The 57,671-nt window shown below is 70.1% G+C and carries 39 protein-coding genes and 1 pseudogene (2 of these 40 only partly in view); 32 read left to right on the top strand and 8 right to left on the bottom strand.

What is annotated here, in order from left to right; translation table 11 throughout:
• The 5 genes in view from FFI97_RS00940 to FFI97_RS00920 are tightly spaced (at most 59 nt apart) and all read left to right on the top strand, a layout consistent with a single transcriptional unit that may run on beyond the window.
• Positions 1 to 5,180: the 3' portion of a VCBS domain-containing protein gene (locus FFI97_RS00940; protein WP_144004331.1), read on the top strand. 7,072 nt of this gene lie to the left of the window's left edge; 5,180 of the gene's 12,252 nt are visible here — the last part of the coding sequence; its start codon lies off the left edge, out of view; it ends in the stop codon at positions 5,178 to 5,180.
• Between the two features lie 59 nt (positions 5,181 to 5,239).
• Positions 5,240 to 7,144 carry a TolC family protein gene (locus tag FFI97_RS00935; RefSeq protein ID WP_185993530.1) on the top strand — a complete coding sequence of 635 codons (1,905 nt, stop codon included), beginning with the start codon at positions 5,240 to 5,242 and terminating at the stop codon, positions 7,142 to 7,144.
• 14 nt (positions 7,145 to 7,158) lie between these two features.
• Positions 7,159 to 7,956 (top strand): efflux RND transporter periplasmic adaptor subunit, encoded by a 798-nt coding sequence (locus FFI97_RS00930; RefSeq protein WP_159276240.1) that lies wholly within the window; start codon positions 7,159 to 7,161, stop codon positions 7,954 to 7,956.
• Positions 7,957 to 7,984: 28 nt separating this feature from the next.
• Complete coding sequence (locus FFI97_RS00925) at positions 7,985 to 9,337, top strand: efflux RND transporter periplasmic adaptor subunit (protein WP_139702521.1); 1,353 nt, start codon at positions 7,985 to 7,987, stop codon at positions 9,335 to 9,337.
• On the top strand, positions 9,331 to 11,454 hold the full coding sequence (locus FFI97_RS00920) for an HlyD family efflux transporter periplasmic adaptor subunit (RefSeq protein WP_144004330.1): 2,124 nt from the start codon (positions 9,331 to 9,333) through the stop codon (positions 11,452 to 11,454). Before FFI97_RS00925 ends, FFI97_RS00920 begins: the two co-directional genes overlap by 7 nt.
• Positions 11,455 to 11,514: 60 nt before the next feature.
• Here the strand turns inward: FFI97_RS00920 and FFI97_RS33830 are convergent, their stop codons facing one another.
• Complete coding sequence (locus FFI97_RS33830) at positions 11,515 to 11,649, bottom strand: hypothetical protein (protein WP_260684871.1); 135 nt, start codon at positions 11,647 to 11,649, stop codon at positions 11,515 to 11,517.
• Positions 11,650 to 11,798: 149 nt separating this feature from the next.
• Between FFI97_RS33830 and FFI97_RS00915 the strand changes: the two genes are divergently transcribed.
• Positions 11,799 to 12,296 carry a low molecular weight phosphatase family protein gene (locus FFI97_RS00915; RefSeq protein ID WP_139702520.1) on the top strand — a complete coding sequence of 166 codons (498 nt, stop codon included), beginning with the start codon at positions 11,799 to 11,801 and terminating at the stop codon, positions 12,294 to 12,296.
• 6 nt (positions 12,297 to 12,302) lie between these two features.
• Here the strand turns inward: FFI97_RS00915 and FFI97_RS00910 are convergent, their stop codons facing one another.
• Positions 12,303 to 12,623, bottom strand: coding sequence for a hypothetical protein (locus FFI97_RS00910; protein ID WP_070061202.1), 321 nt, complete (start codon positions 12,621 to 12,623; stop codon positions 12,303 to 12,305).
• Positions 12,624 to 12,889: 266 nt separating this feature from the next.
• Here FFI97_RS00910 and FFI97_RS00905 point away from each other — a divergent pair, with 266 nt between their 5' ends.
• Complete coding sequence (locus FFI97_RS00905) at positions 12,890 to 13,147, top strand: hypothetical protein (RefSeq protein ID WP_062482654.1); 258 nt, start codon at positions 12,890 to 12,892, stop codon at positions 13,145 to 13,147.
• 244 nt (positions 13,148 to 13,391) lie between these two features.
• Here the strand turns inward: FFI97_RS00905 and FFI97_RS00900 are convergent, their stop codons facing one another.
• Positions 13,392 to 13,763 carry a hypothetical protein gene (locus tag FFI97_RS00900; protein WP_139702519.1) on the bottom strand — a complete coding sequence of 124 codons (372 nt, stop codon included), beginning with the start codon at positions 13,761 to 13,763 and terminating at the stop codon, positions 13,392 to 13,394.
• A 234-nt stretch (positions 13,764 to 13,997) separates the two neighbouring features.
• On the opposite strand from FFI97_RS00900, the gene FFI97_RS00895 reads away from it, so the two are divergent.
• The 14 genes from FFI97_RS00895 to FFI97_RS00830 all read left to right on the top strand — a co-directional run bounded on the left by FFI97_RS00895 (position 13,998) and on the right by FFI97_RS00830 (position 40,529).
• Entirely contained in the window at positions 13,998 to 14,720 is a 723-nt protein-coding gene (locus FFI97_RS00895; RefSeq protein ID WP_260684870.1) for a secretin and TonB N-terminal domain-containing protein, read from the top strand.
• A 5-nt stretch (positions 14,721 to 14,725) separates the two neighbouring features.
• Complete coding sequence (locus tag FFI97_RS00890) at positions 14,726 to 15,286, top strand: RNA polymerase sigma factor (RefSeq protein ID WP_095745876.1); 561 nt, start codon at positions 14,726 to 14,728, stop codon at positions 15,284 to 15,286.
• Positions 15,276 to 16,274 carry a FecR family protein gene (locus FFI97_RS00885; protein WP_260684869.1) on the top strand — a complete coding sequence of 333 codons (999 nt, stop codon included), beginning with the start codon at positions 15,276 to 15,278 and terminating at the stop codon, positions 16,272 to 16,274. Before FFI97_RS00890 ends, FFI97_RS00885 begins: the two co-directional genes overlap by 11 nt.
• A gap of 131 nt (positions 16,275 to 16,405) precedes the next feature.
• The gene (locus tag FFI97_RS00880; protein WP_185993529.1) at positions 16,406 to 30,061 is read left to right on the top strand and encodes a filamentous haemagglutinin family protein; all 13,656 of its coding nucleotides are present in this window, start codon (positions 16,406 to 16,408) and stop codon (positions 30,059 to 30,061) included.
• 258 nt (positions 30,062 to 30,319) lie between these two features.
• Positions 30,320 to 31,948, top strand: coding sequence for a ShlB/FhaC/HecB family hemolysin secretion/activation protein (locus FFI97_RS00875; RefSeq protein ID WP_260684868.1), 1,629 nt, complete (start codon positions 30,320 to 30,322; stop codon positions 31,946 to 31,948).
• An 80-nt stretch (positions 31,949 to 32,028) separates the two neighbouring features.
• A complete protein-coding gene (locus tag FFI97_RS00870) occupies positions 32,029 to 33,837 on the top strand; it encodes a DUF2341 domain-containing protein (RefSeq protein ID WP_095947038.1) in 1,809 nt (602 codons plus the stop codon).
• Between the two features lie 12 nt (positions 33,838 to 33,849).
• A complete protein-coding gene (locus FFI97_RS00865; protein ID WP_062474100.1) occupies positions 33,850 to 34,263 on the top strand; it encodes an ExbD/TolR family protein in 414 nt (137 codons plus the stop codon).
• A 10-nt stretch (positions 34,264 to 34,273) separates the two neighbouring features.
• A complete protein-coding gene (locus FFI97_RS00860) occupies positions 34,274 to 35,017 on the top strand; it encodes a hypothetical protein (RefSeq protein ID WP_260684867.1) in 744 nt (247 codons plus the stop codon).
• Positions 35,014 to 36,873, top strand: a complete 1,860-nt coding sequence (locus tag FFI97_RS00855; RefSeq protein WP_260684866.1) for a putative porin — start codon at positions 35,014 to 35,016, stop codon at positions 36,871 to 36,873. The genes FFI97_RS00860 and FFI97_RS00855 overlap by 4 nt, the downstream gene beginning before the upstream one ends.
• A 13-nt stretch (positions 36,874 to 36,886) precedes the next feature.
• Positions 36,887 to 37,612: a hypothetical protein gene (locus FFI97_RS00850; RefSeq protein ID WP_260684865.1), complete on the top strand. Its 726-nt coding sequence runs from the start codon at positions 36,887 to 36,889 to the stop codon at positions 37,610 to 37,612.
• A complete protein-coding gene (locus FFI97_RS00845; RefSeq protein WP_139702516.1) occupies positions 37,609 to 38,556 on the top strand; it encodes a peptidylprolyl isomerase in 948 nt (315 codons plus the stop codon). Before FFI97_RS00850 ends, FFI97_RS00845 begins: the two co-directional genes overlap by 4 nt.
• 37 nt (positions 38,557 to 38,593) lie before the next feature.
• Positions 38,594 to 39,148 (top strand): YbjN domain-containing protein, encoded by a 555-nt coding sequence (locus tag FFI97_RS00840; RefSeq protein WP_139702515.1) that lies wholly within the window; start codon positions 38,594 to 38,596, stop codon positions 39,146 to 39,148.
• Positions 39,149 to 39,159: 11 nt separating this feature from the next.
• Positions 39,160 to 39,444 carry a hypothetical protein gene (locus tag FFI97_RS00835; RefSeq protein ID WP_070061194.1) on the top strand — a complete coding sequence of 95 codons (285 nt, stop codon included), beginning with the start codon at positions 39,160 to 39,162 and terminating at the stop codon, positions 39,442 to 39,444.
• A gap of 68 nt (positions 39,445 to 39,512) precedes the next feature.
• Entirely contained in the window at positions 39,513 to 40,529 is a 1,017-nt protein-coding gene (locus tag FFI97_RS00830) for a phosphotransferase enzyme family protein (RefSeq protein ID WP_139702514.1), read from the top strand.
• Positions 40,530 to 40,538: 9 nt separating this feature from the next.
• Here FFI97_RS00830 and FFI97_RS00825 read toward each other — a convergent pair whose 3' ends face one another.
• On the bottom strand, positions 40,539 to 41,222 hold the full coding sequence (locus FFI97_RS00825) for a class I SAM-dependent methyltransferase (protein ID WP_139702513.1): 684 nt from the start codon (positions 41,220 to 41,222) through the stop codon (positions 40,539 to 40,541).
• Positions 41,223 to 41,330: 108 nt separating this feature from the next.
• Between FFI97_RS00825 and FFI97_RS00820 the strand changes: the two genes are divergently transcribed.
• The 3 genes from FFI97_RS00820 to FFI97_RS00805 all read left to right on the top strand — a co-directional run bounded on the left by FFI97_RS00820 (position 41,331) and on the right by FFI97_RS00805 (position 42,796).
• Positions 41,331 to 41,633: a DUF3658 domain-containing protein gene (locus FFI97_RS00820; protein ID WP_185993528.1), complete on the top strand. Its 303-nt coding sequence runs from the start codon at positions 41,331 to 41,333 to the stop codon at positions 41,631 to 41,633.
• Between the two features lie 401 nt (positions 41,634 to 42,034).
• The gene (locus tag FFI97_RS00810) at positions 42,035 to 42,280 is read left to right on the top strand and encodes a cytoplasmic protein (RefSeq protein WP_070061189.1); all 246 of its coding nucleotides are present in this window, start codon (positions 42,035 to 42,037) and stop codon (positions 42,278 to 42,280) included.
• 45 nt (positions 42,281 to 42,325) lie between these two features.
• Complete coding sequence (locus FFI97_RS00805) at positions 42,326 to 42,796, top strand: GNAT family N-acetyltransferase (RefSeq protein ID WP_221937654.1); 471 nt, start codon at positions 42,326 to 42,328, stop codon at positions 42,794 to 42,796.
• Positions 42,797 to 42,838: 42 nt separating this feature from the next.
• Here the strand turns inward: FFI97_RS00805 and FFI97_RS00800 are convergent, their stop codons facing one another.
• Entirely contained in the window at positions 42,839 to 44,038 is a 1,200-nt protein-coding gene (locus FFI97_RS00800) for an MFS transporter (protein ID WP_139702511.1), read from the bottom strand.
• A gap of 410 nt (positions 44,039 to 44,448) precedes the next feature.
• Between FFI97_RS00800 and FFI97_RS00795 the strand changes: the two genes are divergently transcribed.
• Positions 44,449 to 45,858 carry a DUF2130 domain-containing protein gene (locus tag FFI97_RS00795; RefSeq protein WP_095745864.1) on the top strand — a complete coding sequence of 470 codons (1,410 nt, stop codon included), beginning with the start codon at positions 44,449 to 44,451 and terminating at the stop codon, positions 45,856 to 45,858.
• A gap of 25 nt (positions 45,859 to 45,883) precedes the next feature.
• A complete protein-coding gene (locus tag FFI97_RS00790; RefSeq protein ID WP_139702510.1) occupies positions 45,884 to 46,291 on the top strand; it encodes a GNAT family N-acetyltransferase in 408 nt (135 codons plus the stop codon).
• 19 nt (positions 46,292 to 46,310) lie between these two features.
• Here FFI97_RS00790 and FFI97_RS00785 read toward each other — a convergent pair whose 3' ends face one another.
• Entirely contained in the window at positions 46,311 to 46,835 is a 525-nt protein-coding gene (locus tag FFI97_RS00785; protein WP_062474115.1) for an Lrp/AsnC family transcriptional regulator, read from the bottom strand.
• Positions 46,836 to 46,927: 92 nt separating this feature from the next.
• On the opposite strand from FFI97_RS00785, the gene FFI97_RS00780 reads away from it, so the two are divergent.
• Positions 46,928 to 50,536 (top strand): indolepyruvate ferredoxin oxidoreductase family protein, encoded by a 3,609-nt coding sequence (locus tag FFI97_RS00780; protein ID WP_139702509.1) that lies wholly within the window; start codon positions 46,928 to 46,930, stop codon positions 50,534 to 50,536.
• Between the two features lie 86 nt (positions 50,537 to 50,622).
• Positions 50,623 to 50,979 carry a hypothetical protein gene (locus FFI97_RS00775; RefSeq protein ID WP_139702508.1) on the top strand — a complete coding sequence of 119 codons (357 nt, stop codon included), beginning with the start codon at positions 50,623 to 50,625 and terminating at the stop codon, positions 50,977 to 50,979.
• Here FFI97_RS00775 and FFI97_RS00770 read toward each other — a convergent pair.
• The gene (locus FFI97_RS00770; protein WP_139702507.1) at positions 50,957 to 51,493 is read right to left on the bottom strand and encodes a LysR substrate-binding domain-containing protein; all 537 of its coding nucleotides are present in this window, start codon (positions 51,491 to 51,493) and stop codon (positions 50,957 to 50,959) included. The two genes, FFI97_RS00775 and FFI97_RS00770, sit on opposite strands and share 23 nt — an antisense overlap.
• A gap of 14 nt (positions 51,494 to 51,507) precedes the next feature.
• Here FFI97_RS00770 and FFI97_RS00765 point away from each other — a divergent pair.
• The 4 genes and pseudogenes from FFI97_RS00765 to FFI97_RS00745 all read left to right on the top strand — a co-directional run.
• Positions 51,508 to 51,771, top strand: a pseudogene (locus tag FFI97_RS00765) (tripartite tricarboxylate transporter substrate-binding protein); the annotation flags it as partial.
• A 65-nt stretch (positions 51,772 to 51,836) separates the two neighbouring features.
• Positions 51,837 to 52,514: a response regulator transcription factor gene (locus FFI97_RS00760; protein WP_260684864.1), complete on the top strand. Its 678-nt coding sequence runs from the start codon at positions 51,837 to 51,839 to the stop codon at positions 52,512 to 52,514.
• 57 nt (positions 52,515 to 52,571) lie between these two features.
• A complete protein-coding gene (locus FFI97_RS00755; RefSeq protein WP_139702504.1) occupies positions 52,572 to 54,443 on the top strand; it encodes a hybrid sensor histidine kinase/response regulator in 1,872 nt (623 codons plus the stop codon).
• A 733-nt stretch (positions 54,444 to 55,176) separates the two neighbouring features.
• Positions 55,177 to 56,064 carry a hypothetical protein gene (locus FFI97_RS00745; protein WP_185993527.1) on the top strand — a complete coding sequence of 296 codons (888 nt, stop codon included), beginning with the start codon at positions 55,177 to 55,179 and terminating at the stop codon, positions 56,062 to 56,064.
• Positions 56,065 to 56,109: 45 nt separating this feature from the next.
• Here the strand turns inward: FFI97_RS00745 and FFI97_RS00740 are convergent, their stop codons facing one another.
• On the bottom strand, positions 56,110 to 57,671 hold the 3' portion of the coding sequence (locus tag FFI97_RS00740) for a TonB-dependent siderophore receptor (RefSeq protein ID WP_260684863.1). Its footprint extends 958 nt past the window's final position; only the last 1,562 of its 2,520 coding nucleotides appear in the window; the start codon falls outside the window, past its right edge — the gene reads right to left on this strand; the stop codon is at positions 56,110 to 56,112.

The following is a 57,671-nucleotide window of genomic DNA, read 5'->3' as shown; positions in this document are numbered from 1 at the left end:
ACCGCAGCAGCAGCGACAACCCGACGGCGTTCGGCACCGACAACGAGCGCGTCTACTCCATCGTGCTCAACGACGGCAACAACGTGCAGCCCGGCGGCAACGCGGGCGGCCCGCAGCCGCTGAACAGCAACGTGCTCACCGGCACGCTCACGATCACCGCCGTGAACGACCCGCCGACCGCGGTCGACGACACGCACAGCATCGACGAAGACACGCCCTCGGTGGGCAGTAACGTCATCAGCGGGCGCATTCCAGGCGAGGCCGACCACGACCCAGACAGCACCACGCTCACGGTCACCAGCATCCGCACCGGCCCCGAGGCCGGCGCCGGCACGGCCGGCACGCTGGGTAGCGCGCTCACCGGCACCCACGGCCAGATCGTGCTGAACGCCGACGGCAGCTACACCTACACGCTGGACAACACCGACCCGCGCGTGCAGGCGCTGATCGCCGGCGAGACGCTCACCGACCTGTTCACCTACGTCATCTCCGACGGCGCGGGCGGCACCGACATCGCGCAGATCACCATCACGATCCGCGGCGCCAGCAACGACGTGCCGGGCGTCACGGTGACCGACGCCAACGGCAACGCGACCGGCCAGGTGACGGTGCACGAGTCGGGCCTGACGAGCGTGGGCGACACGAGCGAAACGGCGGGCGCTGGCTTCAATATCGCGGCGGCCGACGGCGTGGCGAGCATCAACGTGGGCGGCACGATGGTGACGCTGGCGCAGCTGCAGGCACTCACGCCGGGCGCACCGATCACGATCAACACGCCCGACGGCCAGATCCGCCTCACGGGCTTCAGCGGCACCACGCTGCCCAACGGCGTCGTGACCGGCGGCACGGTCAGCTACACCTACACGCTGACCTCGGCGCAGAACCACAGCGCGGGCGAAGTGACCGAGGCGGTGGCGCTGAGCGTGACCGACCGCGACGGCGACGTGGCCAGCGGCACGCTCACGGTGCTGATCGTGAACGACGTGCCCACCGCGAACCCCGACACGAACAGCGTCACCGAAGACACCGCGCCGAACCCCGTGAGCGGCAACGTGAAGACCAACGACCGCGAGGGCGCGGACACGGCCGCGCCGGTGACGGGCGTGAGCTTCGGCGGCACGGCCGGCACCGTGGGCAGCGCGCTGGACACGGAATACGGTTCCATCGTGCTGAACGCCGACGGCAGCTACAGCTACACGCTGGACAACAGCGACCCGCGCGTCAACGCGCTGAAGGACGGCGAGACGCTCACGGACACGGTGAGCTACACCCTCACCGACGCCGACGGCGACACCTCGACCACCACGCTGACGATCACCATCCACGGCCGCACCGACGCCAGCCCCGAGATCGTGCCGGTGGACGGCAACGGCGCGGCCACGGGCCAGACCGAGGTTTACGAGCGCGGGCTGGTCGACGGTCCGGGCGGCCCCGATGCGCGCGAGAACGGCAGCGGCGTCGTCACGGTGTCGGCGGCCGACGGCCTGCAGAACGTCACCGTGGGCGGTCGCACGCTGACGCTGGCCGAGCTGGCCAACCTGGGCACCACGCCGGTCGTCATCACGACGCCGCTGGGCACGCTCACGCTGACGGGCTTCACGGCCACCGCCTCGGTGGGCGGCGTGCCCACGGCGGGCAACCTGGCCTACACCTACACGCTGCGCGCGCAGGTGCCGCAGCCGGGCGCGACCGAGAGCACCGAAGCCATCGCCCTGCAGGTGACCGACGCCGGCGGCGCCACGGCCACGGGCACGCTCACCGTGCGCATCGTGGACGACGTGCCGCAGGCCACCGACGACACGGCCGCCATCACCGAGGACGCCGCGCCGAACACGGTGTCGGGCAACGTGGCGAGCAACGACACCATCGGCGCGGACGATTTCAACGTGGAGCCGGTCACGGGCGTCAGCTTCGGCGGCGCGGCCGGCACCGTGGGCGCGTCGATCACCACGACCTACGGCGCCATCGTGCTGAACGCCGATGGCAGCTACACCTACACGCTGAACAACGCCGACGCGCGCGTGCAGGCGCTGTCGGTCGGCGAGACGCTGACCGAGCAGGTGCGCTACACGATCACCGATGCCGACGGCGACACCAGCACCGCCACGCTCACGATCACCATCCGCGGCGCCAACGACCTGCCGGGCATCGCCGTCACCGACGCCAACGGCGCGGCGACCGGGCAGGTCACGGTGTTCGAGTCGGGCCTGGTGAGCATCACCGACACGGGCGAGCGCGCCGCCAGCAGCTTCAACATCACTGCGGCGGATGGCGTGGCCAGCATCAATGTCGGCGGCACGGTGGTGACGCTGGCGCAGCTGCAGGCGCTCACGCCGGGCGCGCCGATCACGATCAACACGCCCGACGGCCAGATCCAGCTGACGGGCTTCAGCGGCACCACGCTGTCCAACGGCATCGTGACCGGCGGCGCGGTCAGCTACACCTACACGCTGGGCGCTGCGCAGAGCCATCGCTCCGGCGGCGTGCTGACCGAAGTGACCGAGCAGATCGCGCTGTCGGTGACCGACCGCGACGGCGACGTGGCCAACGGCACGCTCACCGTGCTCATCGTGAACGACACGCCGCAGGCCACCGACGACACGGCCGCCATCACCGAGGACGCGGTGCCCGACACGGTGAGCGGCAACGTGAAGGCCAACGACCGCGACGGCGCGGACAACGGCAACGGCGTGCCGGTGACGGGCGTGAGCTTCGGCGGCGCGGCCGGCACGGTGGGCGTGTCGCTCACGACCACGTATGGGGCCATCGTGCTGAACGCCGACGGCAGCTACACCTACACGCTGGACAACGACAACGCCGCCGTCAACGCGCTCAAGACCAACGAGCAGCTGACCGAGACGGTGCGCTACACGATCACCGATGCCGACGGCGACACCAGCACCGCCACGCTCACGATCACCATCCACGGCCGCCTGGACGGCGACCCGGCCATCGGCGCCGTGGACGGCAACGGCGCGGCCACGGGGCAGGCCGAGGTGCACGAGCGCGGGCTGGTCGACGGCATCGGCGGCCCCGACACCCGCGAGCGCACCACCGGCACCATCGTGGTCTCGGCGAGCGACGGCATGCGCAGCGTCACCGTGGGCAATCGCACGCTGACGCTGGCCGAGTTGGCGAACCTGGGCACGACGCCGGTCACCATCGACACGCCGCGCGGCACGCTGGTGCTCACCGGCTTCACGCCCACCAGTTCGGTAGGCGGCGTGCCGACGACGGGCGAGCTGGCCTACACCTACACGCTGGACGGGCAGGTGGCGCAGCCGAACGCCACCGAGAGCACGGAAGACATTGCGCTGCTCGTGACCGACGCCGGCGGCGACACGGCCACGGGCACGCTCACCGTGCGCATCGTGGACGACGTGCCCGAGGCCGTGAACGACACCAACGCCATCACCGAGGACGGCGTGCCGAACACGGTGGGCGGCGACGTGAAGGCCAACGACACCATCGGCGCGGACGACGCCAACGGCGTGCCGGTGACGGGCGTGAGCTTCGGCGGCGTGGCCGGCGCGGTGGGCGTGCCGATCACCACCACCTACGGGCGCATCGTGCTGAACGCCGACGGCAGCTACACCTACACGCTAAACAACGCCGACCCGCGCGTGCAGGCGCTGGTCGTGGGCGACACGCTGACCGAGGTGGTGAGCTACACGATCATCGACAACGACGGCGACACCAGCACCGCCACGCTGACCCTCACCATCCACGGCGCCAACGACGGCGTGACGCTGGTGATCGGCGACAACAACGGCCCCGACACGGCCGGGCAGGCCACCGTGTACGAGCGCGGCCTGGTCGAGCCGGGCGACGCGAGCGAGACGGTCTCGGGCAGCTTCTTCGTCACCGCGTCCGACGGCCTGGGCAGCATCGCGGTGCACGGCACCACGCTCACGCCGGCGCAGCTGGCCGCGCTCGGCACCAGCCCGGTCACCATCGCCACCGACCGCGGGCGCATCACGCTCACCGGCTTCGATGCGGCCACGGGCACCGTGCGCTACACCTACGTGCTGGGCGCCGCGCAGAGCCACGCGGGCGGGCAGGTCACCGACGACATCGCGCTGCAGGTGACCGACCGCGACGGCGACACCACGCAGGGCACGTTGCGCGTGCTGGTGATCGACGACGTGCCCACGGCACGCAACGACGCCACCGCCATCGGCACCGCGCGCCCCGGCGCCACGGCCACCGGCAACGTGTTCGGCGGCAGCGGCATGGGCGCGAACGACGTGGCCGACCGCCTCGGCGCCGACAGCACGTCGACGCCGGTCACGGGTGTTTCTTTCGAGGGCGTGGCCGGCACCATCGGCGGATCGACGGCGGGCCGCTACGGCAACCTGCGCCTGAACGCCGACGGCAGCTACAGCTATTCGGTGAACGCCAGCAACGTGCGCGTGGCCTCGCTGGGCGACGGCCAGACGCTGACCGAGGTGTTCGACTACGTCATCACCGACGCCGACGGCAGCACCAGCACGGCGAAGCTGGTCGTCACGATCAACGGCACGTCGCAGCACCGGCCGCTCACGGGCGACCAGGTGTTCCCGGCGGACTTCGGCGACCCCAGCCGCCGCATCGACCAGTCGATGACGCCGGCGCTGTTCGTGCAGATCGCGGTGCAGGAATCGCAGCGCCTGAGCCAGATGCTGTCGGGCGCCATCGCCGCGCGCGCGCTGGGCGGCGACCGCCTCTTCGGCGAAGACCGTCCCACCGACCTGTGGGGCGAGCCGCAGGGCGTGGACTACGCCGAGCACGTGAGCCGCGACGGCGTGGCCTTCTCGCTGCGCATGGTGCGCGACGTGGAGCAGACGCTCGCGCTGCGCGGCGTCACGGCCGGCAAGCTGGTCGACGGCGCGAGCCCGCTGTTCGGCGACTTCGACAGCTTCTCGGCGCCGCAACAGCCGCCGCCCCCCGAAGTGCCCGAAGCACCCGCGCGCGAGGGCGGGCGCATCGTGGTGCCGCGCGCCGATGCGGCGCATCCGTCAGCCGAGGCGGCGCAGGCCGATGCGGCGCCGCCAGCCGGTGCCGCCGCGCCGGTGGCCACCGACACGGCGCGCTCGTTCTCCAGCCGCTTGGCCGTCGCCGCCGCGGAGCGCGACGCGGTGCGCGAGCTGCTGCGGCATCCGCAGCGCGCCACGCCCACCGTGCGCGTGCCCACGAGCTGATCGACGCAAAAAGAAACGCCTGCCGGAGCCATCGAACCATGTCCTACCCATCGAGCACCATGACCGACATTCACAAGCAACCCGCGTCGACCCTTCGTTTCCCCCCGTCGTGGACCGCCGCGGCGGCCGCGCTGATGCTGGCCGGCTGCAGCATGACGCCGGTGCAGCTCACGCGCGACGAGATCGTGGTGCGCGTGCGCCACGACCAGAAGCAGCTGTACAAGGACCAGGCCGCGGTCGCCACGCCCATGACGTATTCCGAGGTGCTGGCGCGCGCGCTCAAGTACAACGCCGACTACCGCCTCAAGCTCATGGAGTCGGCCCTGGCGCGCGGCCTGCTCGACGTGTCGGCCGCCGACATGCTGCCCAAGCTGGTGGCGGATGCCGGCTACAACGACCGCAGCAACGATTCGGGCGGCACCAGCATCGGCATCGAAGACCGCGTGGTGAGCCTGCGGCCCTCGACCTCGGAGCAGCGCTCGCACTACTACGGCCGCGCCACGCTGTCGTGGAACGCGCTCGATTTCGGCATCAGCTACTTCCGCGCCAAGCAGGCGGCCGACGAGGTCAACATCGCGGAGGAGCGCCGCCGCAAGATCCTGCAGAACATCGCGCAGGACGTGCGCAGCGCCTACTGGCGTGCCATCGGTGCGCAGCAGCTCATCGGCGATGCCGACCGGCTGGCCGTGCGCATCGAGGACGCGTTGAAGAAGTCGCGCGAGGCCGAGCGCGCCGGCGTGCTGCCGCCCGCGCAGGGCCTGGCCTACCAGCGCGCGCTGCTCGATGCGATGTCGCTGGTCAACGCCAAGCGCCAGGAAATGCAGTTCGCCAAGCGCGAGCTGGCCGCGCTCATGAGCCTGCCGCCGGGCGTCGACTTCACGCTGGTCGAGGGGCCGCAGGACGGGCGCGCGCCGGTCACGCTGGACATCGACAAGCTCGAGGTCGCCGCGCTGGAAAACCGCGCCGAGCTGCGCGAGGAAGACTACAAGGCGCGCATCGGCATCGCCGAGACCAAGAAGCAGATCGCCTCGCTGTTCCCCAGCCTCAACCTGTACGCCGGGGCGCGCTACGACTCCAACTCCTTCCTCTACAACAGCAACTGGAGCGACGCGGGCGTGAGCCTGTCGATGGACCTGTTCCGGCTGGCGGCCATCCCGGCCATCAACCGCACCAACGACGCGCGCAAGAAGACCGACGAAGCCCGCCGCCTGGCGCTGACCATGGCGGTGGTCACGCAGGTGCGCGTGTCGGCCGAGCGCTACAAGCTGGCGGTGGTCGACCAGGAGCTGGCGGCCGAATCCAGCCGCGTCGACCAGCGCATGGCCAGCGTGGCGCGCGCCGGTGCCAGCAACCAGCTCGAGAGCGAGCTCGAGGCGCTGCGCGTCGATGCGCGCGCGCTGGTGTCGCGCTTCCAGCTGGCCACGGCCTATGCGGCCACGCAGACCTCGTACGGCCGGGTGCTCAACTCGGTCGGCATCGACCTGATGCCGGCCACCGTGGCCAGCACCGACATCAAGACCGTCGCCAAGGCCATCGAGCAGAGCATGGCCGAAGGCGAGAAGGCGGTGTTCCTCGAAGCGGCGCTGATTCCGGTGCGCAACCGGCCGGTGAGCGTGCGCGTGCGCGACCTGCCGTCGGGCGTGAGCGAAGCGGCGGTGCGCGGCGCGGTCGAGCGCATCGTCACGCGCAACGAGCTGGTGTCCTCGGGGTCGGCCGATGCGCTCGTGCTCACGCTGGCCTTCCAGCGCAATGTGCCGCAGCAGCGCGGCACCACGCGCGCCCAGTGGCGGCTCACGCTGGCCGAGCCGGGCGGGCGCGAGCTGCTGTCGCAGAACTACGCGAGCTACGTGCCGGCCGTGACGACCGAAAGCGCCGTGAGCGCCTTCGCCGAGGCGGCGACGCTGTCGGTGATCACGGACGTGCGGCGCCTCGCGCGCACGGGCGCCACGGTGACGCAGAAGTGAAAGCGAGCCCGCCCTTGAAACCGTCGTCCTTCTCCGTGCTTCGCATCGGCGTGCTCCTGGCCTGCGCCCTGGGTGGCGCCCTGCAGGCCGGCGCCCAGCCGGCACCCGCGCCGCGCAGCGCTCCGGCGGGTGCGCCGGGCAACCTGGCGCCGGTGCGTTTTCTCGTGGTGGCCGCGCAGGAAAGCGTGCTCTCGGCCTCGGCCCCGGGCCGCTTCGCGAAGGTGCCGGTGAGCCTGGGCGACACGGTGCGCGCGGGCCAGGTGTTGGCCGCCTACGAATGCGACGAGATCCAGGCGCGCCGCGCCGCCGCGCGGGCCGAGCACGAAGCCGCCAAGGTGCAGTACGTGGGCAAGCTGAAGCTGCAGGGCCTGCAGTCGGCGGCCGAGATCGAGGTCGAGCTGGCGGCGGCCAACGTGAACAAGGCGCAGAGCCAAGTCCGCATCTTCGACGCGCAGATCGCGCAGTGCAATTTCGTGGCGCCGTTCGCCGGCAAGGTGGCGCGCGTGCATGTGAAGGTGGGGCAGGGCGTGAACCCCGGCGCGCCGGTGGTCGAGTTGGTGGGCAACGGCCCGCTGAAGGCGCGCATGAACGTGCCCTCGCAATGGCTCGCGTGGCTGAAGACCGGCCAGCGCCTGGACGCCACGGTCGACGAGACCGGCGCCGCCGTGGTGCTGAAGGTCACGCGCGTGTCGGGCCGCGTGGACGCGGTGAGCCAGACCATCGAGATCGAGGCCGAGCTCGCGGGCGACGCGGCCGGCCAGGTGCTGCCGGGCATGAGCGGGCAGGTGCGCGCGCCGGTCGGCAGGGGATGAGCGCCGCGCGCGGCAAGGGCGGAGCGTCGTGACCGATCTCGCGTTCCATGCGCTGGCCGCGAAGGTGCGCGCGGCGCAGCGTCCGGCCGACCTGGCCTTCCTGATCTGCAACGAGACCCACGCACTTGCGCCGTACCGGCAGGCCGCGCTGGTCGGCTTCTTCGGCGCGCGCCGCACGCGGCTGGTGGCGCATTCGGGGCTGGCCGATGTCGAGTCCGACTCGCCCTATGCGCTGTGGCTGGCCTCGGTGGCCGACCACCTGAAGGCGCGGCTGGACGAACTGCCGGCCGCCGCGCGCGTGCTGGCGCTGTCGCCCGGCATGCTGCCGCCAGCGCTCGCCGCCTCGTGGGCCGACTGGCTGCCCGACCAGGTGTGGGTGCTGCCCATGGCCGACCCCGACGGTCGCGCGCGCGCCGCGCTGTTCCTGGCGCGCGAGGCGCCGTGGCCCACCGAGTTCGACGCCAAGGCGCCCGAGTTTTTGCTGCTCCAGGCCGCCGCGATGTACGGCCATGCGTGGTGGGCGCTGACCGGGCGCCGCCGCTCCATCGGCACGCTGCTGCACGACGCGTGGGCGCGCAAGCCGCTGCGCTGGGCGCTGGCGCTGCTGCCGCTCGCGCTGCTGGTGCCGGTGCGCGAGTACGCGCTGCTGCAGGCCGAGGTGATCTCCACGCGCAGCCAGGTGATCGCCTCGCCGCGCGACGGCGTGATCCGCCGCATGACCGTGCCGCCCAACACGCCGGTGGTGGCCGACCAGACCATCGCCGAGCTCGACGACACCACGCTGGACAACCGCCTGGCCGTGGCGCGCGCGGCGCTGTCGACCGCGCGGCTGGAGCTGCACCAGGCCTCGCAGCGCGCCATCGAGTCGCAGTCGGCCAAGGCCGAGCTGAGCCTGGCCGAAGGCAAGCTGCGCGAACGCGAGGTGGAGGTGGGGGCGCTGCAGCGCGAAGTGGCACAGCTGCAGATCAAGGCGCCGGCCGCGGGCGTGTTCGTGTACTCCGACCCCGACGACTGGGCCGGCCGCCCGGTGCAGACCGGCGAGCGCGTCGGGCTGCTGGCCGACCCGGCCGTGCTCGGCGTGCAGGCCTGGGCGCCGGTGAGCGAGGCGGTCAACCTGGCACCGGGCGCGCCCATGACCTTGTTCCTGCGCGTGGCGCCGCTGGACCCGGTGTCGGCCCGGCTCGACCACGCCGGCTACCAGGCGGTCGAGGCGCCCAACGGCGTGGCCAGCTACCAGCTGCGCGGCCACCTGAGCGAGCCCTCGGGCGTGGCGCGCATCGGCCTGCGCGGCACGGCGCGCGTGTCGGGCGAATGGACCGTGCTCGGCTACCTGCTGCTGCGCCGGCCGTTCGCGGCGGCGCGGGAGTGGTGCGGATGCTGAGCGGCACGGCGCCCGCAGGCCGTGGCGCCCCCCCGGGTGCCGCAGCGCCGCCGCCCTGGCCGGCGCTGCGCGAGGAACTGCAGATCCATCCGGCCGGCGCCAACGGCGACGGCTCGCCGGCCTGGCACGTGTGCGACCCGGTGCGCAACCTGTTCTTTCGCATCGGCTGGCTGGAGTTCGAGATCCTGCAGCGCTGGCCGATGGCCGACGCCGCGCGCATCGCGCAGGCGATCGAACGCGACACCCCGCTGGCGCCCGATGCCGACGGCGTGGCGCGCTTCCAGGGCTTTCTCGAACAGCACCAGCTGCTGCGCACCGTGCGCCGCAAGCCGCCGATGCCGGCGTGGCGATGGCTGCTCAACAACTACCTGTTCGTGCGCATTCCGCTGGTGCGGCCGGCGCGGCTGCTCGAGAAGATGCTGCCCTGGGTCGAGTGGCTCTACAGCCGCTGGTTCGTGGCGCTCAGCGTGCTCGCCGCCGGCGTCGGCGTGCTGCTGGCCGCGCGGCAGTGGGACACGGTGGCGGCCCAGTTGCGCGGCGCCATCAGCTGGGAGGGCGTGCTGGGTTTTGCGGGCGCGCTCGTGGTGTCGAAGCTGCTGCACGAGATGGGGCACGCGCTCATGTCCACGCGCCACGGCGTGCGCGTGGGGCACATGGGCGTCGCGCTGCTCGTGATGTGGCCGATGGCCTACACCGACACCGGCGAGAGCTGGAAACTGGCGCGCTCGCGGCACCGCCTGGCCATTGCGTCGGCCGGCATCTGCGCCGAGCTGGTGCTGGCCGCGTGGTCGACGCTGCTGTGGGCCTTCATGCCCGACGGCGACCTGCGCAATGCGCTGTTCTTCCTGGCGACGACGGCCTGGGTGCTGACGCTGGCCGTGAACGCCAGCCCCTTCATGCGCTTCGACGGCTACTACATGCTGACCGACGCGCTGGACTTTCCGGGCCTGCACGAGCGCGCCGGGCAGCAGGCCAAGCGCGCGCTGCGGCGCTGGCTGCTGGGTTTCGACGATCCGTCGCCCGAGACGCTGACGCCGGGCTTCCGGCGCTTTCTCATCGCCTTCGCGTTCGCCACCTGGGTCTACCGGCTGGTGCTGTTCATCGGCATCGCGGTCGTGGTCTATCACGCGTTCTTCAAGGCGCTGGGTGTGTTCCTCTTCATCGTCGAGATGGGCGTGTTCGTCGTGCGGCCGGTGATGGCGGAGCTGCGCGTGTGGCACGCGCGGCGCGACGAGATCAAGCCGCGGCGGCGCGTCGTGGCAGCGGTGTTGCTCGCACTCGTGGCGGCGGTGCTGCTGGTGCCGTGGCACGGCGGTATCTCGGCGCCGGGCGTGCTCCGGGCCGGTGTCGAGCAGCCCGTGTTCTCGCCCTACGCCGCGCGGCTGGCGGCGATGGAAGCGAACGACGGCGTGGCCGTGGCGGCGGGGCAGTCGCTGCTCACGCTCGAAGCGCCGGGCCAGACCGAGGAGCGCGAGAAAGCGCGCGTGATGTCCAGCGCCTACGCGCGTGCGGCGCGCGGCGCCATGGGCCTGGAAGAACGCCCGGCGGCGCAGCAGGTGCTGGCCGAGCAGCAGGCCAGCCGTTGGGACACCGAACGCCGCGCGCGCGACGCCGAGCTGCTGCGCCTGCGGCTGGTGGCGGCGCACGGTGGCACGCTGCGCGACGTCGATCCGCTGCTGCAGTCCGGCACGTGGGTGGCGCCGTCGCAGCTCATGGCGATGGTGGTCGACGGCCGGCGCTGGCGCGTGGAAGCGCTGGTGCCCGAGCACGACCGCCAGCGCCTGGCGGCCGGCAGCCGCGCGGTGATCCTCGTGAAGGGCCGCACGCGCAAGCTCGAAGGGCAGGTGCGCGCCATCGACAACAGCCCGGTGCGCCGGCTGCCGCACCTGCTGCTGGCACAGGACCACGGCGGCCCGATCGCGCTCAACCCGACCGCGCAGAAGAAAGACCTGCGTCCGGCCGAAGCCTGGTTCCGCGTGACGGTGGAGGGAGAGGACGACGCGCCGGTCGATGGCGTGCGCGAGGTGCGCGCGCATTTCGAAGGCACCCGCGAGAGCCTGGCCCGCCGCTGGGTCCATGCGGCGACCGCGGTGCTGATCGAGCAGTCGGGGTTCTGAACAAGCGCGCCCGCTTGCGCCGGCCGGCCACGTGCCGGCAGGCGATGCCCGCGGTCTGCCTTACAGCCGGGTGTGCTCGGAGCGCGGCAGGCGGTCCTGGTCGGAACGCAGGACTGCCAGCATGCTCATGAGCGTCACGCCCGCGGCAAGACCGACCAGGAAAGCAAGCACAACGAGGGAGGGGTCGGTTGTCATGCGGTTCTAACGCCGACCCATCCCGCAAGGTTTACGAGTGTTTACACTTATTTGTCATGTCTGCAGGTCCGGGGTAAACAGGCGTCTGCAAAAGGGTCCCTGTGCTTCGGCGCCCACCTGCCACACGGCGTGGCTATAGTCGTTCGACCATGCAGAAACGGATCGAGGTTGTCTTTGTCTCGCGGCGCAATTCGCTGCGCAGCGTGCTGGCCGAGGCCTGTCTTGCCCACCTCGATGCGAAGCGCTTTTCGGTGCGCTCGTGCGGGCAGCCGGGGCGGCTGGCGGCGGACGTGCATCCCGCGGCCATCGAGGCGCTGGGCAGCGCCGGCATGGCCTTGCCGACCTCGCCGCCGCGCAGCTGGGACCTGCTGGCGCGCGCGGGATCGCACAACGCCGATGTCGTCATCACGCTCGACCCCGCGCTCGAACCGCTGCAACCGCGCTGGCCCGGCCAGCCCGATGCGGCGCTGTGGCCTTACCCCGACGTGGCCGGCGCCAACACCGGACCGGACGACGCGGCGCATGGCGCGCTGCAGGTGCTGTACTCGCTGCGCCGCCGGCTCGAACTGCTGGTCAACCTGCCGCTCGTGGGCGCCGACCGCAGCGCGCTGCGCTCCGACATCCGGGACATGGCGCACATGCGCTGAGGCGATCTAGGGCGCGGCGAGCCGCAGCACGAAGGTCTTGGTGTGCGGGTCGGTGAGAAACACCTGCGCCACCTGCCAGGCCTGCGCATGCGCGTCGCGCCAGGCGGTGGCGTACTTGATGTCCAGGCGGGTCATGGGGGGCTCGTCGAGCCGCTCGAGCCGGCGCCAGAGCCGGTAGCAGTGCGCGACCTGCCGGGGCGAGCCGAGCAGTTCCTCGAGCTTGATGCGGTAGGTGAATGCCGCCACCATCACGTCGCGCACCGTGACGTTGCGGCCCTCGACTTCGATGGTGTAGAGGTGTTCGGCGGAGTGGGTCTCGTCCTTCATGCGGCGGCGCGGAAATCGGGGCGGACGGTGTCGACCTGCGGGGCAGGCCGGTCGGGAGGATGCGCAGAAAGAGGGAGACGGATCACGGCCGCTCCATCCTAGATGGCACGCTGTTTCGGCGCGAGTGCCGAAAGTCATGCGGATGTTCACACATGGTGTCCCTTTGCGCGAAGCGCGTGAAATTGTTATTAAACGAAATTAAATGCTAATACCTAGGAACTATGTCCTAGGGCGGCGCCGGCAGTAGCCCTAAGCTCCTCACTGACATGAGCGCCACACAGCAACATCTTTTCGTCGAACTTTCCGACGGTTGGTCCAGCGAGATCGACATCCGCCAGACCACCGGCGGCCGCTATGCCGGCGTTGCCGAACTCCGCCTGCGCGGGCTCAAGCGCGGCGTGCTCGTCTTCATGCAACAGCCCTCGCTGGACGCCGCGGTCGCGCGCGTGCGACTGCGGGCCAGCCAGTTCGCCCGCGAGCGCCTGTCGCTCGCGGAAGCCCGGACCGGCGCACGGGCGAGCTGACCGGGTTCATCCGCACCCGCCGCAGCCCGCGGTTGAAGTTTTTCTATCCCGGCCATCGGGATTGCCAAACCCGCTGCGCCCGCAAGCGGCGCACCATCGAGGCTCACGGATCTCACCGATGGAGCACACGACATGTTGAAGACCTTCAGGAAAGCCATGGGCGTCGCCATTTCGCTGGCCGGGTTCGTGGTGCTGGTGACCCAGCAACTCTGAACGCCCGGCCTCTTTTCCCGCATGGCGTCGCTCAGGGCCGGGGCGGCAGCAGCGGCGAGGTGTACACCGCCGGCGGCGGACGCTGCGGATACACCGAGGTGCCGAAGGTGTTGCCCATGCGGTGCCCGGTCGCCGCGCGGTTGAACAAGCCCAACTGATTGCCCGGCCGCTGCGTGATCGCTTCCGAGGCCAGCCCGGGCGCCGCGTCGTCCGGCCCGCGCGCGGGCATCGTGGGCGCGAGCTTGCGGGTCAGGCAGTCGTAGGCGGGCGTGCGCTCGCCGTTCACCACCACTTCGACGCAGCTGCCGTCGGCCTCGCCGCCACCGGAAGGCGGTGTCTGCGCCGCCGCGCCAGTGCCGATCACCGAGAGCATCACGCCGAACAGCCAACCACCGACGCGCATCGTTGCACCCCAGGAAAAAAGAAGAAGAAACGCCGTGCCGCGACCACGGCCAACCGGGCAGTCTGGACCGCGCGCAAGTCAGGAAGAAGACGGAATCTCGCGAGGTCGGAAGTGTGAACGAAACGTCACATGTCGGTCATGCACGGTCGCTAGTCTCGCCCGCACGCTCACCCGGGCCGCACGGCGGACGGCCGCTTTCCAGACCCTTCGTTGCTGCTGTTGATCCTCCGTCACATGACACGTACTTCCGCATCGGGCGGTGGCCTGACACTGTCCTGGTGCCTGGTCATGGCGCTGGTGATGTGCGCCGCCCACGCCGCGGCAGCCGACGACATGGCGAGCGACGCGCCGGCGCTGCATTTCGACCTGCCGGCGCAGCCGCTGGCACGCTCCCTCGCCGTCTTCGGTCACCTCACCGGGCATTCGGTGCTCGTCACCAGCCGCCTCACCGACGGCCGCGAGGCGTCGCCGGTGCAGGGCGACTTTGCACCGCGCGACGCGCTGCAGCGGATGCTCGTGGGCACCGGGCTGGTGGCGCGCTACACCGGTGCCAGCGCGTTCACGCTCGTGCCGGCACCGTCGGCGACTGCCGTCCCCGACGAACGCGTGCCGGCGGGCGCCCCCACGGCCGGCAACGTCCCGGCCTTGCAGGCCTACGCGGCCGTGCTGCAGGGGGCGGTCACGCGCGTGCTGTGCATCGCGCAGCCCGACGCCTTCGGTCGCTACCGGCTTGCGGTCCAGCTGTGGATCGACCCGGCGGGCGCCGTCACCGAGGCCCGCCTGCTCGAAGGCAGCGGCGTGCCGGCGCGCGATGCCACGGTGCTCGCCAGCCTGCGCGCGCTCGGCCTGGACACGCCGCCGCCGGCCGCGCTGCCGCAACCCGTCACGCTCCTGCTGACCCCGCGCCCCGACCCGGCGCGCGACTGCCGGCCGTACCTGCGCGCGCGCGCAGGCTGAGTCGCATGTCCGAATCGATCAAGGCCTCGCTGCGCGCGCTGTTCCTCGCGCGCTATGCGCAGTTCCGCAAGCACCTGCACCACCGCCTCGGTTCGGAAGACCTCGCCAACGACGCGCTGCAGGAGGCCTACCTGCGCGTGGAGAACTCGACCGTGCGCAGCGCCGTGCGCTACCCCTCGGCCTACCTGTTCCGCATTGCGCTCAACGTGGCGGAAGACCAGCGCAAGAGCAATTCGCGGCTGCTGAGCGTGGGCGAGGTCGAGGCGCTGTACGACATGGCCGACGAAGCCGCCGACCCCGCGCGCGGCGCCGAGGCGCGCAACGAACTCGAGGCGCTCGAGCGCGCGCTGGCCGAGCTGCCGCGCCGCCGCCGCGCCATCGTGCTGGCCGCGCGCGTCGACGAGATGCCGCACAAGGACATCGCGGCGCGCTACGGCGTGTCGGCGCGCACCGTCGAGAAGGAATTGCGCGCCGGCCTGGAACATTGCTGCGAGCGGCTCGGCCGGGATTTCATCCAGCGCTTCGGTCCTGGCGCCGGAAAACAGTCTCCCCATGATGACCGCTGAAGAAACCCAGGCGACCGAGGCCATGAAGCAGACCCTGCAACGCGAAGCGCAAGCCTGGGTGGTGCGGCTCGGCTCGCAACAGGCCACCGAAGACGACGCCCAGGCCTTCCGGCGCTGGTGCGCGCGCAGCCGCGACCACGCGCAGGCCTTCGTGCAGGCACGCCACGTGTGGCAGGCCATGGCGCCGGCCGCGCAGCGCGTGCGCCAGCAGGAAGCGCGCGAGGCGGCCCACCGCCGTCTGCCGGTGCCCGGACGCCGTGCCTTCCTGGGCGGTGCGGTCGCGGCGTCGGTCGCCTACCTCGCGGTGTCGCCGCCGCTGGCGCTGTGGCCCTCGGTCGCCGAATGGGGCGACGACTACCGCACCGCCACCGGCGAGCAGCGCGAGGTCGCCATGGGTGAGGGCGTGGTGCTGCAGATGAACACGCAGACGCGCATCAACCTGCGCCGCGGCGCGACGGAGAGCGCGAGCGAAGCCATCGAGCTGGTGTCCGGCGAGGCCGAGGTGCTGGCCGGCGGCCCGGCCTCGGCGCGCGTCACGGTCGCGGCGGGCGGTGGCACGGTGTCGGCCACGCGCGCGCGCTTCAACATCCGCCACCTCGAGGGCGAGGTCTGCGTGACCTGCCTCGCGGGCCAGGTCGACGTAGCGCAGGGCACGCAGCAGGCGCGGATCGACGCAGGCCGGCAACTGCGCTACGGCCCCGCGGGGCTCGGTGTCGTGACGGGCGTGGACACCGGCCCCGTCGTCGCGTGGCGCCGGCGCCAGCTGGTGTTCGACCAGGTGCCGCTGTCGCAGGTGGTGGCCGAGGTCAACCGCTACCGCCACGGCCGGCTCATCCTCACGAACGAGGCGCTGGGCCGCAGCCGCGTGCAGGCCAGCTTCTCCATCGACCGGCTGGACGACGTGGCCTTCCTCGTGCGCGATGTGTACGGCGCTGAGCTCACGCAGCTGCCCGGCGGCATCGTGCTGCTGGGCGCCGCGAGCGCCTGAGGCGCGTTCGTGAAGATTTCGTGACATGGTGCAGTCGCGCCGGACCTTCGCTGTCATAGCTCGGTAGTCCACGGGCCCTTGCGCTTCGTGGCCCCGATCGAGCAACGAAACACGAACCCATGGAAGTCCGCATGCAACGCAGCAGCCGCCGCACGGTGTCCCGGCGCAATCCGCCGAACGCGTCCTCTTCTTCTTATTCGTCTCCCGCATTCGCGCAGGTCCGGCTCACGCCGCTGGTGCGCGCCATCGCGCTGCTGCTGGCCGGCGGCGCCGCGTTCGACGGGGCGCAGGCGCAGCAGGCGTTCAGCGGCGCCTGGATGGCGCAGAAGAACATGGCGCAGAGCACCGCGCTGGCCACCGGCCGCCTGCCCAACGGCCTGCCCGCCGCGATGCTCGCGGGGCCGCAGGCGCAGCAGCAGCGTGCGAACGAACAGCTGCAGCAGTCCCTCGGCAACCTGAACCTGGCGGCGCGCGCCATCGCGGCGCAGCAGTCGGCGCAGGCCGCGGCGCGCGCCGCCGCGCAGCACGACCCCTCGGTGCCCGACGGCCTGGCCGAAGGCGGCCTGAAGGTCGACACGAACGCGCTCACCGCCGGCTGGCACAACGCACGCCCGCTCACCACTGATTCACAGCGCCAGGCCGCGGGCCGCACCGTGGTCACGGTCGAGCAGACGGCCGACAAGGCGATCCTCAACTGGGAGACCTTCAACGTCGGGCGCAACACCACGGTGAAGTTCGACCAGCAGGCCAGCTGGTCGGTGCTCAACCGCGTGAACGACCCGAAGGCGCGGCCTTCGCAGATCCAGGGGCAGATCCAGGCCGACGGCACGGTGATGGTCGTGAACCGCAACGGCATCGTGTTCAGCGGCAGCAGCCAGGTCGACACGCGCAACCTCGTGGCCGCGGCCGTGGGGATGAGCGACGCGCAGTTCAAGCGCGGCCTGTACAGCGAAACGCGCGGCAGCACCCAGGTGCCGGTGCTGGCCAACGACCTGGTGCTCCACGCCACCGGCGCCACGCACGGCGCGGCCACCGCCGACGTGGTGGTGGAGCCCGGCGCGCGCATCGCCACGCGCCGGCCCACCAGCGTGACCGAGGGCGGCGGCTACGTGCTGCTGGCCGGGCGCGAGGCGCACAACCACGGCAGCATCACGACCGCCAACGGCCAGACCGTGCTGGCCGCCGGCGACGCCTTCGTGATCCGCAAGGGCATGGGCACCGACGGCAACAGCGACTCGAGCACGCGCGGCAACGAGGTCGATCCGCTGCGCCTGGCCGGCAGCGCCGCCGGCCGCGTGCGCAACACCGGCCTGATCGCCGCGCCGACCGGCGACGTGACCCTGGTCGGCAAGACCGTGGAGCAGCAGGGCGTGCTGCTGTCCAGCAGCTCGGTCAACACGCGCGGCACGCTGCACCTGCGGGCGGTGGGCGAGGCCGGCGAGGCGCGCGTCACGCTGGCGCCGCAGAGCACCAGCGCGATCGTGCTGGCGAACGACGGCGCCACCGCGCTCGACGTGCAGCGCGACACCCTGCTGAAAGATTCGATGCGCCTGAGCGACGGCGGCTACAACCGCCGCGACCAGTCGCTGGTGAAGATCGACTCGGCCGGCGACATCGACTTCGACGGCGGCTCGCTCACCCTGGCCACCGGCGGCCAGGTGCAGGCGCGCGCCGGGCGCCGCACGCGCGTGGCCAGCGGCGCCGCCATCGACGTGGCCGGCGCGGTCGGCGTCGGCGTGGCCATGGCGTCGAACAACGTGAAGATCAACGTGCAGGGCAACGAGCAGCGCGACGCGCCGCTCAACCGCGACGGCAAGCGCCTGAACAACCTGGACATGTGGATCGACCGCCGCGACCTCGTGCGCGTGGCGGCCGGCGTCAACGGCTACGCCGGCGAGCGCTGGTACACCGGCGGCGGCCTGCTGGAGGTCGGCGGCTACCTCAACACCGACGGCCACACCGTCGGCGAATGGGCCGCGTCGGGCGGCACGGTGGCCTTCGCGGGCGGCGAGCTGGTCACGCAGCGCGGCTCGCGTATCAACGTGGCCGGCGGCACGCTCGACGTGCAGACCGGCCGGCTGCAGCAGAGTTGGCTCAAGGGCCCCGACGGGCGCCTGTACAACCTGTCGACCGCGCCGGCCGACATCGTCTACACCGGCCTCTATCGCGGCTTCGAGGACGAGCACGCGCGCTGGGGCAAGACCACCACCGGCTACTTCTACAACCCGCTGATCGCGCCGCGCGAACGGCTGGAAAACGGCTACACCGTGGGCCGCGATGCCGGCCAGGTGCAGGTCGGCACGCGCGCCGCGGTGCTCGAAGGCGACATCGACGCCACCGTGTTCCAGGGCGAGCGCCAGCAGCGCAAGCGCGATGCGGGGCTGGACAGCTACCGCCAGCTGCAGACCGCGGCCCCGCTGGCCGGGCGCCTGGTCATCGGCGGCGTGGCGCCGGTCTACGACGCCGCCACCGGCCTGCTGCGCGACAACCCGTCCGCGCGGGTCGACCGGGTCACCTTCGCCGAGGCGCCGATCTCGCCTGCCGCGCTGGCCGATGCACTGGCTGCCGGCGAGGCGCTGCCGAAGGAGCTCGCGGGCCATGTGCGCATCGACAGCCAGTGGCTGCAGCGCCAGCGCCTGGGCGGCGTCGTCGCCTATGCGAACGACACGGTGGCGGTGACGTCGGCCCTTGCCGTCGCACCCGGCGGCAGCATCGCGCTGCACGCGCCCACGGTGACGGTGGAGGCCGATCTGGTCGCGCGCGGCGGCAGCATCGCGCTGGGCGACCTGGTCAGCCGCTTCGCCAGCGCCAACGGCGGCAGCTGGGTCGACATCTCCATCGCCGACGTGCTGCCGATCGGCTACGCGCCGCGCGTGGCGGTGGGCGAGGGCGTGCGGCTGGATGCGCGCGGCCTCTGGAGCCACATCGCGCAGTCGCCCGACCGCATCGAGGGCCTGCCCTATGTCGATGGCGGGCAGGTGACGCTGCGCAGCACCGGCGATGTGGTGCTCGGCGCGCGCAGCCTGGTCGACGTGTCGGGCGGCGCGGCCCTGCTGGCCGGCAACGAACTGCGCGGCGGCCGCGGCGGCGACGTGACGCTGATGGCGGCCCAGCCCGGCAACGAAGGCGCGGGCCCCGGCACGTTGCGCATGGACGGCGAGGTGCGCGGCCACGGCGTGAAGGGCGGCGGCAAGCTGACGCTGGCCAACGGCGCGGCCATCGGCATCGGCGAGCTGCCCGCCGGCGGCGACGGCCAGCTCGCGGCGGGGCGCAGCAGCACCGTGCACCTGCGGCTGGCCGGCGACTACGTGATCGCGGCCGGCAGCGAAATCCCGATGGACTTCGCCGTCACGGTATCGCGCGCGCTGCCGGGCGAGGCGCTCAAGGAGAGCGTGCAACCCGGCGTCAGCAACGCGCGCACCGTCATCACCGGCGCCGACTGGGTGGTGCCGCCGGGCACGCAGGCGTTCCTGCTCGACGGCAAGGGCTACGAGCCGGGCCAGACGGTCCCGGCCGGCAGCGTGCTGGCGGCCATCACCCTGCTGGCCCAGGGCTACGTGCTGCCCAGGGACGTGTTCCCCTCGGGCCTGCCGATCCCGCCCAAGACCACGTCGTACAAGGCCGGCACGGTGGCCGCCGCCGACACCGTGATGCCCGCGGGCACGCCGATCGTCGCCGGCACCGCGCTGCCGCGCGCGGTCGCGGTGCAGCCGCTGCTGCGCCTGGACACTGACTTGTTCCGCAGCGGCTTCGCGCAGTACACGGTGCGCGGCCAGGACGGCGTGGCCGTGGCCGACGGCGCGCGCGTGGACGTGCGCATGCCGGTGCAGCGCTTCGACCCCGTCGCCGGCGCGCTCGCGCCCACCGGCGCCGACCCGTCCGTCGCGCTGCCGCTGTGGTCCCCGCCGGTGTACCAGGACGACCCGGTGAAGCAGAAGCTCACCCAGCGCGCCGGCGCCGACCTGACGCTGGAGGCCGGCACGCTCTACCAGCGCGCGCCGCTGGTGGTGGGCGAGGGCGCCCACATCGCGCTCGATCCGGGCCGCACGCTCACGCTGCGCGGCAACGACCAGATCACCGTCGATGGCACGCTCTCGGCCTGGGGCGGGCGCGTCGCGCTGCTGCCGGGCGATCACGGCACGGGCAACGCGCGCAACCTGGCCGACGGCATGCCCAACGCACGCTCGTACTGGATCGGCGAGCACGCGCTGATCGACGTCGCCGCGCGCCCGGTGGTGGCCACCGACGCGCGCGGCCACCGCTACGGCCAGGTGGCCAACGGCGGCACCATCGAGATCGGCGCGCGCCACGTGCTCGATGCCACGCAGGTGGACGCGGCCGATGCCTTCGTGGTGCTGCGCCCCGGCGCGCGGCTGGAGGCTTCGGGCACCTCGGCGACGCTCGACCTGCCGGGCCGTGGCGCCACCGAGGTCGCCAGCCACGGCGGCACCATCGCGCTCAGTTCTTTCCGCGGCCTGTTCCTGGACGGCGACATGCGCGCCGCGGCGGGTGGCGCGGGCGCGGCCGGCGGCATGCTGGCGCTGAACCTGGACACGCCCATCTACGGCACCGTGGCGCGCTACAACCTGAAGGGCGAGAACGTCGACGACGCGGTGCGCGTGCCGCGCGAGATGCTGCTGGCGCAGGTGCAGGGCCGCAGCGCGGTGGCCGACGCCGCCGGCCTGCGTCCGGGCCAGGCGCACGGCGCGCTGGCCTACGGCACGGCGCGCATCGGCGTCGACCGCATCCACGACGGCGGCTTCGACAACCTGTCGCTGCTCAGCCACGGCATGCTGTCCTTCGACGGCAGCGTCGATCTTTCGCTGGGCCAGAGCCTGCGCCTGACCACCACCGCGCTGGCCCTGGCCGAGGCGTCCGCGCCCGATGCGCGCGTAGCCCTGGCGGCGCCCTACATCCGCCTGGCCGCCAGCGGGCGCACCCAGATCGACGACTACATCCTGCCCAACCCGGTGCTCGGCTCGCGCAACGCCGGCGGGGGGGCCGGCACGCTGGGCGTGCCGCTGGTGTCGGCCGGCAGTTCGCTGCGGCTGGACGCGCAGCTCATCGACCTGGCGGGCATGGTGCAGCAGGGCGTGCGCGGCACCATCGTGCGCAACGTGCCCGAGGACCTGGTCGTGGAGCGCAACGCCTTCGACCGCACGCTGCTGCGCAGCAGCGGCGACCTGCGCTTCTCGAACAACGCCAGGTTCTACGTGCCGGGCGACCTCACGCTGGCGGCGGCGCAGATCTATCCGGCCACCGGCGACAGCGGGCTGGTGCAGGTCGGCCAGCGCAACGTCATCGACAAGTGGGGCACCCGCCAGGCCGAGATGGACATGAACCGCCGGCTGGTGATCGAGCGCGTGGGCGACACGCCGGCCATGCCGCAGTCGGCCTTCGGTTCGCTCACCTTCCACGCCGCCCACATCGAGCAGCGCGGCGTGCTGCGCGCGCCGCTGGGCGGCATCGCGCTGGGCAGCGTCTTCGGCGACACCTCCACCAGCACCGTGCAGCTGCATGCGGGCAGCCTGACCTCGGTCAGCGCCGACGGGCTGCTGATGCCCTACGGCGGCACGCAGGACGGGCTGACCTATCTCTTCAACGGCAAGGACGTGGCCTACCGCGTGCCCGGTGTCGGCCCGGCCATCACGCTGTCCGGCCACGCGGTGGACGTGCGCGAGGGCGCGGTGCTCGACATGTCGGGCGGCGGCACGCTCACCGGCACCGCCTTCCTGGCCGGGCGCGGCGGCTCCACCGACGCGCGCATGCACCCGCTGGTGCAGGTGGGCGCGCAGCGCAAGGGCTTCGTGCTGCCCGGCCTGGCCACCAACCCGGTCTATGCCATCGTGCCGGGCGTGCAGCCGCTGCAGGCGCCGCTCGGCGCCGAGAAGGGCGCGAGCGATCCGGCAGTGGGCCGGCAGATCACCATCGGCGTCGGCGTGCCCGGCCTGCCGCCGGGCCGCTACACGCTGATGCCCTCCACCTACGCGCTGTTGCCCGGCGCCTTCCGCGTCGAGCTCAACGGGCTGGCCGCGCAGGTCGGCGCGCCGGGCAGCGCCACGGCGATGCGCAACGGCTCCTACACCGCGCCCGCGCAGCTGGGCGTGGCCGGCACCGGCATCCACGACGCGCTGCCGCTGCAGGCGGTGTTCACGCCGGGCGACGTGCTGCGCACCTACGCGCAGTACAACGAGACCGGCTATGCCGACTTCGCCGTGGCGCAGGCGCTGCGCGACGGCGTGCCGCGCCCGCTGCTGGAGCGCGACGCCAAGGCGCTGCGCTTCCAGTTCGGCCTGAAGGGCACGGCGGGCGAGATGCCCGGCGAACCCGCGCTGCGCTTCGCCGGCACCGCGCGCTACGCCACGGTGGGCGACGGCATGGGCGGCACGGCGCTGGTGCTCGGCGGAACGGCGCGCTCCTTCGAGGTGCTGGGCGACGGCGCCGCGCCCACGCCGGACTTCAAGGGCACCTCGCTGCATGCGCGCGACCTCAACGCCATCGGCGCCGCGCAGCTGGCCATCGGCGGCGCGCCGGCGGGCACCTTCGTGCAGGACCCCACCGCGGCCGACCGGCTGAGGGACGCCAACCGCCTGGGCTTCAGCAGCGCCGCCGAGGGCATCGTGCTGCGCGAGGGCGCGGTGCTGCGCGCGGGCGAGGTGTTCCTGGTCACCGACCGCCGCGACTCGGGCATCACCGTCGAGTCCGGTGCCGGCATCGACACGCTGGGCCGCGGGCCGGCGGCCTGGGACTCGCGCCGTGGCTACATCTACGAGCCGGGCTTGCGCAGCGTGCTGGCGGTGTCCAACGGCTGGATCGACATCCAGCCGCCGTCCGCGTCCAGCGGCGGACAAACGGGCCCCGGCCGCATCGACATCGGCGTGTGCACCCCCAGCGGCAGCTGCAGTGCCGGCGCGCGGCTGTATTCCGAAGGCACCATCACCGCCGCCACCGACCAGGCCTTCACGCTGGGCGAAAGCACGCGCTACGGCACGCGCAACCTGGTGCTGGCGCTGGGCGGCATCAACGTGGGCGGCGAACGCGCGCTGGGCGATGCCGCTGCGCGCGGCGCGCTGCCGCCGGGCCTGACGCTGAACCAGTCCGTGCTCGACCGCCTGCTGCGCGGCGACACCAGCACCGGCGCACCGGCGCTGGAGAACCTCGTGTTCACCGTGCGCGACGCGGTCAACTTCTTCGGCTCCACGCAGCTGTCGACCATCGACCCCGCCACCGGCCAGTCGACGATCGCGCGCCTGATGCTGACCACGCCCGCCATTTACGGCTGGGGCGACGCCGACAGCGTGGCGCGCATCCACACCGACGTGCTGGTGTGGAACGGCACGCGCACGCCGCCCGGCCTGGTGGCCACCGGCGGCGCGGGCACCGGCAGCGGCCGGCTGCAGATCGACGCCCGGCGCATCGAACTGGGCGCCGCGCGCGACATGCGCGTGGACACCGTGCACGACATGGACCGGCTGGTGCTGGGCTTCGGCGAGGTGCAACTCAACGCCAGCGAGCAGGTCACGGCGCGCCAGAAGGGCTCGCTCTCGGTCTACCAGTCGCAGGGCGCGTGGGACGAGGCGGCCAAGGGTCATGTGCGCACGGGCGGCGCGCTGCGCATCGACACGCCACTCTTGACCGGCGAGGCCGGCTCGGTGATGCGCTACGCCGCCGGCGGCGACGTGCGCGTGGCCGCGCCGCAAGGCATGCAGTCGGCCACGATGACCGATGCCGACGCGTCGCGCGCGCTGGGCGCCGAGATCGCCATCGACGGACGCAGCGTGGCGCTCGACACCGCGGTGGTGCTGCCCAGCGGCAAGCTGGTGCTGCGCGCCGACGGCGACGTGCAGCTGCAGGACGGTGCGCGGCTGGACCTGGCCGGCCGGCGCCTGCGCTTCTTCGACGTCGACAAGTACAGCTGGGGCGGCGACGTGGAGATCGAAAGCCGCACGGGCAACGTGCGCCAGGCCGCGGGCGCGCAGATCGACCTGTCGGCGCAGAACAACCGCGCGGGCCGGCTGGCCGTCACCGCACTCGGCGCGGGCGCTGGTCACGTCGAACTGCTGGGGCGCATCGCCGGCGGCAGCAGCGGCGAGTACGACGCGGGCGGCACGGCGGTGCCCTACGCGGCGGGGCGCATCGACGTGCGCGCGCAACGCCTGACCGATTTCGCCGGCCTGAACCGCCGCCTGACCGACGGCGGCGTGGTCGGCGAGCGCAGCTTCCAGCTCAAGCAGGGCGACCTGGTGGTGGGCGACGAGCTGAAGGCGCGCGAGATCAACCTCTCGGTCGACGGCGGCCGCCTCACCGTGGCCGGCACCGTGGACGCCGGCGGCGTGCAGGTCGGCAGCATCCGGCTGGCGGCGCGCGACGGCGTCACCATCGCCAGCAACGCGCTGCTCGACGCGCACGGCACGCGGCTGCGCGTGGACAGCTACGGCCAGGCCATCGAGGCGCCCAACCGCGCCACCATCGAGATCGACAGCGGCAAGGGCCGCCTCGTGCTGGAGAGCGGCGCGCGCATGGACCTGCGCGCCGGCACCGACGGCACGCCGCGCGCCTTCGGCACGGTGGAGCTCAATGCGCCGCGCCTGGGCGGCGCGCGCGGCAACGACATCGACATCGACGCCGGCGGCACGCAGCGCATCGAGGGCGCACGCACGATCACCGTCAACGGCTTCTTCCGCTACGACGACGCGCCCACGGGCACCGACCCGGACATCAGCGGGCGGCCCTACCAGCGCATCGACCAGGCCTACCTGCAGGCCAAGCACGAGGACAGCACGGCCTTCATGCGCAACGTGCTGGCCAACAGTGCGCTGGTCGACGGCCGGCTGGCCGGCCTGCGCGCGTACGGCGACGCCTTCCACCTGCGCCCCGGCGTGCAGATCGTGAGCCGCACGCCCGACGGCGACCTGCAGATCGATGGCGACCTCGACCTCTCGGCCTTCCGCTACGACAGCCTCAACGCGCGCACGCAGCGCACCGGCGTCTACGGCTCGGGCGAGGCCGGCGCGCTGGTGATGCGCGCGGGGGGCAACCTGAAGATCCACGGCAGCTTCAACGATGGCTTCGACACCTCGGCGCTGCCGGCCACGCGCGACGACGACGGCTGGGTGCTGCTGAAAGGGCGCGTGCCCTTCGGCGGCGACGTGGTGGTGCCGCGCGGCGGCGTGGTCACGCTGGCCGAGAACACCTTCCTGCAGCCCGGGCGCGCGCTCAACTTCCAGGCGCCGCTCAAGGCCATGAGCCTGGCCGCCGGCACCGTGCTGCCGGTGCGCGCGGTGCTCACCGAGGGCTACACGCTGCCCGCGGGCACCGTGCTCGGCGGCGCGGTGCGCGATGCGTCCGGCCAGGTCCTTCATGCGGCCGGCACCGTGCTGGCGCAGCCGCTCGTGCTGGGCGCGAACATGCAGCTGGACCCCGGCGTGCGGCTGGCGGGCGCGGCCAAGGTCGGCCCGATGCTGTGGCCGGTCGGCGTGCCGTTGCCGTTCCCCGACGGCGCCGTGCTGGACGTCAACCAGCCGCCGTTCTATCGCTACAACGGCCCGGTGCTGGCGCGCGAGGTGCCGCTGCAGCGCGGCGCCGTCATCCCGGCCGAGACGGTGGTCGTGCTGCCCGGCGGCGCGGCGTCGGTCCGGCTGCGCCTGGCCGATGGCGACGGCAACCAGGGCCGCAACTTCGCCATCGCGCCGATGCTGGCCGAGGGCTCGCAGTCGTGGTCGATGCGCCTGGTGGCCGGTGCCGACACGCAGGCCGCCGACAGCCGCGCACTGCAGCCGCGCGGGCCGCAGCGCGACCTGCTGCTGGCCGACACGCACTACGGCAACGCCTTCACGAAGCAGCTGGTCTCCGGCGGCAAGGTGTGGTCCTGGAACCAGCAGGCGGCCGACGAAGGCTGGGGCAGCTTGGGCAGCATCCTCACGCCGGAGGAGGTGTCCTGGGGCATGTGCGACATCGGCTATTGCGACCTGGTCTCCGAGACCCCCGAGGTCTGGGACTTCAAGTCCTATCCCGTGCGCCAGCCGCTGTTCAGCGTGGTGCGCACCGGCACCGGCGACCTGGACCTACTGGCCGGCAACGACTTCACGCAGCGCTCGCCCTACGGCATCTACACCGCCGGCACGCGCGCCGCGGCGCGCGCCGACGACGCCGACTTTCACCTGCCGCGCGCCAAGGGCCCGCAAGGCACGGTGCTCAACGGCGGCTACGACATCTTCGAGCAGTTCGTCGACAGCCAGAGCCTGTACCGCGCCTGGTACCCCGACCACGGCGGCAACCTGCGCATGCGCGTGCAGGGCGATGCGCGCGGCGACACCATCGGCGTGCGCGGCAACATGCGCCGCACGACCGACGAACTGGGCGTCTTCCGCAAGCAGATGCCCAGCGCCATGCTCGGCAACTGGCTGTGGCGCCAGGGCACCGGCAGCGTGGTGCCGGGCGCCGAGGGCGTGCCCACCGCGTGGTGGATCAACTTCGGCAGCTACGTCGCGGGCCACGAAGGCACGACCTACGACCTCGGCGGCCTCTGGCCCTACCTGGTGGGCTTCACCGGCATCGGCACGCTGGGCGGCGGCAACCTGGTGTTCGAGACCGGCGGCAACGCCGGGATGATGGAGCAGATGGGCGACCACAGCGCCACCTACGTGGCACGTAGCCAGGGCCTGCATCTCGCCGTGGGCAGCACCGGCCGCGTGACGCGCGCGGGCGAGCTGCTGCTGACCGGCGGCGGCGACCTGGACGTGCGCATCGGCGGCACGCTGAACCCGGCGCCCGAGGTGCGCGCAGTGCCCGCCAGCACCACCTGGCAGGCCGGCAGCCTCCAGCGCTACGACCGCATGCGGCTGGACCTGAACGGGGTCTTCGCCAACCTGCGCGGCGCGCTGCGGCTGGAAAGCGGCGCGGTGGGCGGCATCGAGCTGGACTTCGGCACGCCCGGCCCGAAGGACTCGCGCGCGCTCAGCCCCTACGTCGCCGGTTCGTCGATCGCCTCGGGCGGCCCGGTGCTGATCCCCGGCGATGCCGGCGTGCGGCTCGATGCGCGCGGCGACCTGGTGCTCGGCGGCGTGGCCGATCCGGGGCGCGTGCCCACGCTCACGCACGGCACGCCCTTCAGCGCCAACGGCACGCAGCACCCGGGCGAAGGCTGGACCTGGTTCTCGCTGTGGACGCCGTCGACCGCGATCGACCTGTTCAGCGCCGGCGGCAACCTCACGCCGACGCTGGGCTGGACCGACCTGGGCGATCGCACGAACCACCAGGCGACCGACGGCCGCTTCGTCTACCCGGCGGTGCTGCGCGCGCTGGCGGCCAGCGGCAGCCTGTACTACGGCAGTGCGAGCTCGGGCGTGCGCGACGAATCGAGCAACGGGCCGGTGCTGTCGCCCTGGAGCCTCACGCTGGCGCCGTCGCCGGTCGGCCCGCAGTACGCGGTGAAACGCACCGCGCAGCTGGAGCTGCTGGCGCGCGACTCCATTCACGCGGCGGGCTACACCGTCACGCCCTCGGGCGCCGATCCGTCGCGGCTGGTGGACCCGTTCCAGCCGGGCTTCGCCGCGCTGGGCGGCGAACTCTGGTACGGCCGCGAGCTGATCCACAACACGGCCGCCGACGCGCTGCTGCCCTCCATTGCACTGGACGGCCAGAATTCGTGGCTGCGCTTTCCGCTGTTCACGCTCACCTCGCCCAGCGTGGCCGACGTGGCGCCGGCGGGCCAGCCGCCGTCGCGCTTCTATGCGCTGGAGGGCGACATCGTGGGCCTGCGCACCGGCTCGATCGTCTACCGCGGCTCCAACACCGGCGTGGCGACGCCGAACGGGCTCTGGTACGAAGGGGCGGGCCCGGTGGCGATCCGCGCCGGGCGCGACATCGTCGGTGCCGGCACCGCGCTGGGCGAGGTCGATCTCGTACCGTCGGAGGGCGCGGGCTGGCGCGGGCGCGATTTTCCCGGCCGACCGGAACTGCCGCCGCAGCCGCAGACGCTGAACGCCGCCTCGGCGCGCGGCAACCTGATCGTGCACCGCCACGCCGACGACGTGTCGGTGGTGGAGGCCGGGCGCGACATCCGCAACAGCAGCTTCCACATCGCCGGCCCCGGCGAGCTGGTACTGAGCGCCGGGCGCGAGCTGTACATGGCCGACAAGGGCGAGCTCAAGAGCCTGGGCGCCATCGTCAACGTGAAGCCGGGCGACCGCAGCAGCGGCGCCGGCATTTCGGTGGCGGTGGGCGTGGGCCGCGACGGGCCGGACTGGGCCGGCTTCGCCGCGCGCTACCTCGATCCGAAGCGCCGCGCCGCGAGCGGCCAGCCCTTCGCCGACCAGCCCGGCACCGCGCTGTACAGCTACGGTGGCGAACTCACGCTGGCCGGCTGGCTGTCGCAGCAGTTCGGCTACGGCGGCGACGAGGCCGGCGCCGATGCCTACCTCAAGCGCAAGCAGGCCGAGATCGACGGCCAGCGCAGCGAAGGCGGCGGCAGCACGCGCCGCGACCTGGTGCGCGAGTTCGGCCTGGCCGAAGGCCTGCACCTGGTGAACTGGCTGCGCGATCGCTTCGGCGGGCGCAACAGCCAGGGCCGCCACTTCGACGCCGCCACCATGGACGCGCAGGCCTTCTTCGCCGCGCTGCCGCCCGAGCAGCAGCAGGTGTACCTGCGCAACGTGTACTTCGCCGAGCTGCGCGCCGGCGGGCGCGAGTACAACGAAGAGGGCGGTCCGCGCCGGGGCAGCTACCTGCGCGGGCGCGAGGCCATCGCCACGCTGTTCCCCGCGCAGGGCGCCGACGGCGGCGCGCGCCGCTACCAGGGCGACCTGACCATGTTCAGCAGCGCCAACTACTACGCGAGCAGCTCGGACCCGTTCACCAAGCGCCCGCAGGCCGGCAAGAGCTACCTGCGGCGCGACGCCTGGACGGCCGCCGGCCGGCCCAGCGACATCGGCGTGTACGACGCGCTCGATGCCGGCATTCACACCAACTTCGGCGGCAACGTGAACATCCTCGTGCCGGGCGGGCGCACGCTGGTGGGCGTGGACGGCGGCTTCGTGCCGGGCGAGGGCTCGGGCGTGCTCACGCAGGGCGCGGGCGAGGTGCAGATCTACTCGCTGGACAGCATCCTGCTGGGCCAGAGCCGCATCTTCACCACCTTCGGCGGCGGCATCCTGGCCTGGTCGGCGCAGGGCGACATCAACGCCGGGCGCGGTTCGAAGTCGACCGTGGTCTACACGCCGCAGCGGCGCCTGTACGACGACGCCGGCAACGTCAGCCTGTCGCCGACCACGCCCAACACCGGCGCCGGCATCGCCACGCTGAACCCGATCCCCGAGGTGCCGCCGGGCGACATCGACCTGATCGCACCGCTGGGCACCATCGACGCGGGCGAGGCGGGCATCCGCGTGTCGGGCAACGTGAACCTGGCGGCGCTGCGCGTGGCCAACGCCGAGAACATCCAGGTGCAGGGCAAGTCCACCGGCGTTCCGGTGGTGGCGGCGGTGAACGTGGGCGCGCTCACCAACGCCAGCGCCGCCGCCTCGCAGGCCGCCACCGCGGCGCAGGACGCCGTGCAGCGCGACCGCGCGGCGCAGCGCCAGGCGCTGCCCTCGGTGTTCACCGTGCGCGTGCTCGGCTTCGGCAACGAACCCGCGGGCGGCGAGGGCGGTGGCGGCGGTGCCGGCCGCGAGCGCAGCGGCGCGGCCTACGACCCCAAGGGCGTGGTGCAGGTGCTCGGCGCGGGCGCGCTCACGACCGCGCAGATGCAGTCGCTCACGCCGGGCGAGCAGCGGGGGCTGAAACGCTGAGGCGCTGAACCTTTGCGCTACCCGCGCAGGCGGAAAAAACAGAAGGGCCTCCCATGCGGAGGCCCTTCTTCTTATGTGCGCGAAACCCGTCGCGCCGGACCTCGTGCCGATTTCTTGATGAAGTTTTCGTGACAAACGACAGTCGCCGCGCACGCCGTGCGTCTAGGTATCGGTACGCAGCAGCGACATGAAGGCTCTCCACCATGAGCCGCTGCCACGCGAGCTTCATCCTTGAGAACCGAGCTGTAAATGCATGACATGAAGAAGAACGCCCCACCGACCTGCTGGAGAGCGGTGTGGCTGGCGGTGATGGCGATCGGTGCCCCGGTGGGCGCCTTCGCACAAGCACCTGCCGCTGTCTCCACGCCGGCCGCGCCCGCGGCCACCGAACCGGCCCGCAAGGTCGACATCGCCGAATACATCGTGCGCGGCAACACCGTGCTGGACGCCCGCGCCATCGAGAAGGCGGTCACGCCCTTCCTCGGCCCCGAGCGCACGCTCAAGGACGTGGAGGGCGCGCGCGACGCGCTGCTCGCGGCCTACCAGGCGGCGGGCTACCAGTCGGTGTACGTCGACCTGCCCGAGCAGCAGGTCACGCAGGGCGTGGTGTTCCTGCAGGTCAACGAGACCCGCGTGGGCCGCGTGCGCGTGGTGGGCGCCGAGTACAACTCGCCGCTCGACGTGCGCGACCAGGTGCCGGCGCTGAAGGAGGGCGGCGTGCCCGACTTCAACAAGGCCCAGGCCGAGCTCACCGCGCTCAACCGCAGCCCCAAGCGCCAGGTGATGCCGCTGGTGCGCCCCGGCACCATGCCGGGCACGATGGACGTCGACCTGAAGGTCGAGGACCAGAGCCCGTGGCGCGCCAGCGTGGGCCTGAACAACGACTACAGCGCCGACACGCGCAAGCTGCGCGCCAGCGCCTCGCTGGGCCACGACAACCTCTGGCAGATGGGCCACAGCGCCTCCATCAGCTTCTTCGGCGCGCCGCAGGACCTGAACCAGACGCAGGTGTTCTCGGCCTCGTACAACGCGCCGCTGAAGGGCACGAACTGGAGCCTGGAAGCCAACGCCTTCGTGTCCGACAGCAACGTGGCCACCGTGGGCGGCACCACCGTGCTGGGCAAGGGCCACTCGATCGGCCTGAAGGCCACCTACACGGTGCCCAACACCGGCAACTGGTGGCATGCCTTCAGCGTGGGCGTCGACTTCAAGAACAACAAGGAAGCGCTGACGCTCAAGGGCAGCGGCGACACGGTGCCGCTCAAGTACGCGCCGATCACGCTGTCGTACTCGGGCTTCCGCCAGACCGACAAGAGCCAGTACGGCGTGGGCGTGTCGCTGGTGGCGGGCACGAGCAGCTCGTTCAAGTACGGCAGCGACTGGGCGGCCTTCGACTACAAGCGCTACAAGGCCTCGCCCAGCTTCATGGTGCTCAAGACCGACCTCAACGGCGCCCACAGCTTCGAGGGCGGCACGCAGGTGGCCTTCCGCGTCAACGCGCAGATGACCGATTCGCCGCTCGTCTCGAGCGAGCAGATCGCCGCGGGCGGCATGAACTCGGTGCGCGGCTATCTCTCGGCCGAGGCCACCGGCGACTACGGCGTGGTCGGCTCGGTCGAGCTGCGCAGCAAGCCGCTCGCCTTCCTGGGCAGCACCGTCGAGAACTGGCGCGTGTACGCCTTTGCCGACGCCGCGCGGCTGCGCCTGAAGAGCCCGCTGCCCGAGCAGGCCGAGCGCTTCTCGCTGTATTCGGTGGGCGTGGGCACGACCTTCAAGGTGGGCACGTATTTCTCGGGCCGCGTCGACATCGGCTATCCGCTGGTCGACGGGCCGCGCACCAAGAAGCACGACACGCAGGTGAATTTCAGCATCACCGCGAGCTACTGACCGAACGAACGACCGACGGCAACAGCCATTCCTCTTTTCGATTTTTTTCTCATTCCACGAGCTTTCCGGAGAACCCTGTCATGCGACGACTTCTTTTCATCGCGCTCACGCTGCTGAGCACGCTCCTGCCGGGCCTGGCCCATGCCTGGTGGCAGGCCGAATGGGCCTACCGCAAACCCGTCACCATCGACGGCGGCCCGCAGGCCGGCGCCATCGGCAGCGATGCCGGCCGCGTGCCGGTGCTGGTGCGCCTGCACACGGGCAACTTCAAGTTCGAGGGCGTGAGCGAGACCGGCGCCGACCTGCGCTTTGTGGCGGGTGACGACAAGACCGTGCTCAACCACCAGATCGAGCAGTTCGATCCGCTCCTGGGCATCGCGCTGATCTGGGTCGACGTGCCCAACGTCTCGGCCGGCACGCCGCAAAAGCTCTGGATGTACTACGGCAACCCCAAGGCCCCGGCCTCGGGCAACGGCCAGCGCAGCTTCGACCCCGACTACACGCTGGTCTACCACTTCGCCGAAGGCGCAGTGCCGCCGCGCGACACCACCGCCTACGGCAACAACGGCCAGACCGCGGCGGTGCCCGTCGAAGGCACGGTCATCGGCAAGGGCGCCCAGCTCGGCAACGGCGCGCTGATGCTGCCCGCCACGCCCTCGCTGGCCGTGACGGCCGGCGGCACGCTGACCTTCTCGGCCTGGATCAAGCCCGATTCGCTCGGCGCGCGCCAGGCGATCTATGCGCGCCGCGACGGCGCCGGCGAGCTCGTGGTCGGCATCGACCAGGGCGTGCCCTTCGTGCAGGTGAACGGCCAGCGCAGCACGCCCGGCCAGCCGGTGCAGGCCGGCCAGTGGTCGCACCTGGCGGTGAAGGCCGAGGGCGACAGCGTCGCGCTGTATGTGGGCGGCCGTCCGGCCGTGTCGCTGGCGGCGAAGCTGCCCGCGCTGAACACCGCCGCCGCGCTCGGCGCCGATGCACCGGCTGCCGCACCCGCTGCACCGGGCGCTGCACCCGTGGCCGGCTTTGCGCCGTTCACCGGTGCGATCGACGAAGTGCGCCTGTCGAAGGTCGCGCGTCCCGACGCGCTGCTGCTGGCCGATGCCGTGTCGCAAGGCGCCGAGTCGCGCCTGGCCGCTTTCGGTCCCGACGAGCAGCAGGCCGGCAAGAGCCACTTCGGCTTCATCCTGGCCGCGATGCCGCTGGACGCGTGGATCGTGGTCGGCCTGCTGGGCCTGATGATGGCGCTGTCGTGGGCCATCATGATCGGCAAGGGTCGCAACTTCGGCGCCACCTCGCGCGCCAACGCCACCTTCATCGAGCACTTCCGCGAAGCCGCCGGCGCGCCGCTGGACCGCCTGGCCACCAACAACACGGTGCCGCAGGAAGTGCGTGCCGATTCCTCGCTGTGGCGCCTGTACGAAGTGGCCATCGAGGAGATGCGCCGCCGCCATGACCGCGGCTACGACCTGAACGCCGTGTCGGCCTCCACCATCGGCGCCATCCGCGCCGCGATGGACGGCGTGATGGTGCGCGAGACCGAGCGCATGTCCAAGCGCATGAACTGGCTGTCGACCACCATCGAAGGCGCGCCGTACGTGGGCCTGTTCGGCACCGTGATCGGCATCATGCTGGTGTTCGTGGTGGCGGCCATGGCCGGCGCCGTGGACATCAACTCGGTGGCGCCCGGCATGGCCGCCGCGCTGCTGTGTACCGCCGCCGGCCTGGGCGTCGCGATCCCCGCGCTCTTTGGCTACAACTGGCTGGCCTCGCGCTCGGACGCCATCGGCGCCGACATGGCCGTGTTCGTCGACGAGTTCGTCACGCGCCTGGCCGAAGAGCAGGGCGAGGGCCGCTCGCTGCCGGTGGCCGTGCAGGCGCGCCGCGCCTGAGGACCGCGCACCATGGCAAACACAGCCGCGAAGTTCGCCGTGCGCAAGCGCACGGGCGGCATCAACATCACGCCCTTCGTCGACGTGCTGCTGGTGGTGCTGGTGATCTTCATCCTCACCAGCAACGCCAGCATCCCGGGCATCAAGGTCGACCTGCCCAAGGCCAGCGCCTCGGTGGCGTTGGAAAAGCCCAAGACCAAGGCCATCACGATCGACAACGCGGGCAACGTGTTCCTGGACGCCTACCCGGTCACGCTGCCCGAGCTCGAGGAGCGCCTGCGCACCGAGAAGGCGCTGTCGCCCGACTTTCCCGTGATCGTGCGCGGCGATGCCAGCGTGCAGTACGCGAAGGTGGTCGACGTGCTCGACCTGCTGCGCCGCATCGAGCTGAACCAGATCGGCCTCGTGACCGGCAAGCAGAAGTGAGGACCGGAGCGTGAACCCTCGCGACCCGATTTCTTCTGCCTCGCCCGCGCCGCGCTCCAGCGGCACGGGTGGAACGGCCGCGCTGTGGCGCCGCTGGGGCGGGGTGGTCATCGGCCTGGCGATCGTCGTGGCGCTGGCGCTGCTCGTGTGGCGGCTGCTGTCCGACACCGCGAGCCAGAAGCGCGTGGTGGCCGACGCGCCCACGCTGATGCTGCCGCCGCCCCCGCCACCACCGCCCGAACCCGAGAAGCTGCCCGAGCCCGAGCCGGAAAAGATCAAGCCCGAAGTGGTCGAGCCCGAGCCCAAGCCGGTCGAGCCGCTGGAAGCGCCGAAGGACGACGCGCCGCCCAGCCCCTCGAAGGACCTGGGCGACCCGGTGACCATGGACAGCGCCGGCCAGGCCGGCAACGACGCCTTCGGCATCCAGGCCGGCAGCGGCGGCGGCATGAGCGGCACCGGCGCCGGCGGCGGCCTGGGCAGCGGCTCGTATGCGCGCTACGTGTCGAGCATGTTGCAGCAGGCGCTGTCGCGTGATCCGCGCACGCGCCAGCTGGTGTTCGACGACATCCAGATCGACCTGTGGCTCGGCGCCGACGGCAAGACCACGCGCGCTCAGCTGGTGCGCGGCACCGGCACCGAGGACATCGACGAGGCCGTGCTGGCGCTGGTGCGCGGGCTCGATCGCGTCGACGAACGTCCGCCGGCCTCGATGCGCTTTCCGATGCGCGTGTCGATGAAAGGCCGCCGGCCATGACTTTCCACACCTGTACGGCCGACGCCCGGCCCGACTCCTTTCCTCCAGTGAACGAAGCGATGAACACCCTGCACAACACCCTCCCGCGCCGGGGCGCGATGCCGGCCCTGCGCCAGTGCGCGCTCGCGGCGGCCGTGGCCTCCGCCTTCGTGCTGTCGGCCGGCACCGCCATGGCCCAGACCACCGCCGCGCCCGCGGGCGAATCGGCCATGGTCAAGCTGATCCGCGGCCTCATCCAGAGCGGCACGCTCGCCAAGGACGTGGGCGAAGCGCTGCTGGCCCAGGCCCAGACCGAAGCCATCGCCGCGCAGCAGGCGCAGCGCCAGGCGACGGCCTCGGCCACCGCCGCATCGGCCACCGTCGCGGGCGGCATGCGCCTCGAAGCGGGTGACGTGCGCGTGCCCTACATCTCGCAGACCGTGCGCGACCAGATCCGCGACGAGGTCAAGGCGCAGGTCATGGCCCAGGCCAAGGACGAAGGCTGGGCCACGCCCAACGAGACGCCCGAGTGGAGCAAGCGCATCCGCTTCGAAGGCGACGTGCGCGTGCGCAACGAATCGCGCAGCTACGCCGGCAACAACAGCGACATCGAGATCAACTGGCCCTCGCTCAACCAGGGCAGCGGCTACGACGTCAACCCCAACACCAACCTGTCGCTGCCGTCGATCCTGAACACGCGCCAGGACCGCCGCAACCTGTTCCGCGCCCGCGCACGCGTGGGCCTGCTGGCCGACCTGTCGGAGAACACCAAGGCCGGCGTGCGCCTGGCCTCGGGCAGCGACGAGAGTCCCGTCTCGACCACCACCACGCTGGGCGGCGGCCTGGGCAAGAAGAGCGTGTGGCTCGACCAGATGTGGATCTCGCACAAGCCGACCGACTGGCTCACCGTGACCGGCGGCCGCTTCGGCAACCCCTTCATGTCGACCGACCTGCTGTATTCGAGCGACCTGAACTTCGACGGCATTGCCGCGCAGTTCGACAAGAAGCTGGCTGCGAACCGCGACCTGTCGCTGTTCGGCACGCTGGGCCTCATTCCGCTCGAGTACTCGGCGGACGGTTCGCCCACGCGCAGCCAGCGCAAGATGAAGAGCGAGAACAAGTGGCTGCTCGGCGCGCAGGTGGGCGCCGACTGGAAGATCAACGAAGACAACCGCGTGCGCGGCGCGCTGGCGTACTACAACTTCCGCAACGTCAGCGGCCAGGTCTCCGAGCCCTGCGCGCTGTACGCGGGCGCCGACGGCTGCAGCACCGACTGGTCGCGCCCGGCCTTCATGCAGAAGGGCAACACGCTCATGCTGCTGCGCGACATCTCGCTCGACCCGCTCAATCCGGCCGGCACGCCGCAGCCGCAGTACGTGGGCCTGGCCTCGAAGTTCCGCCTGATCGACCTGAACCTGCGCTGGGACACCCAGGTGGCCGGCAACAACCTGCGCCTGGACGCCAACTTCGTGCGCAACACCGCCTACGACGCCAACGACATCTGGAAGCGCGGCGGCATCCGCGGCGCCATCGTCAATAACTTCGGCCCGACCGGCGGCACCACCCAGTCCGACTTCAAGAGCGGCGGCAACGCCTACATGCTGCAGGCCACCTACGGCAAGCCGGCACCGGCCGCGCGCGGCGACTGGAACGTGCTCGCGGGCTACAAGCGCATCGAGCCCGACGCCATGCCCGACGGCTACAACGATTCGAGCTTCCACGGCGGCGGCACCAATGCGCGCGGCTACTTCCTGGGCGGCTCGTATGCGATCGACAAGAACATGTGGTTCACCGGCCGCTGGATCTCGACCAAGGAGGTCTACGGCCCGCCGCTGTCGATCGACACCCTGCAGCTCGAATTCAATGCGCGTTTCTAAGAAGGAGTCCGCCGTGTCCCGAACGATCTTCCCGGCGCTGGCCCTGGCCGCGCTGGCCGCCACGGCCGGCGTTGCGCAGGCCCAGCAGCCGCAGGGCCAGAGCATGGAGGAGCGGTTGCGTGCGCAGCTGCGCACCACCACCACCCAGCTGCAGCAGGCGCAGAACGAGCTGGCCGCGCTCAAGGCCGGGCAGCCCGCGGGCAAGGCGCCCGCGGCACCCGGAGCGCCGCCGCCCGCGTCCGAGCTCGAGACGCTGAAGAAGGAACTGGCCGCCAGCCAGGCCCAGCTCGCGTCCGAGCGCCACGCGCGCGGCCAGGCCAGCGCCGGCAACGCCCAGCTGCGCGACCAGGCCCAGGCCGCCAGCGAGAAGGCGGGCGCGCAGATCGCGCAGTTCCGCGGCGCCTACGACGAGCTGCTGAAGATGGCACGCGCCTCCGAGGCCGAGCGCCAGCGCCTGGCCGGCGAGGCCGCGCTGCAGCGCACCGCGCTCACGCAGTGCGAGGCCAAGAACACGCAGCTGTATGCCGTCGGGCAGGAAGTGCTGCGCGCCTACGAAACCATGGACGTGGGCAGCGTGCTCGCCTCGCGCCAGCCCTTCGCGGCGCAAAGCCGCGTCAAGTACGAACAGATCGCGCAGCAGTACGGCGACAAGCTCTACGAGAGCCGCTTCGACGTGCGCGCCGTGAGCGCGCCGGCGCCTGCGGCTGCTGCATCCGCCACGGAAGGAAAGCCTCAATGAACCCCGCACAAGCCACTCCCGCAGCCGGGCTCGGCCGCCGCCTGCGCGCGGCAGCCGGCGTGCTGCTCGTCTCGTCGGTCGGCGTGGCCGCCGCGCAGCAACCCGCCGCGCCCAGCCCCGCCGTGGTCGCGCGCATCGGCGAAGTGACCATCGGCCAGGACGAGATCGAGAAGCTGCTGCAGACCCTGCCCGAGACCGAACGCGCCGCCGTCAAGGCCGACCGCGCGAGCCTCGACGGCTGGCTGCGCCAGCGTCTCGTGAGCGAAGCGCTGCTGCGCGACGCCCGCGCCAAGGGCTGGGCCGACCGGCCCGACGTGAAGGCGAAGATCGACGCCGCCACGCGCGAGATCACCGCACGCATCGTCGCCACCAGCTACCTCGAATCCGTGAGCCAGGTGCCCGCGGGCTTTCCGTCGGACGCCGAGGTGAAGACCGCCTACGACCAGGGCAAGACCGGCTTCAACCTGCCGGCCGCCTACCGCGTGGCGCAGATCTACCTGGCCACGCCCGAGCGCGACCCGGCCGCCATCGCCAAGGTGCGCGACGAAGCCAACCGCCTCGCCAAGCAGGCCCGCAGCGGCGACTTCGCCGCCGTGGCGCGCGCCAGCTCGCAGGACCGCCGCAGTGCCGAACGCGGCGGCGAGGTCGACACGCTGCCGCTCGCGCGCATCCTGCCCGAGCTGCGCGACACCGTGGCCAGGCTCAAGCAGGGCCAGGTCAGCGAACCGGTGCAGGCCGAGGCCGGCTTCCACATCGTCAAGCTGCTCGACACCCAGCCCGCGCGCACCGCCACCCTCGAGGAAATGAAGCCGCAGCTGCAGGCCGCGCTGCGCCAACAACGGCAGCAGCAGCTGGTGCAGGCCTACATGGCCCAGCTGGCGCCGCCGGCGCAACTGAGCATCGACAGCGCCGCGCTCGACGCCGCGCTCAAGAAGACCAACTGAACACATTCCCCCTTTTTCCTGAAAGAACAACCACACCATGAACACCACCGCCACGACCCCGAACACCGACGACCAGGCCGCCACGCCGACTCCCTTCGACATGCTCGACGCCGTCACGCCCGACCAGGTGTCGGACGCCATCAAGGCCGCCGGCGGCGCCGTCACCGCCATCGAACAGGATGGCGTGGTGCGCCTGCACAGCGCCAGCCACGGCATCGGCTTCCAGGTGCTGTGGGGCAACGCCGTCACCACCACCCAGTACACCGACTTCACCCTGAGCTGCCCGCTGCGCGTGCAGGGCGGCACGCTGCCCGAGGCCGTGCTCGCCGCCTGGCACCGCAGCAAGCGCTTTGCGCGCGTGGCGCAGCACGGCGACTTCGTCGTGCTCGAGATGGACGTCGTCGTGGCCGGCGGCGTCAGCCCCGCCTACCTGGCGTTTGCCGTGCGCCTGTGGATGCAGATGATGGGCGAGTTCTTCCTGCACCTGCGCAACTACGGCCCCGCCGCCGAGACGCGCGGCGACGCGGCGAATGCCGACGCTGCTGCTGCTGCTGCCACCGCCGCCGTCCAGGGTGTGCCCGCCGCCGCGTGATGCCACTGCCCATGCGCGCTGCATCCGGCCTGTCCGTGGACGACCACCACCATCCCTCGCACGACTCGCCCACGGGCCGCGCCATCCAGGCCGCGGCGCGCCAGGCCCAACGCGCGCGCCGCGCCGAGACCGTGCGGCTGCGCCAGCGCGCCGCGCTGCTCGAGCTGCTGGTGCAGACCATGGCGGAGCTGCACATCTCGATGGCCGAGCTCAATGCGGCGCGCAAGGCGCTGGCGCCGGCGTGGCGGCAGGTGGGGGACGGGGGCGCTTCGCTCGATCGTGATCTGGAGCGTTGACGCAAGGCGGTGAGGCGGCGCAGGGTAGGGCAGAATCGCGCGCCCCACGCTCCCGAAAGGCCGCACCCGTGACGACGCCCGCCCGCTCTGCCCAGATCGCCCAGACCACGCCCACGGGCGCCGCCATCGCAGAGAAGGTGGCGCAGGCCTACGACTTCGGCGAGGTCCGGTCGTGCGAGCTGCTGCGGCGCAGCTTCAACCATGTCTACGGCCTGCAGTTTGCCGACGGCCGCCACGCCGTCGCGCGCCTGAGCGCCGACCGCCCGCGCGGCGCTCCCAACATCGGCTACAAAACGGCGCTGCTCGTGCACCTGAAGGTCAGGGGCGTGCCGGTGGCTGGTGCACTGGCGGCACGCGATGGCGCACATGCTGTCGCGATGGACCTGCCCGAGGGCGAGCGTCCGCTGATCCTGTTCGAGCACCTCGACGGCGACGTGCCCGGCGACGTGCTGCCCGACGTCGAAGCCACCGGCCGCGGCCTGGCGCAGCTGCACGAAGCCGCGCATGACTACCACGGGCCCGCCAGCCGCTACACCCTGGAACTGCCCGACCTGCTGCACGCGTCGCTGGAGCGCCTGCACGCCGCGCCCACCATGACCGACGCGCTGCGCCCGGAGTTCAGCGCCATCGCACGCACGCTCGAAGCCCGCATCGCCGCGATGCCGGCCCTGACGCGCGTTCACGGGCACGGCGATTGCCACGGCATGAACAACTTCGTGACAGAGGGACTTGACGGCGTGCGCGTCGCCTCGTTCTTCGACTTCGACGATGCAGGCCCCGGCTGGCTGGCCTACGACCTGTGCGTGTACCTGTGGGCGATGCACCCGCGCACCGTGGGCGGATCGCTCGACGCGACGTCGCTGGCGCGTTGGCGCAGCTACCTGGCGGGCTACCGCAGCGCGCGCCCGTTGCCCTCGGCGGATGTCGACGCCGTCGCCGCCTTCATGGCGGTGCGGCAGTTCTGGCTCATGGGCGAACACGCGGGCCGCATCGCGGTGTGGGGCACGCAGTCGATGCCGACGAGCTGGCTGCGCACGCAGGTGACGATGCTGACGGCGTGGGCGGAGTTGCAGACGCCGGAGTGAGGGTTCGGCTCAGGCTTGCGCGACCCAGCCCCTGAATGCCATGCCTGCATAGAACAGGCGGACGTTGGTGAAGCCCGTCTCTTCCAGCAGTGCCTCTTCCTGCGCCGGGCTGAGCAGCGTCAGCGTGGAACCGATCGCGGAGGCAGCCTTGCGTGCGTTGTCCGGATCGACACCGGAAGCCGCTGCGAAGGCGACATAGCGCGAGAGCCACAACTCTCGTTCTCCGTCCGCCTGGGGAAAGCTGAGATGCGCCATGACGAACGGCGCACCGGGCTTCAGGCGGTGACGAATTTCCTTCAACGTCGACCTGCGTTCATCGAGCGTCAGGAAGTGCATCGTCAACAGGCAGGTCGCTGCATCGAACGGGCCTTCGGGTGCGGTGTCGGTGTAGCCGTGGTGCAGCGCGACCCGCTCGACCAGCGGGCCGAGCGTTTCCGCGGCGAGGTCGAGCATGGGCTGCGACGGATCGACGCCGACGAAATGCCATCGGGGATGAGCCTGCGCGAGCACCTTCAACTCCATGCCGCCACCGGCGCCGATGACCAGCACGTGGGCCGCATCCGGCGCGCGCTCGGCGACGAGCAGGGCTGCCATCGTCTGCAGGTCGTGCAGGCCTGGCACCAGGCGGACGGTCTTCTCGGCGTAGTTGTGGGTGGTGGACGATGTGCTGAAGGCCGGCGCGGATTGGGACATGAGGACAGTCTATGTGGGCATTGCATGCCTCGCAGGTGCAAGGTATTCGGCAGAATCTGGCCGGAAGCGGATGTCCACCCGGGGCACGCCTCATGGGGTTTCAGAACAATGACTGACAACGACACTTTCGACACCGAACTCTCACCCGCCGAGCGTGAGCAGGTAGCCAGGCTGCCTGAGTCGGACCTGGCGCTCATCGACGCGGCGCTTCTTTCGCAAGTGACCGGCCAATGGCGCAAGGTGGCGCGCGTGGTTGGCATGGCGATGCTGTCGATGCCTGATCACACGGAGGACGTTCCCGATGCGTTCTTCGCGAGACGGGTTGCCCTGCTTGTCGAGTCCGGGCGATTGGAGTCGCAGGGCGACCTTCGACGCATGCGGTTCAGCGAGGTGCGGTGGAGATCGGCCTGACGGCAGAATGCCGCCAAGAGTGGTCCGGAACAACTTCCCCTTCATCACAACGGGAGCAGGAGCTGATGGCAAGCCGCATCATGTATATCGAAGCGAAGACAGGCGGCCTGACGGGGCCCGCTCGCATTGGGCGAGTCACGTGCTCCAAGTCCGGGGCCACGCTGTACTACGCAGGGAAGTCCTTCCGCAGCCTGAAGGGGGACGGTTTCAAGTCGAACTATTTCGACGTTGAGACCGGCGAGCACTATTGGATTTCAGGGCCTCGACGCGATGGGAGAGATGCCCTCTACGCGACGCATGTTCGGCCCATCGTTGACGCAGACGTTCAGGACGAGTACTGGACGAAGGTTCGCGGTGTGGCGAAGTTGCCCCATGGCGAACGATAGGGCCAGGAGCCAACCGTGGACATCATTTCTGCGCACGCTTTCAGCAGCAACCACAGAGAGCAGATCGAGACGAGTGAGGTCTGCGGCTGCTTCTATTGCTTCGCAAAGTTCTCGCCAGTGGAGATCGTTGAATGGACCGATCAAGGTTCGACCGCGCTGTGCCCGAGATGCGCCATCGACTCGGTCATCGGCGCTGCGTCGGGGGTTCCCTTGTCCGATGAGTTCTTGCGGCAGATGCATGCCCATTGGTTCGACGCGTAGTCAATTTCGGTCAGAAGCGGACTTCTCCTGAAGCAGACTTCATTCATGAAGACAACTGACATGCCCGCCCCGTCCCTCCAGGTTCGACGTGCGACATTTGAGGACGCCGCCCGCATCGATGCGCTCTACGGCCAACTGGTCGCAGACACGGCGCGCTGCGTGCTGCCCGAACGCCTTCAGGCGTTGTCCGAAGACCCGAGGACGGCGCTTCTTGTTGCGGAGATCGATGGCCAGGTGTGCGCCACGGTGCTGGTCTCGCTGTGCGAGGACGTGATGTACGGGCGGCAGCCGTTCGCTGTCGTGGAGAACATCGTCGTCGACGTGGTTGCTCGCAACCGAGGGGTCGGGGCCGCGCTGATGCGGGAGGTCGAGGCGTTTTGTGCGGCGAGCGATTGCTCGAAGATCATGTTGCTGAGTTCGGTGGAGCGTGAGGACGCCCATCGGTTCTTCGAGCGCTGCGGCTTCGATGCCTCGATCAAGCGCGGGCTCGTCAAATATCGACGGTCCTTTGCTTGAAATCCCGGCTTGGAGCAGGCCTTCGGTCGACCTGCCACAGCCTCAGGCCAGCGTCGATGCCCGCCCGGCCTGCGACCCCCTCGCAAGCCGCCACGTCATCCCGATCCCCACAACCGTCGCGATCAACCCCACCAGGAACACACTGTCGTGACCGTAGTGGTCGGCAATCAGCCCCGCCATCGGGCCTGTGACGCCGTACGCCAGATCCTGGAACGCCGCGAAGCCGCCGATGGCCGTTCCGCGCAGGTGGGCGGGCACGCGCTTGACGGCCTCCAGTCCCATGGCGGGGAAGACCATCGAGCACCCCATGCCGGTCAGCAGTGCGCCCACCATCGCCACGACGGGATGGGGCGCCAGCCACAGCAGCGCCTGACCCACGGCCTCGATCGCGAGGGAGACCAGCGCGACCCTGGTGCCGCCGATGCGGTCGGGCAAGCGACCCGCCAGCAGTCGCACCAGGACGAAGCCCAGGCCGAAGCATGTCAGTCCGTAGCCGGCACCCTGCCAGCCATGGGCCAGGAAGTACAAGGGAAAGAACGCGCCCAAGGCGGCAAAGCCAACGCCTTGCAGGCCCACGACCGCGCCTTGCTTCCAGATGAGTCCCAGCACATCGGAGAAGGGCGCACGGCGCCCCTGTGCCGACATGGCGGGCGCGATGGACCACAGCATCGCGCCGCTGACCAGCGGCAGGGCGATGCTGCCCGCCATCAGGCCGGCGAAGCCGAGCCGCTCCAGCAGCCAGAGGCCCAGCGGGCCGCCCACCGCGAAAGCGCCGTACATGCCGGTGCCGACCAGTGCCATGACCTGCCCGGACCGCGCGGGGCCCATGGCCGCCATGGCCCAGCCCAGCATGCCGACGAGCGCGAAGCTTTCGCCGAGGCCGAGCACGAGACGCCCCACCAGAAGAACCAGGTACGCGCCGACGCCATGGCCCAGCATCGGCAGTGAGGAGGCCCAGCACAGGAGCGATGCCGCCGCATAGAGGACAAGGCCCCGGAACATGGCGACCTTGCCGCCGCGTTCGTCAGCCAGCCGACCCGCCCAGCCGCGACTGAGGATGGTGGACAAAAAGGCAATGCCGACGCCCAGGCCGGACGCGACATTGCCCAGGCCCAGCGTCTGCGACACATGGAGCGTCACGGCCGGCATCGACATCGCGACAGACAGGTAAGCGAGAAAAAGCGCGAGGGTCATCCAGACCAACGTGCGCAGGGAAGAAGAATTTGTTTGGACGTTCGTCATCGAGCGCCGCTCCTTGAGTTTTCAAAGGCAGCACCAGCCGGTCGAATGGGCGGGACGATGAGCACCGAAGCGACCCACGCGCACCGCCAGTCGGCATGCGGGTGCCACTGGTGATGCGTTGGTTGACGTAAACGCTTACGGCTGGATGGAGCTCTGAACAGGTCAGAGTCGATTTTTGCAGCGGCGATTCTAGCAACGTGATCGAGAACGCATCACTCGCTCGCAGACGTCGGCCCGGTCTTCAAGCGCCTGCCGCTCGCCGGCGCTCCCCGTCCGGCTACAGTCGGATGGCTCCATGTCCCTGACCCTATGAACAGCATCACTCCCTGCGATCCCGCCCGAACGGCGCGGCGCTTCGCTGCACCCTCTCTCTTGTCGACGCCCACCCCGACGGCGGAGCGCACATAGCCATGCACGAAATCATCTGCCCCCATTGCAGCAAGGCATTCAAGATCGACGAAGCCGGCTACGCGGACATCCTGAAGCAGGTGCGCGACGGCGATTTCGAGAAGCAGTTGCACGAGCGGCTGGAACTGGCCGAGCGCGACAAGCGCGCCGCCGTCGAACTCGCCCAGACCCGGGCCGCCGGCGAACTGCAGAAGGCCGCCGCCGCCAAGGACGGCGAGATCCAGGAACTCAAGGCGAAGCTCGAGGCCGGCGATGTCGCGCGCAAGCTCGCGGTGAGCGAGGCCCTGGGCGCCGTGGAACGGGAGCGCGACGCGCTCGCGAACGAGCTCGAAAAGGCCAAGCAGGACAAGCTGGCCGCCACCGCGCTTGCCGAGGCGCGGCACGTGGGCGAGCTGCAGAAGAGCGCCGCCGCGAAGGACGTGGAAATCCAGGAACTGAAGGCGCGACTCGACGCCATCGAGGTGGCGAAGAAGCTCGCGATCAGCGAGGCCGTCAGCGTGGTCGAGAAGGAGCGGGATCAGTGGAAGAGCGGCCTCGAGCGGGCGGAGCTCGAGAAGCAGCTGGCCGAGAAATCGCTCAAGGACAAGTACGAAACGCAGATCAAGGACCGCGACGACGCGATCGAGCGGCTGCGGGACATGAAGGCGCGCCTGTCGACCAAGATGGTGGGCGAGACCCTGGAGCAGCACTGCGAGACCGAGTTCAACCGCATCCGGTCGATGGCGTTTCCCCGCGCCTATTTCGAGAAGGACAACGACGCGCGCACGGGCAGCAAGGGCGACTACATCTTCCGCGACGCGGACGAGGCCGGCACCGAGATCGTCTCGATCATGTTCGAGATGAAGAACGAGAACGACCGCACGGCCACGAAGAACAGGAACGAAGACTTCCTGAAGGAACTCGACAAGGACCGCACCGAGAAGGGCTGCGAGTACGCGGTGCTGGTGTCGTTGCTCGAGCCCGACAACGAGCTCTACAACACCGGGATCGTCGATGTGTTCCATCGCTACCCGAAGATGTATGTCGTGCGCCCGCAGTTCTTCCTGCCCATCATCACGCTGCTGCGCAATGCGGCGATGAATTCGCTCAAGTACAAGTCGGAGCTGGCGCTGGTCAAGGCGCAGAACATCGACATCACGAAGTTCGAGACCGAGCTGGAAACCTTCAAGGCGGCCTTCGGCAGGAATTACGACCTGGCCCATGGCCACTTCCAGAAGGCGATCGCGGAGATCGACAAGTCGATCGACCACCTGCAGAAGACGAAGGAAGCGCTGCTCGGCACCGACCGCAACCTGCGCCTTGCGAACGACAAGGCGCAGGACGTGACGATCAAGAAACTGACGCGCGGCAACCCGACGATGGCGGCCAAGTTCGCCGAACTCAAGAAGCTCGGGTCTTCCGAGACGGAATGAGCCTGGGAGCTACGCAAAGAAATTCATGAACAACATCACCATCGAATACCGCCAGGACGTGCCCCTGGACCCGGCCGACGTCGCCCGCGTTTTCGACCGCTCCGGCATCAAGCGCCCCACGAACGATCTCGCCCGCATTGCGCGGATGTTCGCCGCGCCCAGCCTCTTGCTGTCGGCCTGGGTCGACAACGAACTGGTGGGGCTGTCGCGGTCGCTGACCGACCATGCGTACTGCTGCTACCTGTCGGACCTGGCGGTGGACAAGAAGTACCAGGGCCATGGCATCGGCCGGGAACTCGTGCAGCGCACGCAGGCGATCATCGGCGACGAGGTGTCGCTGATCCTTCTCTCGGCACCTGACGCGATGTCTTACTACCCGACGCTTGGCTTCGAGCTGGCGCAGAACGCGTACGTCATCCGGCGCAAACGCTAGAGGCGCGCTGCGCCACGCCTCACGGCGACCGCCGTGACCCTGCCAGCCCGGCCTTCGCATCCAGCAGGTGCCCGAGCGGCAATGCCGTTTCCGACTTGATCTCGCGCAGCACGATGCTCGAGCGCACGTGCGTCACGCCGGGCAGGCTGAACAGCACCTCGTGCAGGAAGCGCTCGTAGTGCTTCATGTCGGGCACGGTCACGTTGAGGATGTAGTCCGCGGGCCCGGTGGCCGACACGCAGCGAATGATTTGCGGGCTTGCGGCCACGGCTTCTTCGAAGCGTTGCACCATCGCCTCGCTGTGCCGGTCGAGGTTCACCTCGGCCACGGCCGACACGTGCAGGCCCACGTGTTCGGGATCGACGAGCGCGGTGTAGCCGCGGATGACGCCGGCCGCCTCCATGTCCTTGATGCGCTTCCAGCAGGGCGTGGGCGACAGGCCGACGGCCTCGGAAATCTGCTGCACGGTCTGCCGGCCGTCATGCTGCAGTGCAGAAAGAATCTTGAGGCAATGCTCGTCAAGAGAAACAGAACCGACGTTCATCGTGGTTTTCGAGTGAATTCTTCTTCAAACAAGGGTCTGCGCCAGTGTATTGAAGAAACACTTACTTGGGGGGGCGCAGAACAATTCCGGGCATGAACGCCCCACTTGAAGCGACCGCACTCCGACGGCCCGACTACCAACTCTCCGACAACCTCTGGGCCGATGCTGGCTCGGTCTTCCTCACCGGCACGCAGGCGCTGATCCGCATCCTGGCGATGCAGAAACAGCGCGATGCGGCACGCGGCCTGCACACGCAGGGCTTCGTGAGCGGCTACCGCGGCTCGCCGCTGGGCATGGTCGACCAGGCCATCTGGAAGGCCGGCGAGCGCTTCAAGAAGACCGGCATCCGCTTCGTGCCCGCCGTGAACGAGGAGCTGGCCGCCACGCAGGTGCTGGGCACGCAGCGCGTGGAATCCGACCCCGAGCGCACCGTCGATGGCGTGTATGCCATGTGGTACGGCAAGGGCCCGGGCGTGGACCGCGCGGGCGATGCGCTCAAGCACGGCAATGCGTATGGCTCGTCGCCGCACGGCGGTGTGCTGGTGGTGGCGGGCGACGACCACGGCTGCGTGTCGTCGTCGATGCCGCACCAGAGCGACCACGCCTTCATGGCCTGGCGCATGCCCGTGATGCAGCCCGCGAGCGTGGCCGAGTACCTGGAGTTCGGCCTGTACGGCTACGAGCTGTCGCGCTATTCGGGCGCGTGGGTCGGCATGGCGGCGCTGTCCGAGATCGTCGAGAGCGCGGGCACGGTGGACCTCGATGCGGTGAACGCGCGCGTGGCCGCCTGGGAAGACGCCGACGCCGTGCGCGCCGCCACCGGCCACGCCGCGCCGCCCGACGGCCTGCACTACCGCTGGCCCGACCTGCCGTCGCTGCGCATCGAGTCGCGGCTGGAAGACAAGCTCGCGGCCGTGGCCGCCTTCACCCAACGCAACAGCATCGACCGCCACGTCATCGTGAGCCCGCATGCCAAGGTGGGCATCGTCACCTGCGGCAAGGCGCACCACGACCTGATGGAGGTGCTGCGCCGGCTCGAACTCTCGCCCGATCAGCTCGCGCGCGCCGGTGTGCGGCTGTACAAGGTGGGCCTGAGCTTTCCGGTCGAGCAGACGCGCCTCAAGGAATTCGCGCGCGGGCTCGGCGAGATCCTCATCGTGGAAGAGAAGGGCGCGGTGGTCGAGACGCAGCTGCGCGACATCTTCTACAACGCGCCGCCCGAGGCGCGCCCCGTGCTCGTGGGCAAGCACGACCACGCGGGCCAGCCGCTGGTGTCGGCGCTCGGCGAGCTGCGGCCTTCGCGCCTCATCGAACTGGTCGCGCACTGGCTGGCCGCGCACTTTCCGGAGAACCACGACCTGGGCGATCACCTGCAGCATGTGCGCGACTTCACGCCGCCCGAGCTGCTGGGCAATGCGAGCGATGCGGTCAAGCGCCTGCCGTACTTCTGCGCCGGCTGCCCGCACAACACCAGCACCAAGGTGCCCGAAGGCTCGACGGCGCGCGCGGGCATCGGCTGCCACTTCATGGCCAACTGGATGGACCGCAGCACGGCGGGCCTGATCCAGATGGGCGGCGAGGGCGTCGACTGGATCTCGCACGCGATGTTCACGAAGACGCCGCACGTGTTCCAGAACCTGGGCGACGGCACCTACTACCACTCGGGCTACCTCGCGATCCGCCAGGCCGTGGCGGCCAAGGCCACGCTGACCTACAAGATCCTGTTCAACGATGCGGTCGCGATGACCGGCGGCCAGCCGGTCGACGGCGTCATCAGCGTGGACGCCATTGCGCGGCAGGTGGAGTCGGAAGGCGTCACCAAGGTGGTGGTCGTGAGCGATGCCATCCACCACTACGACGCCATCAAGAACAAGTTTCCGGCGGGCACCGAGTTCCATGACCGCGCCGCGCTCGACGAGGTGCAGCGCCGCCTGCGCGAGATGCCCGGCGTGACCGTGCTCATCTACGAGCAGACCTGCGCCGCCGAGAAGCGCCGCCGCCGCAAGAAGGGCGAGCTGGCCGATCCGCCCAAGCGCCTGTTCATCAACGAGGCCGTGTGCGAAGGCTGCGGCGACTGCACCGTGCAGAGCAACTGCGTGGCCGTGCTGCCGCACGAGACGCCGATGGGCCGCAAGCGCAAGATCGACCAGACCAGCTGCAACAAGGACTACTCCTGCGCCAAGGGCTTCTGCCCCAGCTTCGTGGGCGTCACTGGCGGCAAGTTGCGCCGCAAGAGCGGGGCGCTCGCGGCCGGGCGCGATGCCTTCCTGCACCGCGTGGCGGCGCTGCCGCATCCCGCGCCGCATGCGTGGACCGGCCCGTACGACCTGCTCGTGACCGGCGTGGGCGGCACCGGCGTGGTGACGGTGGGCGCGGTCATCGCGATGGCCGCGCACCTCGAGGCCAAGTCGGCCAGCGTGCTCGACTTCATGGGCTTCGCGCAGAAGGGCGGCTCGGTACTGAGCTTCGTGCGGCTGGCCGACACGCCCGAGCGGCTGAACCAGGTGCGCATCGACACGCAGCAGGCCGACGCCATCCTCGCCTGCGACGTGGCGGTGGGCGCCTCGGCCGACGCGCTGCAGACCGTGCGGCACGGGCGCACGCGCGTGCTCGCGAACATCCACGAGATTCCCGTGGCCGAGTCGCTGCGCAACCCCGATGCCGACCTGCACGTCGACCTGCTGCTGGAGAAGATGCGCTTCGTCGCGGGCGAGGAACAGGTCGAGACCTTCGATGCGCAGAGCCTGGCCGAGGAGTTCCTGGGCGACACGCTGGCCGCGAACATCGTGGCGACCGGCTATGCGTGGCAGCGCGGCCTCGTGCCGCTGAGCCTCGAGGCGCTCATGCACGCGATCGAACTCAACGGCGTGGCCGTGGCGGCCAACCAGTCGGCGTTCTCGCTGGGGCGGCTCGCGGCCGGTGACCCGGCGGCGCTCGATCAGTTGCGCGCGGCACCGGTCGAGGCTGCAGCGCACCAGGTCGACGACCGCCCGCTGGAAGCGCTGCTCGCCGATGCGCGCCGCCATCTCACCGGCTACCAGAACGCCGCGTGGGCCGCGCGTTTCGACCAGCGCATTCGTGCACTGCAGGCGGTCGAGTCCTCAATGCCGGGCGGCGATGCGAGCCTGCCCTTCACACGCAACGCGGCGCGCAGCCTGCTGAAGCTCATGAGCTACAAGGACGAGTACGAGGTGGCGCGCCTGTACACCGACGGCGCGTTCCTGCAGAAGCTGCAGGACCAGTTCGAAGGCGACCTGAAGCTCGAGTTCCACATGGCGCCGCCACTGCTCTCGCGCCCCGCGCACGGGCAGGCGCCCGCCAAGGTGCGCCTCGGTGGATGGATGCTGCCGGCGATGAAGTGGCTGGCCCACGGCAAGCGCCTGCGCGGCACGCCCTTCGACCTGTTCGGCCACACGGCGGAACGCCGCACCGAGCGCGCGTTGATCGATCACTTCGACCGCCTGCTGCAGGAGATGGCCACCGCGCTGACCCCCGACAACCAGCCGACCGCCGCGCGCATCGCGGCGCTGCCGCTGTCGGTGCGCGGCTTCGGCCATGTGAAGCTGGCGAACCTGGACGCGGCGCGCCTGCGCGAGGCCGAGCTGCTGCACCGCTTTGCGCCGTCGCGCTACGCGAAGCCGGTGGACGCGCCCGGCGCCGGGCAGATTCGCGGCATCGCCATCGTGGCAAGCGCGCGGTAGCGGGCGCGGATGGCGAGCGTGAGTTGCTCGGCTACGATCCTTGCCGAAGCACTCACCCCCGCCACACCCCGACGATCACAGGACCCATGCGCGCCTTCCTCTACTACGCCCTGATGCTCCTGCTCGGATATGCCTGGTACAGGTACGGACAGAAGCTGCTGCGCAAGGGCTATCGCGATGAGAAGGGCGAACTCACCCAGGGGCTCGTTGGGCCCGTCGGATTCCTGCTGACCGCTGGCGTGGCGTGCTACCTCTTCTTCGCGATGCTGCGCGCCCTGGTCCGGGGCGAGGTGCCGTGCGTCGGAAAGGGCTGCGTGGGGCAGGTCTACACGCTGGCGGCGCATGCGGGCGACTACTGGGCCAACATGTTCTTCCTGGCGTGGTGCGTGCTGGGCTTGGGCTACGCGATGTACGTGACGCTCAGGATCTGGTTCCGGGCTTAGCCCGCGCAGTGCGCGCAGCCGGTTCCCGCGCCAGCATCTCGACCACCAGGGCAATGAACCACTGGTGCAGCGCCGAGGTCTCGTGCCGCTCGTGCCAGACCAGTTCGACAGTGCGCGGCGGCGCCGCCAGCGGTGGGGCCACGCGCTTGAGGCCCGTCATGCGCATCGTCTCCAGGCCCTCGGACCAGGGCAGCACGGCGATCAGGTCGGAGCGGCGCACGGCCTCGTAGGCGGCGGAGTAGTGACTCACCGTGCTGACGAGGTTGCGCTGCAGGCCGCGGCTTTGCAGCACGCGGTCGTAGATGCCACCGACACGGCCCGCCAGGCTCACGTCGAGGTGGCGGGCGGCCAGGAATTTTTTCAGCGGAATCTTGTCCAGCTTCGCCAGCGGATGGTCGTTGCGCATGAAGCAGGCGAAGTCCACCGACCACAGCCGGCGTGAGCGCATGAAGCCGGGGCGCTGCGCGTCGTCGTTGTAGGCGCCGATGGCGAAGTCGGCCCGGTTGTCGTCCATGCCCGACGTGCCCACGGCGCAGGAGGCGGGGGCTGCCGGGTTTCGTGACTTCGGGATGGTTCGGGCTGGCCGCGCCCAAGGGCACGCCGCAGGCCGTCATCGACAGGCTCAACGTGGTGATCGTCCAGGGCATGGCGCGGCCCGAGGCGCGCCAGCGCTTGATCGATGCGGGGTGGATGCCGGTTGGCAGTTCGCCTGCTGAGTCAGCGGCGCGGGCCCGGTCAGACCTTGCGCGCTTTGGGCAGATTGCGCCGCAGATCGGGCTGAAAAAGGAGTAAAGGTCTGCTGGTGAGTTGACTTTCGTCACTTTCGGCCGGCGGCGCATGACCCTAACATGCGCGCCATGAGCATTCCTGTGTCGACCCGGGCATCAGCCATCCTGATCGTGGACGACCACGACCTGGTGCGCCTGGGCGTGCGTGCCTTGCTCCAGGCGCAGGCCTCGCCCGACGGGCCGGCGGTCGAGGTCTTTGAGGCCAGCAGCATGGCGCAGGCACTGGCTGTGTATGAGCGCTCTCAGGCGAGCATCGGGTTGGTGTTGCTCGATCTGGCACTTCCTGACACACGAGGCCTGAGCGGCGTGTCCGTTTTTCTCCAGCGTTATCCGCAGGCCCGCGTGGTCGCGTTGTCGGGCGCCGGCGCCACCGCGCTGGCCCAGAACGCCATTGCGCAAAGTGCGTTGGCTCAGGGCGCCAGCGCGTTCTTGCCGAAATCGGCCAACCTCAAGGAGGTGGTGAGCTTCATCCGTGCCTGCGGCCTGCTCGGGAGAGACGTTGTCGATGGCCTGCCAGGTACGTCCAGGTGGGTTGCGCGCGCACCCCGCCGCGCCGCCGGTGGCGCCCTGAGTTCGCTGACAGGAAGCCAGGCGCGTGTGCTGCAGATGATTCTCGAAGGCAAGTCCAACAAGGAGATCGCACTGTTGGCCGAGTTGCGCGAAGGCACGGTGAAGAACTATGTCTCGACGATCCTCTTGCTGTTCGGTGTGCAATCGCGCGCGGAACTGATCAGCAGCCTGCGTTGATTCACCGCAGGAGGTGCAACGCGATCGTCGAAGAAACAAGAACGAAGGGCCCAATTCATGAATGACGCTGCCCGGTCGATGCATCAGGCCCCGGCGGCCGCTGATTTGGACCATCGGGTGCTCCGCGAACACGTGGCCTCGGTGTATGCCGCGCACACGACGGCCACCTGTGCGCACATCGGCTTCGCCATTGCCATTGGCATCTTCGGCTACTTCAACATCGATTCGACCCACCACCTGCTGGTGATCGGCATGGTCGCCGCCGTCGTGTCGATGAATCTGTATGCCTTGCTTGCGCCGCGGTGGACGCCGGATGTCCCCTTGTCCGAAAGCCACCATTGGGCGCGCCGCTACACGTGGATCGTCACGCTGGTCAGCGTGACCACGGCGCTGCCATGCGCCTTGTTCCTCGTGCTCATCCAGAGCCCGGCAATGACGACCGTTGTGATCGTCGTGATCATGGTCAGCTGGACCCGGGCCATTCAGGCCCGTTGGCCGATCAAGGGGGCCATGTTCGGCTGCGGCATCCCCGTGATGGGCGGGCTGATTCTTGCCTTGATCTGGCACGGTGGCACGCTGCACTGGTTTCTGGCGCTCTTCAGTTTCGCCAATCTGGTACTGACACTGCACGAAGGGGTGAAGCAGAACAAGCGGCTGACAGCCTCCTTGATGTTGCAGTTCGAGAACGAGATGCTCGCCGCACAGTTGCGCGAACGCATCGCCGCCGTGGAGCGAGCCAGCGCGGAGAAGACCCGCTTTCTTGCCGCGGCCAGTCACGACCTGCGCCAGCCGATGCATGCCATTGCACTGTTCGGCGCGGCCATGGAAACCGCACTGCACGACCATCCTGAAAGAACGAATGCCAAACGCCTGATGCGCGCCGTCGACGCGCTCGGCGCGTCGCTGGACACGATGCTCGACGTGTCGCATCTCGATGCAGGCGTCGTCGTGTCTGAACCGCAGGCACTGGAACTCGATGCGCTGCTTCTTGTCCTCAACCAGACCTTCACCCCCTACGCTGAGCAGAAGGGTCTGCAATTGCGCATCCGTGCCAGCGGCATGTGGGTGCGCAGCGACATCCAGCTGCTGTTCCGCCTGCTTTCGAATCTGGTCGACAACGCCTTGAAGTACACCCACGAGGGTGGTGTGAGCGTGGTCGCGCGGCGGCGAGAAGACAAGGTGTGGCTGGAGGTTCGTGACACCGGCGTCGGCATTGCGCCTGAGCAGTTGAGCCGCATCTTCGAGGAGTTCTATCAGGTCGACAACCCGGGCCGCGACCGGGCGCGCGGACTCGGAATCGGGCTGTCGATCGTCCAGCGCCTGTCGCACCTGATGTCTCACCCGATCGAGGTGCACTCGCGACCGGGACGTGGCACGCATTTCCGCGTGGTCCTGCCGCAAGCCGAGGCAGCGATCACCGCACCGGCCGAACTGCTGCTCGATGAACTGGAGATGCCCGCGCATCGCAGCCTTGCTGCACCGAACCTGCCCGGGCCGGTGCTGCTGATCGACGACGAAGCGGAGATTCGCCTGGCCATGGCGGCACTGCTGCGCGCGCACGCCGTCGATGTGGTGGCTGTGACGGACGAATCGCATGCGGTCGAAGCATTGACGCACCCGGATGCGAAAAGCCTTCCGTTCTCGATGCTCTTGTGCGACTACCGGCTGGCCGACGGGGGGGATGGACTCGAGGTCGGCCTGCGCCTGCTCGAGCGCTTTCAGCTCGACATTCCCCTTCTGCTGATAACTGGCGAGACGGCCCCGCAGCAACTGCGGCGTGCACAGTCATCGGGGGTGCCGATGCTGTTCAAGCCGGTGAGCGCCGCTGCGCTCCTGCAGGCGATGGCGGACCTGACATCCGTCACCGGGAAGACGCGGATTTTTTCTCCAGCGACCCGGTACTTCAGAGACCCGTCGCCGGTGACCTGATTGTCTTCCTCGCCATTGCCACGGCGCTGTTCGTGGGGCGATTCTGGCTTCATAGACGTCTTGCCAAGTCGTTCCTTTTCAAAGTCAGATGAGAAGACTAGATCGGGAAGGAAAATCACGAATCGTCACGTACATATTCTCGATATTGGAAAGGGACGACGCCGTCTCTCTTCCAATCTCATGGTTCTAATTAGTCATAACTGCCTCACAACCAAATATCAATTTCCCATAGCTTTCAGGCTGTGTGACTTTCGGCATGGGGAAATTTCCGCCGCCAGCCATACAAACGTCGACGGCGATCTGACGGGCCACGCTGGGAGGCCCGATCGCCATGGACAACGTTGCCATATCGGCAGCATTGGCTTCGACAAAATTGAAAGGCAAGGGAATGAAATTCAGAAAATCTGCAGTGGCTGCTGCAACGGCAGTCGCCTTGATGCTTGCGGCATGTGGGGGTGGCAGCGGGGGCGGAGGTGGCGGTGGCTTCCCCGTGGGGCTTATCGGGCCTGGAACGGACGACCCCGGAACACAAGGGCCAGGAACACCAAGCCCTGGAACACCAGGCCCTGGAACGCAAGGGCCCGGGACGCAAGGGCCCGGGACGCAGGGGCCTGGAACGCCAGGCCCAGGAACGCAGGAACCTGGAACCCAGGAACCCGGAACACCCGCACCCGCGCAATATGAGACGCTCCCGTCCGCCTGGGACGGGGACAAGGATTCCTACATCGCATCCGTGCCGGCCGTCTTGCAGCAACTGAACGACCAGGGCGCCAAGGGCAGTGTCCGCATGCGCCCCGTGGGAAGCAATTCGTTGTATGTCAATCCGCAAGCCGCCAACGACAAATACAGCTACAAGGAATTCACGCTCACCTTCTCCGGTCGCGATGGCTGGGACGGGGCCAGCAACGCGCTGCTGCAGCGGTTGGAAGACGAGGGCGCCAAGGGCTATGTGCTGCACCACCTGGTGGGGGAGACGCATACCCTGGACGATTCCCTCAACGCCATCCGCAAGGCCAGCTTCATCCTGGTCAGGAACGAAAGTCAGCCCGTCACCTACACCTATCGGAAGTTCAGCTTCGATCTGATGATGCCGGCAGACTTCATCGCACAGTTGAATGCGTGGGGACAGGAAGGCTATCGCTTCCTGAATACGGAGTTGGGTCTCAGCCCGAGCGTGAATGCGATCGTCGTCAAAAGCTCTGCAGCCGCAGGGGCGACCTACAGTTACGCGTTCGAACCCATCGTCTCCGATCCCAAGCCGCAACTCACCAGCCGCGGTCAAAGCGGATTCCGCTACAGGGGCTATTTCGAGTACTTTGCGAACCGCAGCGGACAGCCCGTCCGAGGCGTTTTCAATACCTACGAACTCGACAGCAGCAAGCCCGCGGCGGTGGCCTATCGCTTCTCGGATGAAATGCCTGGAGGCCCGGTCGATATCAATACGACCGAAGGACTCGCGCGACTCAATGACCAGGCGAGCCAAGGATTTTTCTACTCCGGCCTGAGTGTTCCTACCGGAGCGAGCGGGGGCGCCGCGATGTTCTTCGCGGACTATGCGGTCTATGTTCAGGGCGCATTGCTGGCGGACCTCAATCGTGGAGGCGCCGTTCTTTTCCCCTAGGCATCTGGCAGGATGGCCGCCTGCCTGGGCAGGCGGCCATCCTGCCTAGAAGGTGCCGCGCAAGGTCACCATGGCGCTGCGCGGCTCGCCGTAGACATTGCCCCAGGCCGGCGCACCGACGGTCTGGTAGTAGGTCTTGTCGAACAGGTTGTTCACGTTCAGTGCGGCCGACCAGTTGCGGTTGATCTGGTAGGCAACGCGCGCGCTCCAGACCGCATACGAGGCCTGCTCCAGCTTGATCGCGCCCGTGGTGCGTGAACTCGCGGTCTGGAAGTTCACGCCGCCGCCCAGCGTCCAGGCGTTCAGCGCGCCGGGCAGGCGGTACTCGGTCCACACGCGCACCATGTGCTTGGGCGAATACGTGCTGGCGAAATCGATGCCGGCATTGGCCGTGTCGTTCAGGTACTTGAAGTGGTTGAACGTGTAGCCCGCGAACACCTGCCACCCGCGCGCCACTTCGCCGCTGATCTCCGCGTCGAGCCCCTCGCTGCGCACCTTGCCGGTGGACACGGAGCAGTAGGTGCTCCTCGTGCAGACATTGACCAGGTCTTCCTGCGCCCGGTTGTTCTGGTCGAGTCGGAACAGCGCCAGCGAAGCGTTGACCTTGCCGTCGAGCAGTTCGCCCTTCAGGCCCGCCTCGTAGTTGCGGCCCTTGACGGGCGGCAGCATGTCGCCGGCGGCGGTCATCGCGTTCTGTGGCTGGAAGATGTCGGCATAGCTCACGTACGCCGACCATTGCGGAGTCAGGGCGTAGATGAGTCCGCCATAGGGCGTCAGAACGCCGTTTTCGCGATAGGGCGCGGTCGCCGGGTCGCCGGTGATGCGGTCGCGATCGCTGGCCCGGTAACGCGTGACGCGGGCGCCGGCGACCAGCGTCAACGGATCGCTGAGGCTCAGGCGTGCGACACCGTAGGCGCCCGATTGGGTGATGCGTGTCTCGGTGTCGCCGCCGCGGTAGCGCCTGGCAACGAAGGTCGCGTCGCTCGGCTCGGCGATCGCCGAGACCGGTGCGAAGACGTTGTTGGCAACGCCCGCCAGTTGCATCAGCGAGAAGTCGCTGTGGTTGAACATGCGTCCGGTGTTGGCGCCGAAGCTCACCGAGTGCCTTCTGCCGAAGGCGTCGAATTTGCCGTTGACGGCGAGGTCGAGTGTCTTGTTGTCGGTCTTGAAATCGAACAGGCCGCCGTACATCACGTTGCCCGCCAGGGTCACCGGATTCACGGCACCCAGCGGGAAGGCGTACTTGATGTCCTGCTGCTCGCGCACGTAGCCGGCGGTGACCTTGAGCGACCAGTCGGCATCGAAGCGGTGCGCGAGTTCGGCGAACGCCGAGGTCTGCGCGCTTTTCCAGCGGTTCCAGTCGGCCGCCAGGTAGGTCGACCGGCGCAGGTGCAGGTCGGCGCCGTTGCTGTAGCTCGGCAAGCCCTGGAAGAATGGGGTGGCGCGCAGTTTTTCGTGGCTGACGCCCAGGGTGAGCACGGTCTGCGGCCCGATGTCGGCGGCGAGCACGCCGTACAGCACGCCAGTGCGGCTCTTCGCGGTGTCGTAGAAGTAGTCGCGGTCGTTGCCGCTCGCGACGACGCGGCCGCGCAGCGTGCCGGCTTCGT

This window comes from Variovorax sp. KBS0712 (assembly GCF_006323185.2).
GTDB classification, from domain to species: domain Bacteria; phylum Pseudomonadota; class Gammaproteobacteria; order Burkholderiales; family Burkholderiaceae_C; genus Variovorax; species Variovorax boronicumulans.
Note: the sequence above shows the minus strand (reverse complement) of the source record. Positions and strands in the feature narration are given on the sequence as shown.

What these genes read in the sequence shown, in the direction of transcription:
- FFI97_RS00935 (WP_185993530.1), top strand. Translation starts at nt 5,240, where the DNA reads ATGACCGACATTCACAAGCAACCCGCGTCGACCCTTCGTTTCCCCCCG.
- FFI97_RS00920 (WP_144004330.1), top strand. Translation starts at nt 9,331, where the DNA reads ATGCTGAGCGGCACGGCGCCCGCAGGCCGTGGCGCCCCCCCGGGTGCC.
- FFI97_RS33830 (WP_260684871.1), bottom strand. Translation starts at nt 11,649, where the DNA reads ATGACAACCGACCCCTCCCTCGTTGTGCTTGCTTTCCTGGTCGGTCTT.
- FFI97_RS00915 (WP_139702520.1), top strand. Translation starts at nt 11,799, where the DNA reads ATGCAGAAACGGATCGAGGTTGTCTTTGTCTCGCGGCGCAATTCGCTG.
- FFI97_RS00910 (WP_070061202.1), bottom strand. Translation starts at nt 12,623, where the DNA reads ATGAAGGACGAGACCCACTCCGCCGAACACCTCTACACCATCGAAGTC.
- FFI97_RS00905 (WP_062482654.1), top strand. Translation starts at nt 12,890, where the DNA reads ATGAGCGCCACACAGCAACATCTTTTCGTCGAACTTTCCGACGGTTGG.
- FFI97_RS00900 (WP_139702519.1), bottom strand. Translation starts at nt 13,763, where the DNA reads ATGCGCGTCGGTGGTTGGCTGTTCGGCGTGATGCTCTCGGTGATCGGC.
- FFI97_RS00895 (WP_260684870.1), top strand. Translation starts at nt 13,998, where the DNA reads ATGACACGTACTTCCGCATCGGGCGGTGGCCTGACACTGTCCTGGTGC.
- FFI97_RS00890 (WP_095745876.1), top strand. Translation starts at nt 14,726, where the DNA reads ATGTCCGAATCGATCAAGGCCTCGCTGCGCGCGCTGTTCCTCGCGCGC.
- FFI97_RS00885 (WP_260684869.1), top strand. Translation starts at nt 15,276, where the DNA reads ATGACCGCTGAAGAAACCCAGGCGACCGAGGCCATGAAGCAGACCCTG.
- FFI97_RS00880 (WP_185993529.1), top strand. Translation starts at nt 16,406, where the DNA reads ATGCAACGCAGCAGCCGCCGCACGGTGTCCCGGCGCAATCCGCCGAAC.
- FFI97_RS00875 (WP_260684868.1), top strand. Translation starts at nt 30,320, where the DNA reads ATGAAGAAGAACGCCCCACCGACCTGCTGGAGAGCGGTGTGGCTGGCG.
- FFI97_RS00870 (WP_095947038.1), top strand. Translation starts at nt 32,029, where the DNA reads ATGCGACGACTTCTTTTCATCGCGCTCACGCTGCTGAGCACGCTCCTG.
- FFI97_RS00865 (WP_062474100.1), top strand. Translation starts at nt 33,850, where the DNA reads ATGGCAAACACAGCCGCGAAGTTCGCCGTGCGCAAGCGCACGGGCGGC.
- FFI97_RS00855 (WP_260684866.1), top strand. Translation starts at nt 35,014, where the DNA reads ATGACTTTCCACACCTGTACGGCCGACGCCCGGCCCGACTCCTTTCCT.
- FFI97_RS00845 (WP_139702516.1), top strand. Translation starts at nt 37,609, where the DNA reads ATGAACCCCGCACAAGCCACTCCCGCAGCCGGGCTCGGCCGCCGCCTG.
- FFI97_RS00840 (WP_139702515.1), top strand. Translation starts at nt 38,594, where the DNA reads ATGAACACCACCGCCACGACCCCGAACACCGACGACCAGGCCGCCACG.
- FFI97_RS00835 (WP_070061194.1), top strand. Translation starts at nt 39,160, where the DNA reads ATGCGCGCTGCATCCGGCCTGTCCGTGGACGACCACCACCATCCCTCG.
- FFI97_RS00825 (WP_139702513.1), bottom strand. Translation starts at nt 41,222, where the DNA reads ATGTCCCAATCCGCGCCGGCCTTCAGCACATCGTCCACCACCCACAAC.
- FFI97_RS00820 (WP_185993528.1), top strand. Translation starts at nt 41,331, where the DNA reads ATGACTGACAACGACACTTTCGACACCGAACTCTCACCCGCCGAGCGT.
- FFI97_RS00805 (WP_221937654.1), top strand. Translation starts at nt 42,326, where the DNA reads ATGAAGACAACTGACATGCCCGCCCCGTCCCTCCAGGTTCGACGTGCG.
- FFI97_RS00800 (WP_139702511.1), bottom strand. Translation starts at nt 44,038, where the DNA reads ATGACGAACGTCCAAACAAATTCTTCTTCCCTGCGCACGTTGGTCTGG.
- FFI97_RS00795 (WP_095745864.1), top strand. Translation starts at nt 44,449, where the DNA reads ATGCACGAAATCATCTGCCCCCATTGCAGCAAGGCATTCAAGATCGAC.
- FFI97_RS00790 (WP_139702510.1), top strand. Translation starts at nt 45,884, where the DNA reads ATGAACAACATCACCATCGAATACCGCCAGGACGTGCCCCTGGACCCG.
- FFI97_RS00785 (WP_062474115.1), bottom strand. Translation starts at nt 46,835, where the DNA reads ATGAACGTCGGTTCTGTTTCTCTTGACGAGCATTGCCTCAAGATTCTT.
- FFI97_RS00780 (WP_139702509.1), top strand. Translation starts at nt 46,928, where the DNA reads ATGAACGCCCCACTTGAAGCGACCGCACTCCGACGGCCCGACTACCAA.
- FFI97_RS00775 (WP_139702508.1), top strand. Translation starts at nt 50,623, where the DNA reads ATGCGCGCCTTCCTCTACTACGCCCTGATGCTCCTGCTCGGATATGCC.
- FFI97_RS00770 (WP_139702507.1), bottom strand. Translation starts at nt 51,493, where the DNA reads ATGGACGACAACCGGGCCGACTTCGCCATCGGCGCCTACAACGACGAC.
- FFI97_RS00760 (WP_260684864.1), top strand. Translation starts at nt 51,837, where the DNA reads ATGAGCATTCCTGTGTCGACCCGGGCATCAGCCATCCTGATCGTGGAC.
- FFI97_RS00755 (WP_139702504.1), top strand. Translation starts at nt 52,572, where the DNA reads ATGAATGACGCTGCCCGGTCGATGCATCAGGCCCCGGCGGCCGCTGAT.